The organism is Leisingera sp. M658 (assembly GCF_025144145.1).
Lineage (GTDB): Bacteria > Pseudomonadota > Alphaproteobacteria > Rhodobacterales > Rhodobacteraceae > Leisingera.
On record NZ_CP083546.1, the window covers coordinates 880,172 to 936,502 of the forward strand.

Genomic DNA, 56,331 nt, shown 5'->3' on the forward strand with positions numbered 1-56,331 from the left:
GACCACCCGTTCCAATGGGGCTCGAAGCGCACCGGGCCTGATCTGGCCCGGATCGGCGGCAAATACTCGGACGACTGGCATGTGGCGCATCTGGAGGCGCCGCGTGAACTGGTCCCCGGATCTGTGATGCCCGGCTATGCCTTTCTGTCCGAAAACAGGCTGCAGACCGGTCACTTGCCCGCCGCACTGAAGGCGCTGAGCCGGGCAGGGGTACCCTACACAGAAGCGCAGATTGAAAATGCTGAAAAGGACGCGGTCTGGCAGGCAGATTTCGAGCAGAATTACGAAGGCGAACTGCAGGAGAGTTACGGCGCAAATGTGCAGGTGCGCGATTTCGACGGCCAGCCCGGAAGTCTGACAGAAATGGATGCGCTGGTGGCCTACCTGCAGATGCTGGGAACGCTCGTTGATTTCGATTCTTTGAACCCCGAGGAGGTTAACCGATGACCCATGATGCAGTTCTGGTCTTCTCCAAAACCTGGGGCGCTATCTATCTGCTGAGTGTATTCTTGGCGGCCGTGGTCTGGGTCTACTGGCCATCGCGGCGCCGCATGTATGACGATGCGGCGCAGTCTCCGCTGGATGGGCGGGAGGACCAACCATGGCGCTAAGAGAAAAGGATCCGGTCTCGGGTACGGACTTGACCGGTCACGAGTGGGACGGGATCAAGGAACTGGACACGCCGGTCCCTTGGGCCGCCCGATGGTCGCTGTGGGGCAGTATTGCAGTGGCCGCCGTATTTTGGGTGTTCTACCCGTCTTTTCCCGCTGTGAGGGACTACGCCAAAGGGGCGCTCGGGTATTCCTCAAGGGCTGAAGTCATGGCCTCACTGAAGGAAGCAGAGGCGGACCGCGAACAAGCTTTCTCGCCTTTCACATCGGAGGATATTGAAGCGATGGCCGCCGATCCGTCGCTGGAGGAGCGCTATGGCGCGGCCATTTCCAAGCTTTATGCAGACAATTGCGCCGCCTGCCATACGGAAAATCTGAAGGGGCAGCCTGGCTTTCCGAATCTGGCTGACGGCCATTGGCTGTGGTCGGGATCGCCGGAGGAAATCGAAAACTCGATCCGCTATGGCATCAATGCGGCACATGATGAGACCCGCATCGCCCAGATGCTGGCCTTTGGGGCGGATGGGATGATCGAAAAGCCGCAGGTCAAGGAGGTGACGGAATTTGTGCTGTCGCTTTCCGGTCAAGAGCATGATGCAGAGGCGGCTGAGGCGGGCAGGGCAGTCTTTGAAGAAAACTGTGCCGCCTGCCACGGCGAAGACGGCCGCGGAGGCTATGAAAACGGTGCGCCGGATCTGGGAGATGGCCATTGGATTTACGGCGGCAACAGGGAAAAAATCTATCAGAGTGTCTACTACGGCAGGCAAGGTGTCATGCCCGCCTGGGAAGGCCGCTTGAGCGACGCCCAGATCCGGATGCTGACGCTGTATCTGCTGTGGAACGGTGAAGATGTCCCAGGCTGAGCAGGACCCCCGGTTCCGCAGGACCATGTATCTGCTGATACTGGCCCTGCTGGCCGGTTACATCGGCTTCAAGGCCTGGCACCTGTCGGTGGCGTTCGACGCGTGGGAAAATCAGTCTCTGGAGGGCGCGATTTCGGGGGCTGCCAAGTAGGTAGTTTGCAGGGTAATACGCAATTGTTTTGCGTATGAATGGCTTCAAGCAGCCCCTCGTCCAGCTTCCAATGCCCGGATCAGGTTCTTCATTCCGCGGTTCCCTTCCAGAACATCCTGCAGGGTCTTGCTGTCTAGTGCGGCAAAGAACACTTCCTGTGCCTCGGTCAGGATCGGCAATAGGCCGCAGGCCGGGGTCATCACGCAGCAGCCGCCATCTTCCTTCATGCACTCAACCAGCGGTGTGCCGCGCTCGGACTTACGCAGCAGCCCGCCGATTGATATAGCCTCCGGCGGCAGTGCCATCCGCATGCCCCCGTTGCGCCCGCGCACTGATTCCACGTAGCCCTCGTGAGTCAGCCATTGGGAAATCTTGGCCAGGTGGTTGAAGGGCAGCTTCTGCATCTCCGCAATTTCACGCGTAGACATTAGCCCCTCCTCATGGGTGGAGAGGTGGATCAGGATGCGAAGCGCGTAGTCTGAAAACTTTGAAATCTGCATAAGCACTTTTCTCACAAAAAACACGTATTGAAAATACGTATTTCATTGACATGTATCGGCGCTCTTCAATAATAAGCATTATAAATACTTATTAAAGGGGGCGGCACATGCAGCCAGTTGTTCTTTTGATCTCGCTGATCCTGATGGCAGTGCTGTCAGCGGTCTTCTACATGGCAGCCAGGGCTTCGCAGGGCGAAGCCCCCGGGCCAAATGCCAACAGCAAACGCACCGGCCTGATTTGGGCGATGGTGATTCTCGGTGTAATCGTGTCCGTAGGCTCTCTGCGCAGCTGGCCGCACGCGTTGGCCAGTACCGGCGATGCGCTGGAAGTGAGTGTCAGTGGCGGTCAGTGGTGGTGGGATATCGACACAACCGAAATTCCGGTTGGGAAGCCGGTCAACTTCAACGTCACGACCGAGGACGTCACCCACGGCATGGGTATCTATGACAGTGAGTTGACGCTGCTGACCCAGGTCCAAGCGATTCCCGGTTACACAACCAAGGTCACCTATACGTTCACCGAACCGGGCAGCTACCAGCTCCTGTGCATGGAGTTCTGCGGGGTGGCCCACCACGACATGGTCAATGAATTCGAAGTTGTAGCGGTGGAGGAATAAATGAACACTGTATCTGAATCTGCAGTGGCTGATCGGGCTGCTGCCGGGCCTCAGCCCAATCCTCAGGCCGGCGCTGTCAAGCTGACCATGATCCTGTCAGGTGCGGTTTTCGCGCTGATGATGGTCTTCGGACTGATCATGCGTGCTGCTCAGGGTCAGTGGATAGAACTGGATTCGACGCTTTTCTATCAAATCCTGACAGCCCATGGCGCGGGCATGGTTGGTACCGCTGCGCTCTCAGGGGCCGCCATCATGTGGTATTTTTGCGGTCGTTACGTCGTACTGACCGCCGGTATCTTCTGGGCCTTTCTCGGCCTGTTCCTGCTGGGTGTTGTGCTGATCCTGGGCGCGATCTTCATCGGCGGATTTGGCGGTGCCTGGACCTTCCTGTTCCCGCTGCCCGCCATGTCCGGCGGCGCCTGGGAGGCTGGGGCTGCCGCGGCCTTCATGCTGGGTTATGTGTCGATCGGTGTCGGTTTCCTGCTCTACTATCTTGAGCTGGGGCGCCAGATCCATGCGCGATATGGCAGCCTGGCGCGGGCGCTGGGCTGGAACCTGATCCTGGGCCGCGAAGACAACAACCCGCCGCCGCCGACCATTGTTGCTGCGGCAGCCGTCACCATCTTCAACTCTATCGGCATCATCCTGGGTGCGGCCGTTCTGGTGGCCAGCCTGGTGCATCTCTTGGTGCCGGGGTTTGAGGTCGACGCGCTCTTGGCCAAGAATCTGATCTATTTCTTCGGCCATGTCTTCATCAACGCCTCGATCTACATGGCGGTGACCGCAGTCTACGAGATCCTGCCGGAATACACCGGTCGCCCTTGGAAATCGAACCGGGTGTTCGCGATCGCCTGGAATGCGGTGCTGATCTTCGTGATGGCGGTCTACTGGCACCACCTGCTGCAGGATGTGGTAATGCCGCCCTGGATGCTGGTGGTAGGACAGTTGGTCTCCTACTTCAGCGGCATTCCTCTGATCGCAGTCACGGCCTTCTCCACCTTTCTCTATGTGCGCGGCTCCAAAATGACCTGGGATCTGGCCTCTTCGCTTCTGGTCTTGTCGGTGGCGGGTTGGTCCGTAGGGTCGATCCCGGCGTCGATCGACGGGATGATCAGTGTCAACAAGGTGATGCACAACACCATGTGGGTGCCGGGCCATTTCCACACCTACTTGTTGCTGGGTGAAGTTGCGATGGCCTTCGGCTTCATGGCCTGGCTGGTGCGCGGCAAGGCCATTGCCGAGATGGGCGGCTTGGACCGCGCGGCCTTTGCCACCTATCTCGCTGGCGCTGCCGGGTTTGTCATCGTCTTCCTGTTCTCCGGTGCCGCCTCAATCCCGCGCCGCTGGGCGGTGCATTACGAGGAATGGCTGACCCATGACCGCATCGGTACAGCCTTCAGCGCGCTGGTGGTGCTGGGAACCCTGATCTTTGTGCTGCGGTTTGTGGCGCGCTTGGGCCGGAGCAGCAACTGATGCTGGCGCGCGCATTCCTATCATTTCTCGCCGCCCTGATCGGCGGCGGGATCCTGTGGCATGCCACGGACGGGGCGCGCGCCTTCACAAGCGAAACGGCCCGGCGGCTGGACGTCGCCCGGTCGCCCCGCCCGGTGCCGGGTGTGATACTGGAGGACATGTCCGGCCAGCGCGTGCCGCTGCTGCCGCAGGAGGGCGAGGTGGTGCTGGTTGAGTTCATCTACACGGTCTGCGGTGACATCTGCCAGATCGCGGCGGCGGATTTTGCCGAGGTCCGCGGCCGGTTGCAGGCTCAGGATGTGAAGGCACGGCTGATCTCAGTTAGCTTTGACCCGCAGCGGGACACTCCGGAGCAGATGGCCATCTACGGCGATGCCCATGAGGCAGATGGCGTAGTGTGGACCGTCGCCCGGCCGGAAGAAAGTGACTTGGACGGGCTTCTGGAATTGTTTGATGTGACAGTCATCCCTGATGAATGGGGCGGCTACCAGCACAACGCGGCAATCCATGTGATTGACGGCAGCGGCCGGTTCTCTGCTGTCTTTGATACTGATGCGGTGGAGGCGGTGGCTGCCCATCTGCAGGAGGTTCAGCCATGAGGATGATTTGCCTGGGACTGCTTGCATTGGCCGAAGCCGTTGCCCTGCGGGAGGCAGCTGTTAGCAGTCCGATTCAGCATGTTTTGGTGCAGATGCCCTTGCTGGTGCTGGCTGGAGCGGTGGCCGGGTGGCAGTTGAGTGTGCCGCGCCACTGGGCAGTGCCGCTTCTTCTGACAGCCCTGACGGCCTTACTGTTCTGGATGCTGCCGATCAATGTGGACTGGGCGCTGACGCCAGCGGGCGAGCTGGTCAAATACGTATCGCTGCCATTGTTGCTGGGACTGCCTCTGCGGCTGTCCTGGCCTTGGTTGGGTCCGATCCTACGCGGGTTTATTAAGGCCAATGCGTTGTCGATGCTGGGGGTCTTGGGTTTCCTTTACACTCATGCGCCTGTCCGCATCTGCAATTCTTATCTGGTGTCCGCGCAGCAGGAGCTTGGCTTTGCCTTTCTTTATCTTGCCGCGGCTCTGGCCTGCCTTTGGGCCATCCCGGTTTTGTTCGGACATCCGCGCTGGCTGCCGCTGAGCACTGACGGATGCACCAAATGCGGAGCATGAACTGACATGACTTATTCCGACACCGTTCTTGGGTTTGCGCAGCTGGCGCAGAAGAAAAGCCAGAACCTGCGCACCGATCCACTGGCTTTCCTGATCCTGGCGCTCAAGGCCGGCGCCTTTGTCGGCGCAGGAATCCTATTGATCTTTTCGGTGGGGCAGGGCGTCGAAGGGGCCTTCCGCCCGATTGTCATGGGGGCAAGCTTTGGCATCGCACTGACGCTAGTGGTCTTTGCCGGCGCGGAGCTGTTTACCGGCCACACCATGTATATGACGCATGGATTGCTGACCGGCACCAGCAGCCTGAAAGACCTTGCCTGCAGCTGGGCGGCAAGTTGGTCCGCCAACCTGGTTGGCGCGATACTTCTGGCGGCGTTGTTTGTGATAGGGGGCGGGGGCTTGATCCTGGGGGCCGGCGAAGACGCGCTTCTGTACAAGGTCGCCGCCAAAAAGATGCACGGATCAGCACCGCAGCTATTTGCCAAGGCGGTTCTGTGCAACTGGCTGGTCTGCCTCGCCTTGTGGTGTGCGGCACGGTCCAAGGATGATGTAACCAAATGCATCGTCATCTTCTGGTGCCTCTATGCATTCATTGCTGCGGGTTTCGAGCACAGCGTCGCCAATATGACGGTCTTCTCGGTTGCCTTGCTGTCCGATCACCCGGAGAGCATCTCGCTGGCGGGTGCGGCTCATAACCTCACTTTCGTCACTCTGGGCAACGCTTTTGCGGGTGCGGGGATTATGGGCTACGGGTACTGGCGTGCGGCTTCCAAACCGCAGATGCGGACCGTGACCGCAAGCGACGCAGTTCTTCAGAGTGAGAAGGAGGCGCACTGATGGGTTTTTTCGCGGACAGAAGCGGTTTGGAAACCTTTGCCGGGCAGACACCGGTTGATGTGGCTAAGCCTATGGCTGCGATCATCTTCATATGGTCCGGAGCGGCGATTGCCGGAAACCTGATTGCAGCACCGGCCAAATTTCAGGCACCCTCTCTTACTTTGCCGGTGGCCCTGGATGTGGGCCGAATGCAATTTCAATGGCTGGGAGTGGCTGAAGCAGTTTTCGCCTTTCTCATTTTGGCCCTGCTCGTTGCGTCCAAGCGGATGGCCAGCTGGCAATTGGTTGCCGCATTTGCAGCTTTTGCTCTGCAAAGATTGTGGATCCTGCCAGTTCTGGACGAGCGCACCCTGGCCATCATTGCAGGTCAGCCGGTGAAGGAAAGCTCGCTTCATTTGGTTTACATCGCAGCTGAGGTCGTGAAGGCCGCTTGCCTCGTTTGGGCTGGTTCCCAAACCATGCGCCCGCTCTCAGCAAGGAGCCGCGCCAAAGACTATCCCACCCAAAACACTCAATGATGGATGTCAAAACCACGAAAGGAACGAAGTGATGAGGAACATTCTACTGGCCGTTTTCCTAGCAATTGGCAGTGGCCAAGCCGCAGCGGCAGATGGTGATGCGGCCGCAGGTGAAAAAGTGTTCAAGAAATGTGCCGCCTGCCATGCAGTGGAGGAGGGTAAGAAGAAAGTCGGGCCGACAATGTTTGGTATCTGGGGCAGGCCTGCGGGGGCGGTCGAAGGGTACAAATACTCCTCTGCAATGCAGGAGGCGGAATTCAATTGGGACGAGGAACAGTTGACGGGATTCCTAGCGGCACCAAAGAAACATCTTCCAGGCACAAAGATGGCCTTCCCGGGATTGAAAAAGGAACAGCAGATCAGCGACCTGTTGGCATACCTAAAAACATTGAATTAGCGTTTTTAAAAAATCTGGCCGACTACTCTGCTGTTCTGATGAGTAGTTGGCTGGAACATTTGTTAAGAAGGGCCCTGCTTCACTTCTGGGCCGCGTTACAGACTGAAGGTTAAGGAGCCTGCATGAAACAGTGTCCAAATCCTGCTCCGGCAACCACCGTTTCCGACCAAGCCCTCGCCACCAGCGGGGGCTTCTTCGATTCAGGCTGATCCAACGCCATGATCCCCGACAATTCCTCAGCAATTTTAAGTGGATGTCCGCCCGGCGTATCAGCGTCCGGAACAATCCGCACCTGCGAAATCAGCGTCCGCAACGACGCGGTGGCCGATGCCTGAAGCGGTCGCGGCAGCAACGCAGTATTCGAAAATAGCGGACGGAACCTTTTCCCGCATTTAGGAAAAATGTTTATTCTGAACATATGCGCTGGAACAAAAATGAAATCGAAACCTTCCTCAGTATGGTGGACACGGGTTCCATCTCCGAACCTGCTACACGGGCTGGCCTTTCAAAAGTCTGTCATTAGCAAACGGATCAGCGATCTCGAAAAGGCCTTGGCGTCGCCCTGTTTACACGCCATGCAGGCCGGATCAGCGCCACGGATGCTGCCAGTGCGCGCGCCGAGAGCGTTCGGCTTGCATTCAGTGAACTCGTAGCTGCCACCGAGTGGGTGGCGGCGGATGATCATGGCTTGCATGGCCGGTTGAGGATTTCAGCTCCGATGAGCTTTGGGACCCGTCACGTAGGCCGAATGGCCGCCAAGTTTGCCAGCCTGCACCCAAACCTTGAGGTCATTATCGAATACGATGATACAAAGGTTGACTTGGGGCGGTCCGGATTTGACGCCGCTATCCGCGTCGGTGCGATGCCGGACAGCACCCTGGTTGTTCGCAAACTTTGCGAGGATCCGCGAGCGATCGTCGCAAACCCTGATTATCTCGAAAAGCACGGGCCGATCATGAAGCCCGGGCAACTTAGAGAACATGCCGCGATTGGATGTCAGAACAAGCGGCTGGGTGAAATCTGGCAGTTTGACAAGCCGGCTGACCCGCCGATCCCTTCCAGGGTCATGATGAACAACGGCGAAGCGATGCGCGGCATGGTTCTGGAAGGTCTTGGGATAGCGCTTCTGCCGATGTTCATCGTCTACGAAGACCTGAAGGATGAACGCCTGCTTCAGGTTCTGCCTGAATTAGTTCCGGAACCTTTGCCGGTACAAGCCGTATGGCCGCCAGTCAAACACATGCCCCCGAAGCTTCGGCTGTCCATCGACCATCTCGTCCTCGCCTTCGGGCAAAGAGCGCCTTGGCAATAAGCGCACGGTGATCGTAGAGATACCTGTGATGCCGCAATTTTTGCCGCAGCTGCAGATTTAAGGCGGAGCAGACCAAATCAGGAAAACAGATAGAGTTGTTCAAACAGCTCGGCTGTAAGCCGTCATGCTGCAGATGTAACGATGTACGCACTGAGTAATGCCGGGTCACCCCGGGATCAATCAAGACTGAAAGCGATCCGCGTTGCTTTAGTGCGCTCGCCATTGTGCTTGAACCAATGGCGCATCAATGGCTCGCTGTACGAAGGCCAGTTCGTGATCTTGTACCTCGTCGGGGACCAACTGCTCATGGTTCCCAGCTATCATGCTGGATTCGCCGAATGAATTCCATCACCGATTCACGCGACAAAGCCAATCAAGACCACTCAATAGGAGAAGCTTGACGCCAATCTAACTTGCCCCTTTCAGTCCGTCGGCACAGCGCTGCTGGACATTGCGTACGATCACATTGATCAACGCGCGGGAGACTTGAAGCTCCTCTGCAATTTCTTTTTGCAGGACGCCGGCCAGCCGGTGACGCAGGAATACGTCGCGGTTCCGCGGCGGGCTGTCTGCAAGGCTCTGGACAACCGCTTGCAGCGCCTGTTTGCTTTCAAGGCTTGCCCGTCCGCACAATGGAGTCACGCCGGCCGCTGCCAGCTGGCCCTCGTCCCCGAAATCCGTGGGGATCTCACGGCGCGATTTGCGCAGGTAGTCGATGGCCGCATTGCGCACCATCCGCGCCACATAGGGCCGGGGTCTGTCCGGCAGGCTGCCGGGCTTGAAAGACAGGCATTTCAGGGCTGTGTTCTGGATCACGTCTTCGGCGGCGTCTAGCGAGCCTACCAGTTTCAGGGCGGAACACAGATGCAGCTTGCGGTGGCTGACAAGTTCTTCAATCAAGGCTTCACAGACGCGCGGTCGTGGATGATCCGGCATGGCAATCCCATCGGTAGGAACCCGGATAAATGTCCGGAAAGGTGATATTTTTTTGGGAAAACTGCCTTTGGGCGTGCAGGCCCTGGGTTGCACTCCCGTTATCAGCCAGGTGGGATGCTAGGTCAATCCTCGCGTGTGAAATTGGCGGGTAATTGCCGTTAACGGGTGTGCGGCCCGCTGTTGCGGGCCGCCGGAGGCGAGCTATTCCGCGGCGGCGAGCTGTGCGGGCTGCGGCGTTAGAAGTGCTTCGGCAATCTCATCCACGCGCACCGCCAGAACCGACAGCAAGGTATCGCTCAGTCCATGGGTCTCTTCGCAGTAACCCTGCAGGAAGATGCGGGGGCGGAAGGTCCCGCAGGTCCGCATCCGGTAGTTCCGGTCAGGGCTTTCAAAATGCACGTGCGGCTCCAGCCCGGCCAGCAGGGTTTCTCCCAGACGGCGGCGGTAGCCCGTTGCCAGAATGACCAGGTCATAAGCGCCGCTGCGGGTTTCACCACCCTGAGCCGGTTGCAAGGTCAGCTGCGTCTGTTGCCCGCTGGCTGCTGCAGCGGTGACGCAGGTGCTGCGCAGCAGCCTGTAGGCAGAGCCGCTGGCCACTTCCTGTTCGTAGAACAACCCGTAAACCTGGTCGATCAGATCGCCGTCCACGACTGCGTAGTTGGTGTTGGAATATTCTGCCATCAGCGCCCGGCGCTGGTCTGCAGGCTGCTGGTAGACGTGGGAAGTGAAGCTGGCGTCGAAAATCTCGTTCACGAAGGGGCTGTCGTCCGAAGGCTTCAGCGCGTGGCTGCGGAAAATGAAGTCCACCTGGGGCCGGGACGGGTCATTGGCGAGGTCCATAAAAATCTCGGCGCCGCTCTGGCCCGAGCCGATGACCGCCACTTTCAGTGGCTTGCCCGCTGCCGCCAGCCTGGGCTGGACTGTGCTGAGGTAGCTGGAGCTGTGGACCACGCCGGGGTGGTCTTGCAGCGCAGCAAAAGTGTCCGGGATGGCAGGCTTGCCGCCGATGGCCAGCACCAGATCGCGGGTCAGGTAGCGGGTCTGCCTGCCGGTCTCGTCCTCGGCGGTGACGGCCAGAACCTCGCCGCTGCCGCCGGGGTCCTGGACGGGTTCGGCACCGGTCACCCGCTGGCCATAGCGGCAGGTGTCCTCTAACTGCGCAGCGGCCCAGACGAGGTAGCTGTTGAACTCCTGCCGGCTGGGAAAGAAGCTTTTCCGGTTGACGAAACGCTCAAGCCGGCCCTGCGTATGCAGATAGCTGAGGAAGGAGTAGGGGCTAGCGGGATTGCGCAGGGTGACCAGATCCTTGATGAAGGAAACCTGCATGTCCGAGCCTTCAAGCAGCATGTCCGGGTGCCAGGCAAAGCGGGGTTTGGCTTCCAGATAGAGGGCGTCCAGCTTTGGCGCCCCGGCCTGCGCACGTTCTTGCAGGGCAATGGCCAGTGCCAGATTTGAAGGGCCGAAGCCCACACCGATCATGTCATGGATGTGTTGCGGTTCGCTCATCGGGTTTCTCCGGGGTTCAGTTGGGCAAAGGGGGACAGTTGCAGCGGACGGCCAGGATCTGCGGGGCTGGGGCGGGACCAGAGGCGGGCCTGAAAGAAATGCTCCCGCTCCAGCCGCACCAGCGTTGCGCGCTTGTGGGCAAAGTCGAACTCCTTGACCGCGGCAAAGCCGGATCGGGTCAGGTTGCGCAGCTGCTGGGTGTGGCTGGCCGCGGGTTCGCCAACCAGCGCCTGGGTGCGGGGCTCCGCCAGGAACATGTAATGCATCAGCGAGGGCAGCCAGGCGGTGATATAGTCGGCGCCGCGGGCTTCGGGGTCACCCACCAGCACATGCCAGCCGCGGTCCCAGTTCCTGGCTGGATAATGGGCACCGATGCGGTTTTCACGGGCCCAATAGAGTTCGAAGTAACAGAAAGGGCGTCCGTCGAGGCAGCCAAGGACCGGCATCATATGCGGATCAGCCTGCATCCGGGTGAGGTAGGCCCGGTGGTATTCCAGGGTTCCGGATTCCTCGAAGAAGGCGGCGACGCGCGTGTCGTTCATCCAGGCGTGGAACAGCTCCAGGTCCGCAGCAGGATCCAGCGCGCGCAGCGAGAAGGTCTGCTGCAGCCAGGGGATGCGGCGATGGTAGAGGAGGTCTGACGGCTTGGGCGGCCGCAGCGGGTGGCTGCCATGCGGCCCGGCCACCTGCGCCTGCGGGTAGCTGCGGGGCGGCTGCGCCAGCCATAGGTCCGGAACCTGCCAGAGCATCTCTGGAAAGACTGCTAGCCAGCTGCCGTCCAGCAGGCTGGCAGCACCGGTGGAGAGCAGTTCCTGTTCGAGAGAGGCGAAGTCTTCCCGTTTCAGCAGGACCAGCACTTCCTCGGCCGCGTGGCTGGTCAGGGCCTCGCAGGCAGCCAGCAGGGCGGCCAGGCTGAGCGGGCTGGCGGGCGCCGCGAGCTGCAGTTTGCCGCCGCCATGGTCCGTGACGGCGATTTCTTGCGCGGTGCCCTGGCTGTAAACCGTGACACCGCCGGGCCCGGGCCGGGCCCAATGGGGCGGGGTGTGATCTGAGGCGTTATCCAATGACACGCTGGGTCCTCCGTTTGCTGGTCGGCGCGGGCGTGCGCCGGGACTGCTTTGAGAACGCTGCAGGGCGGAGGAAATTTACAAAAAATATCAGGTATTCTGTATTTTTCGGATATGCGCGGAGGAGCCTGTTTTTAAACCGGAAAACCCGGCGCCTGAAGACAGGGCCGGGAGACATTTTCACAATGAAATCGGGCGTTAACTGAGGGCAAACACCTTTTGAATGGCGCGGTTCACTGCCACAGGCAGCACCGACATATGGTTTTCTCCGGCATAGGTTTCATAGTCAGATTTGACCCCCGGAAGCTGGTTCAGCGCGGCGGCCATGTCCTGTGCTGCGGCGATAGTCCGGGTCTTTTCCTTCTCGGCCAGCCGGTCGGCGGCATCTGCGGCCTCCGTCTGGAAAGGGGCGAGGCGCGCGCCCTCCCATTCGCCTGCGGAGAGATGCACATAGGGGCTGTGCGGGCCGGGATCGAAACGGATCAGATGCTGCAACAGGAAGCTGTCTTCCCAGGTGATCGCAGGGCTGGCAGCGATCCAGTGGCTGAAGGTACCCGGCTGGTTGAACAGCAGCCATAGGGCAAACAGCCCTCCAAAGGAATGCCCGAACAATCCGCGGTGGGCAGGGTTGAGCGGCGCACAGGCCTCTGCCAACGGCAGAACCTGTTCCAGCAGGAAGCGGGCCATTTCTTCTCCACCGCCGGTGCGCACCAGTTCGCCGCCTTCGTGGAACGGAGGATAGGTCTGTCCTGGCGGCGGACCGAGGTCCCAGCTGCGTTGGAAAGGGTCATAGGCGCCGTCCGTCGGGTAGCCGATGGCGATCAGCACGCCCCAGCCGACATTGGTGCCAGAGGGATAACAGGCCTGTGCCCGCATCGCGTCGATTGCGGTGCCGATCACCGCATTGCCGTCTGTCATGAACAGGGCGGGCCAGCCGTCGGCGGGGGGCTCTTCAGGAGGAACCCAGATGAAGATGCGGCGGATGACGCCGCTCACGCTGTCGGCCACGTCGTGCCAGCGGGCGCCTGTCCAGGTCTCACCAGTGGCGCAGGCAGGGGGCAGCTGTGTCATTGGCGCGCCTCCGCGATGGCTTGCAGGACATCCGCCACCAGGTCATCGGCGTTTTCCAGGCCGGCAGCAAGGCGCACCGAACCGGCGGGGGTGCCGAAGCGCTGGAACACATTGGCCGGGCCGGAAAGGCTCAGGGCGGCCTGAGCGGGGATCACCAGGCTTTCCGGGCCGCCCCAGCTGACGCCGATCTTCACTACCTTCAGCGCATTGGTGAAACGGGGAATGTCGACGCTGCTGTCCAGATCGAAGGCGAATAGCCCGCCATAGCCCGAAAGGCAGGCGTTGCCCGGGTTGGCCTCAAAGGCAGGATGGCGGACGCGGGCGACGGCGGGATGGGCAGAAAGGGCCCGCCCCAGCGCAAGCCCGTTCTGCATGTGGCGGGCCATTCGAAGATGCAGGGTGCGCATGCCTCGCAGCACCAGCCAGGCGTCGAAGGGGGAAAGCTTTCCGCCGAGAAAATGATAAGCCTCGTGGTCGATACGGGCAAGCAGCGCCTTGGGGCCTGCAATCAGGCCTGCCAGCGTGTCGGAATGGCCTGCGAGATATTTGGAGGCGGCGTGAACCACCAGGTCGATGCCGAATTCCGCCGGGCGCTGGTACAGCGGCGTGGCCCAGCTGTTGTCGATCACCGAGATCACCCCCAGCCGGCGCGCCTCGGCACCGATGGCGCGCAGATCCTGGGTGGTGAAGCTCCAGGAGGCCGGGCTTTCCAGATAAATCAGCGCCGCGCCTGGCAGCGCATCGAGCACCGCCTGAGTATTGGTGCCGTCTACATACTGGGTGGTCACACCGAACTTCTTCAGCAAGCATTCGAACAGGCGGAAAGCGTCGGAATAGAGGTTCTCAGCCGCCACAACACGGTCGCCGGATTGCACAAAGGGGATCACCGCGGCAGCAATGGCCGCCATGCCGGAGGCAAAGCCGCGCGCTGTCTCCACGCCCTCCATCCGGGCGATGAGGCTTTCCAGCTCAGCCACCGTGGGGTTGTTGCCGCGGCTGTAGACATAGCGGCTGGACTCGCCTGCAAAGACGGCGGCCAGGTCCTCGTAGCGGTCGAACAGAAAGGATGAGGTCTGGAAAACCGGCACCGAACAGGCGCCATGCGGCATGGGATCATGCGGGGCGATGAGATCGGGTGTGAGCCGGTCGGACGCGGCGGGCAGGGTGGGCGAGTAATCGTTCATGCGGGAAGACCTTTCAGGGGAGTGTGCGGCAGGCGCAGCAGGATCAGGACAGCGGCGAGGCCAGTGAGGAGCGCCGCAAGCGACAGTGCTGGGGCAAGCCCCGCGAAGCCCCAAAATCCGGCGGCAGTGAACAGGAGCGGCAGGAACAGCCAGCCGAGCGGTGCGAGGCCCAGGAGAGCGGCATCGCGGGCGCGGGCGGTGGCTTGCAGGCTGACTTGGGCCGCGTGGCGCAAGGCGGTTGCGGGCAGCGACAGAGCGAACGCTGTCAGCGCGGGTTCGGCAAGGGACTGAACCGCAGGATCAAGGGTGAACAGGGCGCTGATTTGCGGCGCGGCCAGCAGACCCGTCAGCAGAAACAGGCTGGCGGCGGTGGTGGCGATGGCTGCGGTGGTGAGCGCCGCGCGGGCAAAGCGGGCGGTATTGCTTGCACCGGCGGCATAGGCCAGCACCGCCTGCGCGCCGAAACAGAAACCCTCGACCGGCAGAGTGGCGAGCACCCAGAGCCTGAGGGCGATGCCCATGGCGGCCTGACCAGCGGTACCTTCGTGCTCGCCGGCCAGGCGGTAGAGCAGCAGAAAGGCGAGGCTGGCCCCCAGCACTGAGGCCGCCTCAGGCAGGCCGATGCGCAGAACCGGCCAGAGGCGGGCAAGCGCGCTGCCGGAAAGGCGCGGCCGCAGCCGCAACGGGGTGCGGGAAGACGTGAAATACCAGCCATAGAGGGCGAGAGTGGCAAGCTGGGCCAGTACGGTGGCCAGCGCGGCACCGCGCACGCCAAGGCCCGCGGTGAAGATCAGCAACGGGTCCAGCGCCATGTTGAGCGTGAAGCAAAAGATCAGGCTGAAAAGGCTGAAACGGGCGTGGCCGCTGCCGATTGCGGTGAAATCGCACAGGATTTGCACCATTCCCAGTCCCGCCGAGAGGGTGAGGATGCTGATGTACTGCAGGGCAGGCTCCCGCACCGCTCCTGTGGCGCCAAGCACATCCAGCAGCGGCAGCCGGGCTAGCCAAAGCGCAGCAGCGGACAGAGCTGCCAGCAGCAGGCAGAGCGCCATGGCGGCGGAGGCGAGGCGGGCGGCCTCCTGCTTGCGGTCGGCGCCGAGGGCACGGCCGGCCGCGGCGGCGGTGCCGATGCCCAGTCCCACGCCAATCGCGGCGGTGAGGCCGGTGAGGGGCAGGGCTAGGCTGACAGCGGCCAGTGCCTCTGGTCCGAGCTGGCCGACAAAGTAGCTGTCCACTCCCTGGTGGGCGGCATTAATCGATAGGCCACCTGCGGTGGGCAGGCCTGCGCGCAGCAGCGTCCGGAGGAGATCCGGGCTGGCAAGGTTCAAGGCGGTCATGGTCTGGGCTTCTATCTGATGAGGGTCTTCCTGACCTTTGACGCAGGCGTGGCGGGGAAATTCATAAGTCAGGTGCAAGTTTTTTGCTGGGCGGGGTGAACCGCGGGCGATGTGCTGCGTCTTTCCGGGGACAAGAGATGAATGGAGACCCGAAAATGACCCAACCTGGACCCGATCAATGGATCTGCGTCAGCAACAGTGAAGGCCGCTGGTCCGTCTGGCCTGCAAACCTGCCGGTTCCTGCGGGATGGCAGGCCAAAAGCATGCCTGCGGATCGCAGTGCCTGTCTCGCGGAGATTGAGGCGCGCTGGACCGACCCGCGTCCCGAAGCACTGCAGGAGGCGATGGCATGAGCGGCACACTGGCGCTTGAAGATGCGGAGATGGAGCTGACGCCGGGTGAAAAACAGGTTTGCGCCCATGAACAAGTGGGGCAGCTGGCGCCTTACGGGGTGCAGGTGCTGCTGCTTAGGGCGGATGCGCGCTGGAAAATCACAGAGGTGCGGCAGGCCGCGGAAGCCGCCCTAGAAGCGCATCCGGTGTTTTGTGCCCGCCTTCACCGGCAGGCTGGCGGCGAGATGCGCCGCTCTGAACAGGAAAGGAACCGGATTGGACTGGCAGAACGCCCGGCAAAGGCGTTGGAGGACGCGCTGGCCGGGATGCGTTTTGATTTGGACGGCGGCGCGGGGGCCTTTGCCTGTGTCGCAACGGATGACAGGGACCATCTGTTCGGCGTGGCTTTGCACCCGGCCTTTGGCGATGCAGGGGTGCTGAACGCTGTGGCTCTGGGCTTTGCCCGCGCGTTAACGGGAGAGGCGGATGTTGCTGTTCCAGCGGTTGGGGCTGCAGCTGAAACGGGCCGGGATCAGCTGCCTGGCTGGCGGGAGATGCTGGAGGACACGGCCTGTGCGGTTGCCCGCTTGCCGCACCGGCACGGCGGCAGCGAAGACGTCGCACGGGGCCGTGCAGAACATGTGCTGCAGCCGGCGCTGGCGGAATCCCTGCACAGTGAAAGCACCGGAGCGGAAGCCCGTTTCGCTGCCGCGCTTGGCATTGTGCTGTCGCGCTGCAGCGGGCAGGGGGATCTGCGCTTTGCAACCGGTTCTGTCCGGGCGCAGGCGGGGCGGCGCAGTGAAGACATCCTGCCGCTGCGGCTGCGAATTGACCCGGGCAGCAGCGCAGGGACTGTGCTGGAACAGGCGCAAACGGAATTGGAGCGGGGCAGGGCGCGCGCAGTGCCTTCGGAACTCCTGGTGCAGGACATGCTGCGCCGCGAGGGTGCGGACCGGCATCCTTTGGGAGCCGTCACCCTGCATGTGCGCAGGGATGTGCCGCTGCCGGACGGGCTGGCGTTCTGCACTTTGCCGGACCCTGCGGCGCAGGGGGAGTTGATGCTGCTGATGCGTCTGAGCGGTGATGGCAGGGTGATCCTGCGGGCCAGCTATGCGCGGGACTTGTTCGAGCCTGCCTTGATCGGGCGCTTTCTGACGCATCTGGAGCGGGTGCTGAATGCCGGGCTGGCGGACCCGGAGCAAGCGGCAGGGCGGATTGCCTTGCTGAGCCGCGAGGAACTGGACACGCTGTCGGCGCCATATGAGGATAGCGCGGTCAACGATCCCCGCATGGTGCATGAGATCATCGCCGGCCACGCTTGCCTGACGCCTGACAAAACGGCGCTGATCTGCGGTGGCGAGGCCTGGAGCCACGGCACCCTGAACCGCCGGGCCAACCGGCTGGCGCACCGGTTGCGGGCGCTGGGGGTTGGCACCGAAGTGCCGGTGGCCGTCATGGTCGAACGTGGCAACGAGGCGGTGATGGCGATCCTGGCGGCGCTGAAGGCAGGCGGCGCTTATATCCCGGTGGAGCCGGACCATCCGGAAAGCCGCAATCACCACATTTTGACCGACGCAGGCGTGCAGGCGGTGATCACCCGCCGCTGCCACCTGGGCAAGCTGCCCGAGGGGCTCAAGGCCCGGATCCTGTGCCTGGACGATGATCCTGGGGCAGGTCAGCCGGAGGTGGACCCGGATGTCGCCATCCATCGGGACCAGATGGCCTATATCATGTATACTTCCGGCTCCACCGGTAAGCCGAAAGGCGTTGCGGTGGAACATGGACCGCTCAGCGATCATCTGCAGGATACGGCGCGTGTTTATGAGATGAGCAGCGAAAGCCGCGAGCTGCCGTTCCTGCCGTTCTCCTCGGATGGCGGGCATGAGCGCTGGATGAATCCTCTGATGATGGGCGGTTCGGCGGTGATCCCGGACGGGGTGCTGTGGACGCCGGAGCAGAGCTTTGCGGCGATGCGCAAATACGGCTGCAACAATGCCTCTATCCCGACGACCTACCTGCAGCAGCTGGCGGAATGGGCGGAAGAAACCGGCGAGGCGCCGGATATGCGGCTCTATTCATTCGGCGGCGAAGGGCTGGCGCAAGCAACCTTTGACCTGCTGTCGCGGGAGTTGCGGGCGCCCCTGCTGATCAACGGCTACGGGCCGACCGAAACCATCATGACACCGATGGTCTGGAAGGTAAGGGCGGGCACCCGTTTCGAAGGCGCCTATGCGCCCTTGGGCCGGGCAGTGGGCAACCGCCGCGCCTATGTGCTGGATGCGCAGCTGATGCCGTGCCCTGTCGGGGTGGTGGGAGAGATCCACCTGGGCGGCGAGGGGGTTGCGCGCGGCTATGTGAACCGGCCCGGCACCACCGCGGACCGGTTCATCCCCGATCCTTTTGCACCGGAGTTGGACGGGCGTTCAGGCGCGCGGATGTACCGGTCCGGCGATCTGGGGCGCTGGCGCGAGGACGGTACGATCGAGTTCCTCGGCCGGGTGGATCATCAGGTGAAGCTCAATGGCTACCGGATTGAGCCCGGCGAGATCGAGGCGGCGCTTTTGCAGCAGCCGGGTGTCTCCGAAGCGCTGGTTCTCCTGCGCGAGGATGGTGGCGAAAAGCGGCTGGTCGGCTATGCCGTGGCGTCGCGGGACGTGCAGGAGGAGCAACTGATGCGGGCGCTGGAGGCGCAGCTGCTCCGGCATATGGTGCCCTCAGCCATTGTTGTGCTGGAGCGGATGCCGACCAATCCCAATGCCAAGGTTGACCGGGCGGCACTGCCGCTGCCGGGGGTGCGGCGGCGTGCCGGCGAAGGTGCCGCCCCAGCCGGGGAGGCCGAAGCCGCGGTGCTGGCGGTTTGGCGGGAAGAAATCGGCAATCCGGATATGGGCGTGACCGATGACTTCTTTGACATGGGCGGCAGGTCGCTGACCGCGTTGAAGGTGCTGGCCCGCATGCGCAAAGCCTGGCCGGGCATTGCGCTGACCATTGCGGACTTGTTTGATGCGCCGACGGTCCGGGCGCTGACACGGCGGCTTGAGGCAGGGGATGCCACGGGGCGGCAGGCGATTGCGCTGCGCAGTACCGGCTCAAGGCCGATGCTGTATTGTTTCCCCGGGCTGCTGGTGTCGACCCGCGAATACCTGCGGCTGACGGCATTTCTGGGAGAGGATCAGCCAGTGACCGGCTTCCTGTGCCATTCGCTCAATGAAGAGAAGCATTTGAACGTGTCAGTGCAGGATGTGGTGGCGCCTTATGTCGAACATATCCGCCGGGAAAGTGCCGGGCGGCCCTGCGCATTTCTGGGCTGGAGCTGGGGCGGTCTTCTGGCCTGGGAGGCGGCGCGGCAGCTGCAGGGAGAGGTAGATCTGCGGATGATCGGCATGGTGGATGTCTGCGATCTGGGCCGCGATTTTGCCCCTGGCGCGGTGCCGCGCTTTGCTCTTGGCGAGCGGGAGACGCTGGAAGCGGAGCTGCAGGCGTGGCTGGGCAAGACCAGGATGCGGTCACAGTGGGATGCGCTGATCGGGGCGATGGATGCGCTCTGCTATGACCAGTTCCTGCGTTTCATCGGCAACGAGGCAGAGCCGCTGCCCTTTGACGGCCCCGAGGTTTCCAGCCGCGAGCATACGTTCTGGGTGCTGATCGACAACGCGCTGGTGTTCCGCCAGTACCAGCTGGCGCAGCTGAATGTGCCGGTGGCCTCCTTCAGTGCGGGTGACACGCTGAGCCGGGGTCTGAACCTGGTGGACTGGCGGCAGGTATCGCCGCGGGCCGAACCGGCGGAAGTGGTGCCTGGCACCAACCATCTGCACATCATCGGCGACCAGCTGTTCCATGGCCGTTTCAAGGCGGCTCTGGAGCGGGCTTTTGCAGGCGCGTAATGGCAGCAGCCGGGGCTGAAAAAGCCCCGGCTGTCGGCCGGACAAAGGCGGCACGGGTTATTCCGTGCCGCTGTTTTTTGTTTGATCAGAAAGATCTGCCGATAGTGAAGGACACGGTGCGGCCTTCTCCGCGGGAGCAGCCGTAGCCGTCGTAGCAGATGCTGTCGTAACCCTTGTCAAACAGGTTGGAGACCCGCAGGTTTACTTCCATTTCCTGCCATTCATAGCGCAGGGCCAGATCGGCAAGCGTGTAGGAGGGCGTCACCCGTGCGTTGCTTTGGGTGGCGAAGGCATCGTCATTGTAGCGGATGCCGCCGCCGATGCTGAGACCTGGCAGCAGGGCCGCGGCATCATAGTCCAGCCATAGCGACAGCTGATGCGGCGGCGCCATGGCGTTGTCGTTTCCGGTGAGGCCTGCAACCAGCGATTTTGTGATCTCGGTGTCCAGGTAAGTATAGCCGAACACACCTTGCAGATTGTCCGTGATCCGGCCCCGGGCCTCCAGCTCAAGCCCGCGGGAGCGGATTTCGCCTTCCTGAGTAAAGCTGCTCCAGGTCGGGTCGTTGCGGTCGTAGTCCTTCACGTTGGTCTTGCGCAGGTCAAAGACGGCGGCGCTGAGCATATAGCTGCCGTGTTCCGGCAGATAGCGCAATCCGGCTTCCCACTGTTTGCTTTCGGAGGGGTCCAGAGGCGCGCCGGCGATGGTCTTGCCGAAGTTCTGGACGAAGCCTTCAGTATAACTGACGTAGGGGGTCATGCCGTTGGCCATCTCGTAGGTCAGGCCCAGCATGCCGGTGGTTGCTGCGTTCTTCTGCGATTGGGCGGTGGAATTCAGCAGATCGTCGATTTCATTTTCGAACCAGCTGCGGCGCAGGCCCGCGGTGACGGCCAGACCGTTGCCGAACTTGTGGTGGTTCTGCAGGTAGATCCCTTTTTCAGTATACTCTTCCCGGTTATGTGCCGACAGCGGCGGGTAGGCGACGTTGAAATCGAACACCGGATTGGCGAAGCTGACGGAATAAGCGCCATAGGCCAGGTGCTGGCGGTATTCGGTTTTGCGGCGCTGGTAGTCGGCGCCGACGATCAGGCTGTTACCGCCGCGTTTCCATTCCAGGTAGTTGTCGAAGCCCAGGTTATAGGCCTCTTCGGTGTTGGCTTGTGCGGTATAGCCCATGTTGCCGGTCGCAAAGTCGGTCGAGGCGAGGTACAGGTGCTGGTAGTCGATCTTGTCGCGGGCATAGCGGGTCTTCTGATTGAATGTGAAGCCGTCGCCGAAGCGGTGCGAGAATTCCCAGCCGATGGAGCCGCTTTCGCTCTCATAGGAATTGAAGCCCGACTGCCGCGTATAGAAGTTCTCGGGCAGGCTGCCGAGGGCCGCGTCATATTCCACGCCCGCTTGCGGCACCCATTGCAGCGGGGTCCGCTCGTCCTGCTGCAGGTGCATCAGCACCGTCAGGCTGGTGTCGTCGCTGGGCGCCCAGGTCAGGCTGCCCGCAATCAGATTCCGGGCGTTGTGGGAATTGTCCAGTTCGGTCTCGCCGTCGCGCAGCAGCACCGTCAGCCGCCCAGCCAGCGTGCCCTCGGCATTCAGCACCCGGGACACGTCCACGCCGGCCTCGGCGGTGCCAAAGCTGCCGTAACCGGCATAGGCAGAGCCTTCGTTTTCAAATGTGGGACGTTTGGTGACCAGATTGACCAGGCCGCCTGCGTCGTTGGAGCCATAAAGAACACCCGCCGGGCCGCGCAGCACTTCGACCCGGTCCAGCATGTAGGGGTCGATCTTGAAACTGGCGAAATTGTGCGCCTTGTTCGGCAGCCCGTCGCGGTAAAGCGCACTGGTGCCCATGTCGAAGCCGCGGATCGAGAACTGGTCGAACCGGTCATCAGTGCCCCAGGTGGAGGGGTTGATGCCGGGGGTGAACCTGATTGCGTCCTCGACCTGGGCGGGCTGGCGCCGCTCCAGCTCGGTAGAGGTCACGACTGAGATCGACTGCGGCACCTCGGCCAGCGGCACGCCGGATTTGACGCCGGTCTCGGAGGCGGGCGCGAGATAGCTGTCGACGGCGCCGGCATATTGCAGCTTGTCACGCACGATGATCGGCGCGAGCTCCAGCACGTCCTCTTCCTGTGCTGAAGCGGGTTGGGCGGCGAACGCAGAGGCGCTAAGCGCGGTGCCGCAAAGCAGCGCTCGCAAAGCGGGCCGGCCGGTAGCGGCCGGGGAGGGTAGGGTTGTCATCACTGTAGTCCCAGGTTTTTCGGCCAGGCTGCGCTGCAGCAGGAAACCGGCCCTATTGGTTGGCAAATTGCAAATATCGCCTGGGACATTCCTGGGTGGCGGCACCATACATTTAACGGGTGAAGAGTCAACGGTAGCGCGGCCGTAACTCTTGATTTGGAGCGGTTTTTTCCGGCTCCTCATGTCTCGTTAGGTCCGTAGGCAGAGAGATGGAACGCCCTGCAGACTGAAACCTCGCCGCAGCGTTGCGGCGGCAAGTCGATGGGTTACGGCAGGCTCCAATAGGCTGCGATATAGCTTTGGCCAGGCGGCACGCCGGCTGCCCGGGCGGCAGCGCGCAAGGGTTGGGCCTCGGATTTTTCGCCGGCGAACCAGAGGAAGGCGCCGGGGTACTGCGGGAAATCCGCCCGGGCGCAGCGGCCGAGGCTGTCTCCGACCCGCCGGTCCAGCCAGCGCAAGGAAATGCCGGGCGGGGCGGTGACCGGATACCCGCAGGCGGCGCCGCCATCGGCTAGCAGCGTGGCGCTGCCGCAAGTGCCGGGCGGCAGGGTTTCGAGAATGCGGGCTGCTGCGGGAAGGGCGGTCTCATCAGCGTAAAGCAGGATTTCTTCCGTAGTCGGAATGCCGCCGCCGCCGGGGCCTGCGATAGCCAGCTGATCACCCGCCGCAGCGTTTTGCGCCCAGGCAGAGGCCCGGCCGCCGGCATGCAGGAACAGATCGAATTCCAGCAGGCCGCTTTGGGCGCAGACGTTGCGGGCGGTATAGACCGGCCGGTGCAGCGTCTTGGCGCCTTTGGGCCAAACTGTCCGGCCGCCGGCATCGAGCTTTGGGTACTCCGGATCGGTGCAGCCTGCGGGCGGCAGCAGCAGGCGGAAGTGGATGGCATCATCGCCAAAGCCGGACAGATCCTGCGCCTGCAAGCGGATGCGCAGAAAGCTGCGGCCCAACGGAATGACGGAGAGCAAGGTGGTGAATTGCACATCCGGAGGCCGTGTGCTCACGACGCCATTATCCGGCCAGCGGAGTGAAGCCGCCGCTCCAGGCTGCAGGTGTTCGAGGTGCTCGGCAAAGCCCTCTTTCAGCATGTGGAGCCGGTCCGGCAGCGCAGCTGATACCCGGATCGCGGTGCCTGTTCCCTCCGCGGTAAAGCGGTAGCGGCCAAAAGCGGGGACTTCGATCGTGAGGCTGGCTTCAGTATCGTGGACGACCGGCAATTCATGCTCTTGCGCCATGGCGCGCAGTGCCGGCCGGGCGGCGGCAAAGGGCAAGGCGGGCAGATCGGCCTCGGCCCGCAGGGGGAAGCTGGGAAGGCTGTTCATCGGTGCGGGCCTCATTCCGGGATCACGTGGGGGGTGCCATGCAGCGGGTCGGGGATGATCCGGCAGGGGAGACCGAACACCTCCTGCATGACGGTCTCGGTGACCACTTTGGCCGGAGTGCCCTGGCAATGAACGCGGCCGGACTTGAGAGTGATCATATGGGTGGCAAAGCGGGCCGCGAGGTTGATATCGTGCAGCACCATCGCGATGGTGCGCCCGGTCTCGCGGTTGAGTGCCTGCACCAGTTTCAAAAGCTCGATCTGATGCGGCAGATCAAGGTAGGTGGTGGGCTCGTCCAGCAGCAGAATACCGGTGTCCTGCGCCAGCGCCATGGCAATCCAGGCGCGCTGGCGCTGGCCGCCGGAAAGCGCCTCAAGCGGCCTTGTGGCAAGGGGGGCCATGCCGGTGCGTTCCAGCGCCTGATCAATGGCGGCGGCATCCTGGCGGGACCATTGCCGCAAAGGGGACTGATGCGGAGTGCGGCCGCGGGCGGCAAGGTCGCGGACGGTCAGCCCTTCGGGGGCTGCGGGGGACTGCGGCAGGATCGCCAGCCTTTGCGCGACAGAGCGGCTGGGCTGACGGTGGATTGCCTTGCCGTCCAGCACGACCTGGCCCGCGGCGGCGGGTTGCAGCCGTGCCAGGGCGCGCAGCAGGGTGGATTTGCCGCAGGCGTTGGGGCCGGCGATGACCGTAATGCTGCCATCGGGGATTTCTGCGTTCAGGTCAGTGAGCACTTGTGTCCCGGCATAGGCAGCCGACAGGTTCTCTGCACGCAGGCGGGCGTTTGGGGCGTTGGAGGCGTTGAGCATCAGAACGGTCCTTTGCGGAAGTGGCGCAGCAGCATCCAGATCAGCAACGGCGCGCCGGCAAGGGCGGTGAAGACGCCGGCGGGCAGCTGGATCCCGGGCAGAGCACGGGAAACGGTATCGGCAAGCAGGGTGATCAGCGCGCCCGCAAGGGCCGCGCCTGGCAGGGCTGGGTGCCCGCCGGGTCTAAGCGCGCGGGCGAGGGGGCCCGCGGCAAAGGCCACAAAGGGCAGCGGCCCGGCGGTGCTGACCGCCAGTGCCGCCAGCAGGGTGCCGGTCACGGTGAGCGCCAGCCGCAGCGCAGGCAGGTTCAGGCCCAGCCCGGCGGCGGTCTCCTCGCCCAGAGGCAGCCGGGCAAGCGGGAACTGCAGCCAGAGCGCCAGGGGCGCCAGCAGGGCCAGCCCGGCCCAGACCTGGACCGCGTCGTCCCAGTTGCGCGCGTTCAGCGAGCCGGTGAGCCAATGCGCCATGCTGACGGCGCTTTGGATGTCAAGGCGGCTGAGCAGCAGGTCGGCGGTGGCACTGAGCGCGAGACCGGCACCGATACCGGTGAGGATCAGCCGGGCAGGGGACAAACCGCCCTTCCACGCCAGCAGGGTGACGGCGCCGGCGGTCAGCAGCGCTCCTGCAATTGCGCCTGGCAGCACCAGGCCGCCAGTGAGGATCAGCGCCGCCAGGGCACCGCAGCTGGCGCCAGCGTTGAAGCCGATCACATCAGGCGAGGCGAGCGGGTTGCGCAGCATCGCTTGGAAGATAGCCCCGGAGAGGCCAAATGCGGCTCCGGCGCCGAGAGCGGACAAGATGCGCGGCAGACGGAGATCAAGCAGAATCAGTTGTTCCATAGCGCTGCCCTGACCTGCCAGCACCTGTAAGCTGCGGGTGAGGCCAAGAGGGTAGCTGCCAAGCTGTGCTGCAAATGCAGCCAATGCCAGCAGCATGGCCAGCAGCAGAGCGCTTGCCAGAACGGTCTGGCGCGGGATCTGCAGCGAGAGGGAGGCGATACGAAAGGTCCAGTTCACAGGCTTCGGGCTCCGTTCCGGCGTACCATCCAGATCAATGCAGGCCCGCCCAGCAGCGCGGTCATCACCCCGGCCTGCAGGCTGCCGCCAAAGAGCGGCAGACGACCGGCCAGATCGGCGCCCAGCAGAAGAATGGCACCAAAGGGGGCAGACAGGGCAAGGCTCCAGCGCAGGCCCGGTCCAGCGGCCCAGCGGGCCAGATGCGGCACGATCAGACCCGCAAAAGCAATCGGGCCTGCCAAGGCGACGGCACTGCCGCTTAGCAACACGATTGCGGTGCCGGCCAGCAGCCGCGCCGCGCCGGTGCGTACGCCCAGGCTACGGGCGCTGTCTTCGCCCAGCAGCAAGGCGTCGAGGCCTGACGCCGCCGCCAACGCCGCCAGCGCGCCCAAAACGAAAAAGGGAGCGAGCGCTGCGATTGTCTCTAATTGGATCCCGTCAAAGCCGCCGAGTACCCAGAAACGGTAAACGTCCAGCGCCTGCTGGCTGGCCAGCAGCAGCGCCCGGGTAAGAGCAAGGAACAAAGAGCTGATGGCGGCGCCGGCCAGCAGCAGCCTTAGCGGGCTGGCCAGAGAACCGCCGCTGAGCACGGCCACCAACAGGGCCGCCGCCAGCGCGCCGCCAAGGGCGGCCCAAACAAAGCCCGCGGGATCGGTGATGCCTAGCAGCAGGATGCAGCCGGTCACCGCCAGCGCGGCGCCGCCGTTGATGCCGAGAAGGCCCGGGTCGGCCAGAGGGTTGCGGGTCAGCCCCTGGATCAGCGTTCCGGAAATCCCCAGCGCGGCACCTGTCAGGCCAGCGCCGAGCAGCCGCGGCAGCCGCATCTGCCGGATGACGATCTGTTCTGCGCTGGCGGGGTCATAAGCGCTCATAGCCTGCCAGACCTCGGCCCAGCTGACGGGGCGCAGGCCCAGCCGCAGCGATACTGCGGCTAGCAGTATCAATGCCGCAAGCGATCCAGTCAGCCAAAGCGCACGGCTGGAAAGGGCGGCGCGGCGGCGAGGAGCTGCCAGGGCAAGTGCGGTGTCAGGCATCTCAAGATCCACCAGGCAGCAGCCCGGCCTCGGCCATTCCCGGAACCGGTGTTGTGGGGGTCCCGTCCGATGCTGCCTCCAGCAGCGGTACCAGGCGGTCGAGCGCGTAATCCAGGCTGAGCGGGCTGGAGTGGGAGAGGGCAGCGGCCAGTAGCGGATCGGCGTGGATTTCCCTGCCCTCCCTATAGGCGCGCAGGGTCGGGCGCAGCGGCATCCGGGCAATCTCTGGTGCAGAACCGCCGTAGTCGAGCCAGATCAGCACATCCGCGTCGATAGGTGCGGGGGCCTCGGCCGGGATCAGCGCGTGAAAACTATTGACGCCTGCGGCCGTGTTGATTTCAGCGGGCACTTGAAAGCCGAGATCTTCCAGGAAGCGGCCGCGGATATCGCGGCTGGTGAATGCTCCGGTCTGCCCGGCCCAGACCATGGCAGCGCTGGCGCCTTGCCAATCGGGATGGCTTGCACGCAGTTCTTCGAAACGCTTGCCGATGCGTGCGATTACAGCCTCCGCCCGGTCCGCTGTGCCAGTGGCAGCGCCGAGCCGCCGCAGCATCAGTTGCCAAGGTGTACCGTAATCACCAAACCCGGCCGGCGGTGCAAGGGTGGGGGCAATGCGGGACAAAAGGGCGTATTCCCGTTCTGTGATTCCAGACCACTGGGCGGCGATCAGATCGGGTTCAAGCGCGGCAACCGCCTCGATATCTATGCCGCCCCGTAAGACCGCCGGGCGGCGCTCTCCCATTGCCTCCAGGGCCCAGGGCCAAACGCCGGAAGGATCGTTGCCATACCAATTCCGCAAGGCGGCCGGGGTTTCACCAAGCGCCAGTAGGAAGTCATGGCCGATAAAGCTGATCGAAACGATGCGGCGGGGTTTTGCCGGGATGGTTGCGTCCCCAAAACGGGTTTCAAGCTTCACCGGGAAACTTTGTGCCGCTGCAGCAACAGCTAGCAATGAAACCATAAGGCAGGCAAAGGCAAGACGCATAGCCGGTTTTAAGTCCAAAGGCGGGCACCGCCCGTTGTTAAAGTTTCGTTCAGCTGTCTTCAGCAGCAGAAATTTTAACGTTTGACTGGACTCTGCACCTTCGTTCAGGTGGCTGTAATCTTGCTAATACGCTTTTGATGTGTGGTGTTGACCCGATATACACTCTCAATTCCCCGGTCAAGGAACTTGCGGCTCCAGCTCTTGCCGGTGGCACGAAGCGAATGCCATTCTGCTTGTTCAGGCAAGACCGGTTGATGCTGTGATTGCGGCCGCTACTGAACAGAGGTGGTCGCGCTTTTTTGACTAGTTTGCAGCCCGTTTAAGGTGGATCAGGGTTTCGCATCAGGCTGCCATTCTCATGGTTTCTATTTTGCTTTCACAGGCCTCATCCGGGGGGCAAGATGCCATGGGTCGAATGCCGGCGTTCGGCGTTGTAACAGGCCATCCGTGTACTGATCCCCGCACGGGCTTCAGAGCCGGTTTCAAAAGCGTTTAGGCAGACACATTCGCCCTTCAGGGACCGCCGCAACCGCTCAACCGTCCGGTTGCCGATCCAACGGCCCCGGCCATCCATTCACTGTCCGGCAGCGCATGTTTACATGCGCGACAGGGCAGATACGGACATCGGCGTCTTAGCAACTGGTCTGAATTCCCGCGACCACCTTTCCGCTCCGCCGCCCGGCTGGCCATGTGGATGCAGAGCTTGCGGTCGAAATCCGTGTCCAAACCCGCATTCGGGGGAACATCGCGCTCTATTGTTCCGCCTGCGGCCGCTACACGGACCAGCCCGGCGGGAGCAGGTCGTGGTTGAGGGGACTTCACGTTCATTGCAGCCCCTTTGAAGGGACACCCCAGTGGTCTCCAACAGCGACAATAAGCAGTTCTCGGAGGTGAAACATTTTCCGGTCAACCAATGTCACCCGTTATCCTTCACTACGCCGCAGTTTCCGGACAACCCGTATGTCCAGTGCCAATCGGCTTTCGATGCCACCTGCGCGTGCAATCGCTGTCAGCCTGAAGAGGACTGCCAAAAGCGGCACCTAAAGCACCACGATACCGGAGGCGGTTCGCCAGTCCCACAGATGGGGGACTACCGGGAAGCTGCCGCGGCGGGGATCATGCGGGTATTTCGCGAGGTTTTGAAGGAGCGTTCGATGACAGGTTACTCGGTAGACGGAACCCGGCTTTGGTCCCGGCTAATGGACATGGCCGAAATCGGTTCCACAACAAACGGCGGTTCGCACCGGCTGTCGCTCAGCCAGGATGACGAGGACGGCCGCGAATTGTTTCTTGCATGGTGCAAAAACCGCGGCTTTGCACCGGTCTTTGACAAGATCGGCAACCTGTTCGTCCGCCGTGCGGGCCGGAACCCGGCAGCGCCTCCGGTTGTCATCGGCAGCCATCTGGACACGCAGCCCAATGGCGGCCGGTTCGACGGCGTGCTGGGGGTGCTGGCCGGATTGGAAGTGCTGGAAACGCTTGAAGATCTTGGCATTGCAACAGAGACGCCGGTAGAAGTTGCCGTGTGGACCAACGAGGAAGGCGCCCGGTTTCAGCCCGCCATGATGGGCTCGGGCGTTCATTGCGGTGTGCATCCCCTTGCAGAGGCACTGGCGGCGGCCGACGCATCCGGCGTCCCGGTTGCGCGGGAACTCAAACGATTTGGCTACGATAGCGGTATGGAGCCGGGAAACCGCGCAACCGGCAGCTATCTGGAACTGCATATCGAGCAGGGGCCGGTCCTTGAGCAGGAGGAGAAGACCATCGGCGTCGTCACCGGCGGACAGGCAATCCGCTGGTATACCCTGACACTGAGCGGCGAAGAGACCCACGCAGGTCCGATGCCCATGGCGATGCGGCGCGATCCAGTGCGGCATCTGGCAGCAGTGACGGAGCTTGTTTACCGGAGCGGCCTGACGGATCCCGATGCCCGCGCAACCATCGGAAAAATCGAAACGCTGCCGGGTTCGATCAACGTAATGCCAGGTCAGGTTTGCCTGTCGGTCGATTTGCGTCATCCCGGTGAGGCCGCGCTGGAGCACATGCATGGCGCGTTGGCCGAGGGTATTGCACGATTGAATACCGCGGCCGAGGGCGTGGATATTCGTCTTGAGCAGATCTGGCACTCGCCCGCGGTGTCATTCGATGCGCAATTGATTGAGGCGGTGCGAACCGGTGCTGCAGCGCGGGGCTATCCCTCCCGGGACATGGTCTCCGGAGCCGGGCATGATGCGTTCCATCTTGCCAAACTGGCACCCGCAACGATGATCTTTGTGCCCTGCCGTGATGGCATCAGCCACAACGCGCGGGAATACACGGCACCTGAGCATGTCGAGGCCGGCGCAAACGTGCTGCTGGATGTTGCGCTGCAGGCAGCGGGTGTGCGGGCATTGGCGGGGGGCACGGCATGAGGATCACCATTGCCGATTGGGATCCGCGGCCGCAGGCAAGGGCGGCGCAAGCGGACGCATTGGCCGCCCATGCGGCGGCAGAGCAGAGCGAACTTGTGCTGCTGCCGGAAATGCCGCTGAGCGATTGGCTGGCCATCAGTCCGGAACGTGACGCGGCGCTGTGGGACCAGTCTGTCCATGACCACGAGAGCGGTCTGGATGAACTGGGTGAGCAGCTGGGAACGGGTTTGGCGGGATCACGGCCGGTCCTGAATGCAGGCGGCCAGCCCAGAAACCGTGCTTTCCTGTGGCAGGACAGCCGGTTCGCCGACGTGCGGCACGAGAAAGCGGCCCTGCCGGAGGAAGACGGTTATTGGGAGAGCCGCTGGTATGGAGCGGGTGCGCAGCAATCGGCGCCGCTGGATTGGAACGGGCTGCGGATCGGTTTTGCCATCTGCACCGAGCTTTGGGACCCGGCGCATGGCTGCCGCCTGTCGCAGGCGGGGGCAGAAGTGCTTCTGGTGCCCCGCGCAACGCCGGATCTGGGCAGCGATATCTGGGTCTCCGGCGCCCGTGCCTTGGCGGTGCGGACCGGCTGTTATGTCCTGTCTTCGAATTTCGCCTATCCGGCAGGAAGTTTTGCTTTTGAGGGGCGTTCCGTGGCGGTGGATCCGGACGGGGAACTTCTCGCGGTGACCACCGAGGAGCAGCCCTATGCCACGGTCTCAGTCAGCGCCGGTGCCGCACGGGATGCAAAGTCCACCTATCCCCGGTATGTGTTTGACAAAATAAAGAAACAGAAAGGTGCGACATGAAACATCTCTGCGCGGTTGCGGCGGGGTGGGCCCTTTTGGCAGGCGGTGCCGCAAATGCGGACAGGCTGGTGCTGACCAACGCTGCCATTTACACGGTGGATGAGGCGCGCAGCTGGGCCGAGGCGCTTGCCATCGATGAAGACGGCATCATTACCGCCGTTGGCAGCGAGGCTGAGGTACTGGCTGCCGCAGGTGAAGACTCGGAGATTGTGGATCTGGGCGGCGCATGGTGCTGCCGGGGTTCCAGGACATCCACCTGCATGCGGTAGAGGCCGGGGTGAATGCGGTTCTCTGCCCGTTCGAAGCCTTCGACACGCTTGCGGGCTACAGGGCCACGGTACGGGACTGCGCCGAAAACGGCGAGACCGGCGCCTGGGTGCTGGGGGCCGGAGTGAATATGGTCAGCCTGCTGGAATTGCACAGCAACCCGGTTACGGTGCTTGACGAAATCTCGCCGGACCGCCCGGTGATGATCCTCGACGACATCGGCCATGGCGCCTGGGCCAATTCCCTGGCGCTGCAGGCAGCGGGATATGACACGGCCGAGGATGCGGCCAACGGCAATATCATCCTGCGCGGGGATGATGGGCGGCCCAACGGGGTGGTGCTGGAAAACGCACCGCACAACCTGCGCACACTTGCCTTCCCGCCAACTCAGGAGAACTTGGACTTTGCCTTTGACAGCCTGCTGAACGCGGCAGCAGAACTGAATGCCAACGGGATCACTTCGATCAGTGACGCAGGCGGATATTGGCCGCAGGGCCACCACAAAGTGTGGGATTGGGCCGAGGAAGCAGGTGAGCTGCCCCTGCGGGCCTCGAACGCCTTTTACATCTATCCCGACCGGCCATTGGACGCGCAAATCGTGGAGATCAAGACCCTCTACCACAACGACCCGGACCGGCTGGTGCGCTTCAACGTCGCCAAGATCTATGTCGACGGCATTCTGAGTCAGGCCACAGGCGCCTTGCTGGAACCTTATGAAGCAGGGCTGGACCTGCAGGACGGCGAGGAATACGGGTATCTCTATTTCGAGAAAGACGAACTGATGCGCGCCGCGCGGGAACTTGCCGCAACTGGCTTTCAGCTGCATTTCCATGTGACCGGGGACTACGGCGCGCGGCTGGCGCTGGACGCGATTGCCCAGGCCGCGCCGGAATCTGGACCGCATCGGCTGACCCATCTTTACCTTGCCGACCCCGCCGATTACCCCCGCTTTGCCGAGCTTGGCGTCATTGCCGATTTGCAGCTGGCACCCAGCGCGGTCGCCGGGGACTACAAGGCCTTCATGGCTGAGTTCATCGGCGACCGCACCGATCGGCTGCTGCCTGCCGGGGCACTGCTGGAAGCCGGAGCGACAGTTGCGCTGTCAAGTGACTGGGACGCGGATGAACTGAATCCGCTGATCAAGATCGAAACGGCGGTCAGCCGCAGGCACAACGGCCTGCCCGATGTCGCCACGGCCATCGCAGCGATGACGATCAACCCGGCCATTTCCCTGCGCCACGCGGACCGGACCGGCTCCATCGAGGTTGGCAAATTCGCGGATCTGGCGGTGCTCAGTAAAGACATCCTGAAGATCCCGACCAACCAGATCAGCAGCGTTGCCATTGAGGCGACCCTGCTGCAGGGCGAAGCGGTCTTTGATGACGCGGGGCTGTTCGCCGAATGAACTCAGAGCTGCCCGCTCACCGGCCTGTCGAGGTAGCTGAGCGGGTCACCGGTTGCATTGGCTGGTGCCCGGGTCAAGGCCTCAAGAAACAGCGAGAAAAGTTCGCCCTGCGAGGTGATACCCAGCTTGTTGTGAATACGCTTGCGGTGGACCTTGACCGTTTCCGGGCTGTTGCCCAGCTCGCGTGCAATCGACTTCGAGGAATGCCCCTTCAGGATCAGCTGCACGATTTCGACCTCACGCCCGCTCAGCAGCGAGGTGGCGAACCGGTCAAAGGACTTTTTCAGATGCAGCCCCATGCGGCCGCTGCCGGCCAGAGAATTGGGGTCCAGCGCAGGCCAATGGCGGCGGCACAGCGCCGCAATGCAGGGCAGCAGCCCGGCAAGCGCGGCCCTTTGATCCGGACCAAACTGGAAGCTTTCCTCCCTGCTGCCCAGCGAGATCACCGCGGCGGCGCCGTTCCCGAAGGCGACGAACACGCTGGTTTCGTCAAACAGACCGGTTTCTGCATAGAAGGTCTGGTAGTATTCTGACGACATGAAATCATCAGGCGCGCATTCGCCAAGCGTGACCACGCGGTCCCCGATCCCCTGCTGGAAGAGATTGTAAAAAGGGTCGAGGAAATAGGCGAAATCCAGATAGGGCTTGATCGTCGCGGCGCTGTATTCATCCGACAGGTTGTCGAACAGCTCCATCGGCGGGTGATCCGGGAAAAAGGCTGCAATGAAGGTGCTGTCATATCCTGATGCCGATTGGCACAGGTCTGCGAGGGCGGCCAGGAACCCGTCCTGCCCGGCAAGCTCGATGGCCCGTGCAAGGCCTGCAAGGCTGCCTGACTCACCAGTTCTGTTGGAGCTTTGCATCATCGTCCTTGCGTCAAACATCGTGTTTCCCAACGTTCATATCAGAAAATTCTTGACCACCTGTTGGCATCTAGGCCGGCTGCTGCTGTGTCATGCAGTGGATGCCGCCGCCGGCATGGCAGATCCCGCGCATATCCACCGCCAGGATCTCGCGGTTGGGGAAAGCCTTGGCGAAGATTTCCTGCGCTGCCGCATCAGTGGGCGTTCCGAACGATGGGACCACCACGCCGCCGTTTGCGATATAGGCGTTCACATAAGACAGGGCCGTCGTGTCGGTTTCGGGTTCGACCATATAGGCCTCGTCGATCAGCCCGATCTCGATCTCCCGGCCATCGGCATCGGTCTGGCCGCGCAGGGCTTTCAGGTTTTCCTCACAGACCCTGTGGCGCGGGTTTGCCGGGTCCGGGTTGCGTTCGAACAGCAGCTTGCCCGGCGCAGTGAAGGTCAGCATACCGTCGATGTGGCCGTCGGTGATCCATTCCTCCTCGTCGCCGGGCAGCCAGATGACCTTGCGGGCGCCGATGGTATGGAACAGTTCGCGTTCCACATCCGCCTTGGTCATGCCCGGATTGCGGTTGGGATTGAGAAAGCAGGTCTCCGTCGTGATGACGGTGCCGCGGCCGTCCACATGCAAGCCGCCGCCTTCGCCAGTCAAGGGGGACTGGAACAGCGGCAGCTTTAGGTGGCGTACCAGTGCGGCACCGATGCCTGCATCAAGCTCGTAGTCCGGAAACTTTTCGCCCCAGCAGTTGAAAATCAGATTGGACCCGATGGTCCGCCCGTTGCCATCGTTCACGAACAGCGGGCCGGTGTCGCGGAACCAGTGGTCATTCTGCGCCAGCGGTACGACATCGGCTTGAGGCGGCAGCAGACGGCGCGCAATGCTTGCGTGATCGGGGTGCGCGGCCACCCGGACCGGCTCAAACCTTAAGATCGCAGTTGCGACCCGCACAAAGTTCTCCTGCGCGGCAGCCAGGCCGCTGCCCCAGTTGTCTTCGTGGCCGTCCCAAGGCCAGGCCATCCAGCAGGCGGTATGATGCGCAGTTTCGATCGGCATGACAAAGCCCAGTTCTCCGGGGCTTTTGCCGCTGGCAAGGGCTGCGGTCAGGTCTGTTGAGGTAAGCATGTTCATGCTGCGGGCTCCTGCTGGGTAATACAATGGATGCCGCCGCCGCCAATGGCGATGGCAGGGATTGGCACTTGCGCCACCCGGCGGCCGGGGAAGAGTTCTTCGAAGGTTTCGCGCACCAGCCCGTCTTCGCGGATTCCATACTCCGGCATCACCACACCGCCGTTGCAGATGTAGGAATTGACGTAGGAGCGGCAGAACCGCGGGTCGTCCGAGACCGCGCTGGCGGCATCGGGGATCTTCACCAGCCTGAGGCTGCGGCCCTTGGCGTCGGTCTGGTCTTCCATCGCGCTGATATTGGCCAGATTGATAGCGTGCCAGTCGTGATCTGCCGGGCCTTCCGCCTCGATCAGCACCACGCCCGGCGCGACAAAGGTTGCGATGCCGTCGACATGGCCGTCGGTTTCGGTTTCTTCCACGTTGCCGGGCAGCCAGATCACCTTGTCACCGCCGAGCATGGCTTTCAGCTCTTCCTCGATCCGGTCGCGGTTCCAGCCGGGATTGCGGTTGGCATTGGGAAAGCAGCTCTCGGTGGTCAGGATGGTGCCTTCGCCATCGACAGAGACGCCGCCGCCTTCGGCGATCAGACCGGAGTGGAAGATAGGCACACCGGCGGCGTTCAGAATCGCATCCGCAGCGTCATTATCGCCATCAAACGGCTGGTATTTGCCGCCCCAGGCGTTGAAGCCAAAGGACACGCCGGCGCGGCCACCCTTGCCATCGGTCAGAAAACAGGGTCCGGCATCGCGCGCCCAGCTATCGTCGATCGGGCTGGTAAGGACGTCGATATCAGACCCCAGCAGCGACTTTGCTTCCGCCGCATCTTCGGGGCGGACCAGCATGGTCAGCGGTTCGAATTCGCGGATGGCGCGGGCCACGGCGGCGTAGTTGCGGCGGGTCTCTTCCATATCGGGCCAGAACCCTTCCCGCGTCGGCCACATCATCCAGGTGCGCAGGTGCGGCGCCCATTCAGCGGGCATGCGGAAGCCCGCGGATTTTGGTGTTTGCTGGTCGGACATGGAGGGCTCCATCATGCAGGAAATGTTGTCCGAACAGTCTAAATGTGAGCATATGTAATGCACAAACGCGGAATTCTACGGGTTAGGATGAGAGATTTTAATGAATAACCCCTATCGCCCCTTACCGCCGCTGGGCGCCCTGATCGGGTTCGAAGCTGCGGCCCGGCTCGGCAGCTTCTCGCTGGCGGCGGAAGAGCTGAACATGACGCAATCGGCAGTGTCGCATCAGATCCGGACGCTGGAGACTCATCTGCAGCAACCGCTGTTCCTGCGCATCAGCCGGCGGGTGGAACTGACTGACGCCGGCCGCGACCTGATGGTCTCTGCCCAGGAGGCGCTGGAGACGGTGCGGCTGGGGGTACGGCGGCTGGACGCCTATTCCAAGCCCGGTTCGGTGGTCATCCACATGCCGCCTGCTTTCGGGGCGCTCTGGCTGGCGCCCCGGCTGACGCGGTTGCGCGGCAGCCATCCCGATGTGGACCCTTGGCTTTATACCGGCAGCCACGACGTCGATCTCACCGAATCCGAATTTGACATCACGCTGACAACAGAGGCACCGGCCGGCGAAGGCTTTGCCGCGGCGCCTTTCTTGCGCGAGGAACGCATTGCGCTGGCGGGCCCCGGTCTGGCGGCGGATTTTCAGAACCGCATGGGCGAGGCCCCCCTGATCCATGACGAACACCCCGATGACTGGCAGAGCTGGTTCCTGGCCGCCGGGCTGGAGCGGGCGGATTGCGCCAAGGGGCTGAACTTCTCCGATACCGGGCTGGCAGTTGATGCCGCCACGCGCGGGCTGGGGATGTGCCTGTGCGACAGGACGCTGGCGCAGCCGCTGGTGCGCGCGGGCAAGCTGCAGGTGCTAAGTCCAGTCAGTCTGCGCGGCGGCGGCCAATACCGCCTTGTGACCCTGGAACGCAATCTGAAGCGCACTGCGGTCCGGGCGTTATGGGATTGGATGCTGGCGGAAACCGGTGGCAGTTAGCGGCAGGCTGCCGCAGGGGGCGGTGCCGGTCTGGCCGCCTCATCCGGGAAAAAGCAGGCCGACTGGCGTCCACCCGCCCGCGTGTCCAGCTGCGGCACTTCGGTCCGGCAGCGGGCCGGGCAGCCCTTCTGCTCATACAGCCAGCAGCGGGTGTGGAAGGGGCAGCCGGCGGGGATGGCGGCATGCGACGGGACGTCTCCGGACAGCACAATCGGCGCGGCCTGCGCCCGGTTCCTGGCCTTGACCCGCGGCGCCGCCGACAACAGGGCCGTTGTATAGGGATGCGCAGGGGCGGCGGTCATCTGTTTTGACGGACCGATCTCGACAATCCGGCCCAGATACATCACCGCAATACGCTGGCACAGGTGCCGCACCACCGACAAATCATGGCTGATAAACAGCATCGCCATGTTCTGTTCGGCGCGCAAATCGTCCAGCAGATTCAGGATCTGCGCCTGCACCGATACATCCAGGGCACTGACTGGCTCGTCTGCGATGATTACCGGCGGATCATTGGCAATCGCCCTTGCGATGGCGATGCGCTGGCGCTGACCACCGCTGAACTGCTGGGGATAGCGCGCCGCATGGTCCGGGCTCAGCCCGACGCGCCGCAGCAGCGCCCGGACGCGGGACTGGAGCTCAGGGCCCGAGGCGGTTTTCTGGATTCTGAACGGTTCCGACAGAATGCGTCCGATGGTCTTTCTGGGATGCAGCGAGGCATAGGGATCCTGGAACACCATCTGAACCCGCCGCGCGAGAGTGAGCCGCTCCGGTGAGCAGGAAGGATCAATATGCTGCCCGTTGACTTGAATGCCGCCTGCAGAGGTTCCGGTGAGGCCGACGATGGCCTTGCCCAGCGTGGTCTTGCCGCTGCCGGATTCACCAATCAGGCCCAGCACTTCGCCCTGCCGGATCTCCAGGTTTACATCGCTGAGCGCCTTGAAAGTTGCGGGTTTCTCAAACAGCGCCCGGCTGCCGGAGGCACGGAATTCGACGGCAAGATTGCTGATCTCAAGCGCGGGGGGCGGTGTCGGCCTCATGCGGTTTCCTTTGCCTGCAAAGGGTTGGCGTGCAGCAGGCAGGCGACCTTATGCGCCTGCTGCGGCATTGCAACGGGGTGCGGTTCAACCAGGGCGCAGGTGTCAAATGCTGCCGGGCAGCGGTCGCGGAAAGCGCAGCCCGAGGGCCGCTGCCAGATCGCCGGCGGGGTTCCTGGAATGGGCGTCAGCCGGGCGTGCTCGCCGTCCATTGACGGATGCGCCCCCAGCAATCCTTGCGTATAGGGATGCTGCGGGTTTTCCAGTACCTCAGCGGAGGGTCCGCGCTCCACGCCGCGCCCCGAATAAAGCACGATCACCTCATCGGCCATTCCGGCGACCACTCCCAGATCGTGGGTGATCAGCACCAGCGCCATGTTCAGATCCTGTGAGAGTTTTTTGAGGAGCTGCAGGATCTGCGCCTGGATCGTCAGATCAAGCGCGGTGGTCGGCTCGTCTGCGATCAGCAGCTTGGGCTCAAAGACAATGGCCATGGCGATCATGACGCGCTGGCGCTGGCCGCCGCTCAACTGATGCGGATAGCGGGCCATCATGCCTTCGGGGTCCGGCATTCCGACCCGTGCCAGCGCCTCGATGGCCTTGCGGCGGGCCTCGGCTCTGGTCAGGCGCCGGTGCGCCTGCAGGCATTCCACAATCTGATCGCCGATCCGCATCACCGGGTTCAGGCTGCTCATCGGGTCCTGGAAGATCATCGCAATGCCGGTGCCCTGCAGTTTGCGGAACTCCGCTGCGGAGAGCTGTGCCAGATCGGCGCCATCGAAAAGGATCTGCCCGGAGACCTGTAAAGGCCCACCTGCCAGCAGCCCCATAATGGCCATCGCCGCAGTGCTTTTGCCGGAGCCGCTTTCCCCCACAATGCCCAGGCATTTGCCCCTTGCAAGGCGCAGACTAAGGGGGGCGACAATTGCTGCCGTCCGATCGCCTGCCTTGATGCTTACTTTCAGATCCGTGACGTCCAATAGTGCCATGGCGCGCGCAACATCCTTTTTTGCCAGGGTGTCCCCCGGCACACAGAGAGAACCGGGGCATTGCAAATTACTATAGCCCATCCGCTTCAGGTGGCTGTGCCCCATAGGTGGTATCGACAGGAACAGCCCTATTTTGGGAGTTTAAGAGCAAGGAAACGGTAAGCGGCTCCCTGATTGGCCGAGGCGCAGATTTCCTGACAACATAGGGAGCTGAACATGAGCCATCCGCGCAAACGCCCGAACACACCGCAATTCCATCTGCCGCGCCGGTCCTTTCTGGCCGGCAGCTGTGCCTTTGCCGCGTTGGCGGCGGCGCCGGGTACGGTGGCCTGGGCTGCCGGTTCTGCGAGTCCGCCCAGCCTTGGCGCCCGCGATCCCAATGCCCTGGTGGTGCTGGTGGATGCAACGGTCGAAAACCTAGACCCGGCGACCAATATCGAATGGGCCTATGGGCTGCGCCCGGTCTATGAAACGCTGACCGTGCTGGACGGCACCGATACGCTGAAGGCGGCGCCGGCGCTGGCGACCTCCTGGGAGGCCAGCGAAGACGCCAGCAGCTGGACCTTTACCCTGGCCGAGCGGGTGATGTTCCACGATGGCACTCCCTGCGATGCCGCAGCGGTGAAAAAAGCGGTCACCCGTCTGGTGCTGCATCCCGCCGGGCTGGCCGGCACCTGGCAGTTGGATGACCCGGACAGCCAGATCGTGGTGGTGGATGCCAAAACCATCCGCTTTGACCTGGGCGAGCCGCGCCCGTTCTTCGACCGTCAGGTGTCCTCGCAATACGGCTTCTGGATCGCCAGCCCCACCGCGGCCGAGGCGCATTCCAAGGGCGATGATGACATGGGGTCGCAATACCTGCAGACCAATCCGGTGGGCACCGGTCCTTACATGCTGGAAAGCCTCAACCCCGGTCAGGATGCAACCTTTGCCGCCAATACAGATTTCCGCGGCGGCTGGGACCATCCGCATTTCAACCGGGTGATCACCAAGACCATTCCGGTCTCCGCCACCCGCCGCCAGCTGCTGGAAACCGGCGAAGCCGATATGACCCTGGCAATGGAACCCGAGGATATGGTGGTGCTGCGCGATGATCCGCGGTTTGCGGTAAGCGATACACCAACCTTCACCGTGCAATATGTGGCTTTTGCCACCGATGGAAAACTGGCCGACCCGCGCGCCCGCCAGGCGCTCTGCCACGCCTTTGACCATAACACCTATATCGAGGAAGTGGCGCTGGGCACCGCTGATAAACCTACCTCGGTGTTTCCATCGCTGATGCAGGGCATGGACGGCCAGGACCGCCTGCTGCCGTTTGACCTGGACAAGGCCCGCGCGCTGCTGGGTGAGGCCGGGATTGCCGGAGGCACCGAGCTGACGATGGCCTATTACTCCGGTTTCGGGGACATCGAAGCCCAATTGCTGCAAGCCTGGCTGTCCGAGATCGGCATCAGCCTAAAACTGCAGGAAATGTCCTTCTCCGCCTATCTCGACGTGTTCTTTGGTGAGGGCAGCGCCGAGGAGCGCCCGGACCTGTTCTATTTCTCCTGGTGGCCGAATGTGGATCATCCCTACAGCTTTGCCTGGGGGCTGTTCAGCGGCGATGCGGCAACCTTCGACGGCAATACCGGGCGTTACGGCAACGCCGAGGCGACGGCGCTGATCGACGAGCTGCGCAATCAGGTGATAAATGACGAAATGGCGGCCAAGTTCCAGCGCCTTGCCGGCATATTGACAAATGAAGACCCGGCCTGGCTGCCCATTCTGCAGGAGCGGTCGCAGTTTGTATCGCGCAGCGACATTGCCGGGGTGGAGAACAACCCGGTCTATGTGGCGACGCTTGATATGTACAACCTGTCGCGCACGTCATGAGGGGTGTCTGAATGCTGCGTTTCATTCTCAGGCGTACGGCAGCCACCCTGGTGCTGATGACAGGTGTTGTGCTGATGACCTTTGCGCTCGCCCGGCTGCTGCCGGGTGATCCTGCGCGCCTGATCGCCGGCGCCCGTGCCAATGCCGAGGCGGTGGCCGCGGTGCGCGAGCGGCTTGGCCTGGATGACCCGGTCACCACGCAATTCGCGGCCTATGTGGGCAATGTCCTGAACGGCGATTTCGGGCGCTCGGTTGTTACCCGGCGGCCGATCTCCGAGGACATCCAGGCCTTTTTCCCTGCAACGCTGGAACTCGTCATTGCGGCGGGGCTGATCTCATTGGTGCTGGGGGTGCTGCTGGGCACTTTGGCCGCGGTCAAAAGCGGCCGGCCCGCGGATGCCGGCGTGCGTAGCGTGGCGGTTCTGGGCCTGTCGGTGCCCGACTTCTGGATCGCGCTGGTCTTTCAGATGATCTTCTTTGCCACCCTGGGGCTGGTGCCCTTTGGCGGGCGGCTTGGCACTGGGATTGCAGCGCCCGAGTTTGTCACCGGTTTCATGACCATCGACAGCCTGATTGCGGGCCGGTTCGACCTGTTCACCGACGCGCTGCACCATATGATCCTGCCGGTTGCTGTGCTGGCGATCCCGTCGATGGCGATCACTATCAGGGTGGTGCGGACCTCGCTTCTGGAGGTGCTGTCGCAGGATTTCATCCGCACCGCGCGCGCCAAGGGGATTTCGCCGGTCCGGGTCTATTTCAAACATGCGCTTGGCAATGCGCTGCTGCCGATCGTCACCATCTTCGGGCTGAACACCGGGCTGCTGATTTCCGGCGCCGTGTTCATCGAGCTGATCTTCGACTGGCCGGGGCTGGGCCGCTACACCGCCAATGCCATCTCCGCCTCCGACTATAACGCCATCATGGCCATCACCCTGGTGGTGTCGATGGCCTATACCCTGATCAACTTCCTGGTTGATCTGAGCTATTCCTTCCTCGACCCGCGGGTGGATCTGACATGAGCGCCGAAACCTCCTTGCCCCCGTCACGCACCCGCCTGCCAAAAACCCTGGGCCGCATCATCCGCCCGGTTGCCGGTTTTGCCGGATCATCGGGCCAGGCTGCTCTGGCGGTGGCAATCGTCACCCTGGTTGTGACGATTTCGATCCTGGCCTTCGGTGCCTACGTGATGGACACGCATATCACCGCCTTTGATCCGCTGAAGATGAACATCCGGGCGCGGCTTGATCCGCCCTCGGCGGAGCATTGGATGGGCACCGACAAGATCGGCCGGGACATGCTGGCGCGGGTGGTGGCCGGGTCCTGGATCTCGCTGTCGGTGTCCTTTGCCGTGCTGACGGTTGCCGCGGTGATCGGCACCAGCTTCGGGCTGATTGCGGGCTATGCCGGCGGGCTGGCGGATGAGATCCTGATGCGGGTGACCGACCTTTTCCTGGCATTCCCTGCGCTGATCCTGGCGGCGGCAATTGCCGCCAGCTTTGGCGGCGGGATGCTGTCGACCACCATTGCCCTGTCAGCAGTGTTCTGGCCCTGGTACGCCCGGTTGATCCGCAGCCGCATCCTGTCGCTGAAAGAGCAGGAGTTCATTGCCGCCGCCCGCTGCATGGGCGCCTCGCACCTGCGGCTGATCTTCTCGGACCTGCTGCCGATGGTCTGGCCCTTGGTGATCGTCCAGGCCACAACTGACGTCGGATTTGTGATCCTGGCGGCATCCGGACTGTCGTTCCTTGGGCTGGGTGCGCAGCCGCCAACGCCGGAATGGGGCGCGATGATCTTTGACAGCCTCACTCACCAGCCGGCTTCCTGGTGGCTGGCGGTCTTTCCCGGCGGGGCAATTGCCCTGGTTGCAATCGGCTTCAACCTGCTGGGCGACAGCTTGCGCGACCACCTCGATCCGTCACTCGGCGCGTCCGAAGCCGGCATTTAAAATAGGAAATCCCGATATGAACCGACGCAACTTTCTCGCCTCCGGGGCGGCAGCGCTCTCTGGCGCGCTGACAGCAGGCCCTGCCGCCGCCGCCCGGTCCGTGAACTACGCCAAGACCGGGGCCGAAATCATTCCCGGCAGCGCGGCCGCGGACGGCTTTGCCTTCCCCGCCGAATGGAAGAAGCACGCGCAAACGCTGATGCAGTTTCCGCCGCCGCAGAACTGGTACCCGAACCAGCTGAACGCAGCCCGCAAGGAATGGGCGGACGTGGCCAATACCCTTGCGGAGTATGAACCGGTCACTATGGCGGTGCGGCGGCGCGACATGGCGGCGGCAAGGAAACTGCTGTCCTCGGAGATCACCCTGATCGAAATGCCGCTGAACGATGCCTGGTCGCGCGACAGCGGGCCGATGATTGTGCAGAACGCGCTAGGCGTGCGCCGGATCACCGGCTACACTTTCAACGGCTGGGGCCGCAAGTTCCCGCCCTACAAACACGACACGCTGGCAAAAGGCCGGTTTGCGGCACAGCTTGGCCTGCCAATGTACACGTCCGATCTGGTGCTGGAAGGCGGCGCAGTGGCGGTGGACGGGCAAGGCACCCTGCTGACAACCGAGGAATGCCTGCTGCACAAGAACCGTAATCCTGGCTGGAGCAAAGCCCAGGTGGAAGAAGAGCTTAAAGCCGGTCTGGGCGTGCAGAAGGTGATCTGGCTGCCCCGCGGCCTCACCCCGGACCCGATCACCGACGGGCACGTGGACGGCATGGCAGCCTTTGCCGCGCCGGGCGTCGTGCTGCTGCATACCACCGATGACCGCTCCGACCCTAACTACCGAATCACTCAGGATGCCAAGCACATCCTGCAGCAGGAAACCGACATCCGCGGGCGGCGCTTTGAGATCCTTGAAATCCCGCTGACCAGCTATGACGTTGTTCACATGAACTTTTACATCTGCAATGGCGCTGTCATCGTTCCGGTGTCTGGCAGGAAAGGCGAGGATGACCAGCCGCTCGCTATCCTGCGCGAGGCCTTCCCGGGCCGGCGCGTCGTAGGCGTTTCAGGCCGTATGATCGGCGGCGGCGGCGGCGGGGTGCATTGTATCACCCAGCAGGTGCCTGCGGTTTGAGAGCAAAAAAGAAGGGGCCAATTGCTTGGCCCCTTTTTCAGTTGCGGGAGAGGGGCTTGTCGTATTTCACGAAAGGCGTCAGCGTGGCCATCTGATCGTAGAGTCTGCGTGCCGTGTGATTGAATTCCTGCGTGTGCCAATAGAGGTCAGAAGCACCTTCGGCTTTGGCCCGTCTTGCCACTTCATCGATCAAAGCCCGCCCGGCGCCGGCTCCACGCGCCTGCGGATCGACAAACAAGTCCTGCAGGTAGCAGGTATCCTCCACCGACCACATGTCGCGGTGCAGCAAATAATGGGCGAGTCCAACGGCTTCGCCATTCAGTTCGGCAATCAGACCGCGGTACTCCCGCGCATCCGCCGACAGCAGTCTTGAAAAGCTGCTGTCATAGATGGCCGCCGGCAGCGTAGCCTTGTAAAAAGTGAGATAGCCGCTCCACAGCCGGTCCCAGCTTTCACGGTCGCGTTGTTCAATCACCCGGATCGTCAGCATTTTTGTCATCGCATAGTTCCTGTTTTGCCGTCCAAGGTGCGCAGGGTGCCGTACATATGCGGCCTGCGGTCCCGGAACACCCCCCAGGCGCTGCGGTAACGCGCGGCGGCATCCAGGTCGACAGCTGCCGTGATGAAGGTTTCCTCCGTGCGGTTGGCGTCCGTCAGAATCTCTCCAGTAAAGCCCGCGATGAAGGAGGTACCGTAAAAGACGCCGGTGGTTTCGCCCTCCTGTTCGCTGCCCACGCGGTTGGACGCCACCACCGGGATCATGTTTGCCGCGGCGTGGCCCTGCATCGTGCGCCGCCAATGGCCGCTGCTGTCCAATTCGGGGTTGTTCGGCTCGGTGCCGATGGCGGTCGGGAACAGCAGCACCTCAGCCCCCTGCAGCGCCAGGCAGCGGGCGGTTTCCGGGAACCACTGGTCCCAGCAGATGCCGCAGCCGATCCGGCCAAAGCGGGTTTCAACCACCTGAAAGCCGCTGTCGCCCGGCGAGAAATAGAACTTCTCCTCGTACCCCGGTGCCTGCGGGATGTGGATCTTGCGGTAGTTGCTCAGGATCGTCCCGTCAGCATCGGCGATGGCCAGCGAGTTGTAGCGCGCCAGCCCTGCCTCCTCGTAATAGGAGATTGGCAGCACCACTCCCAGTTTCCGGGCCAGAAACGCAAAATGCAACACCACCCGGCTTTGCTCGAGCGGCCGGGCGAGCTGCAGGTGGTCTAGTGACTGTTCGAGACAGAAATAGGGCGTTTCGAACAGCTCCTGCAGCAGGATAACCCGGGCCCCTGCTTCGGCGGCATTGGTCACCAGCGCCTCAGCCTTGGCGATGTTTTCGTCGATGTCCCAGCTGCAGGCCATCTGGGTTGCAGCAAGCGTTATCTGTCGCATGCATTCACTCCTGGCTCGATGAAGTCCTTGATTGAGCCGGCAACAGCTCCGATCAGCTCATCGCATTGCTCCTTGCTGATGATCAGCGGCGGCGACAGGACGAGCCGGTCGCCAACCGGGCGCACGATGACGCCACGCTCCATGCAGCCCTTGAACACCTTACCGGCTGCTTGCTCGGACAGATCGAGCGGGGCCTTGCTTGCCTTGTCGGCAACCAGATCGATGCCCAGCATCAGATGGCTGCCGCGCACATCGCCCACAATCGGCAGGTTGAGCAATGACTGGGCGCTTTCCTGAAAATAGCGGCCAACGGTCCGCACATGATCCAGAATGCCTTCGCGCTCGATGATCTCGATATTCTTGAGCGCCGCGGCGCAGGCCACGGGATGCCCGAAATAGGTCAGCCCCATCGAGAACACCCCGCCCTCACACTGCGGCTTGGCGATGGTGCCGTAAATTTCATCCGAGATCAGCGTTGCCCCCAGCGGGATATAACCCGAGGTCAGCCCCTTGGCGCAGACCAGGATGTCAGGCGTATAACCATACAGCGTTTCCGAGGTGAACCACTCCCCCAGGCGGCCAAAACCGGTAACCACCTCATCAGCAATGTAGAGCATGCCGTGGCGCTTGCAGACCTCATACATGCGCTTGTGGTAGCCCGCGGGCGCAACCAGCACACCGCCGGCGCCCATGATCGGTTCGGCGATGAAAGCGGCCACATTGTCCGGGCCCAGCTGCTGAATGCGGGCTTCGAACTCGCGCACCAAGTGGTCGCAATAGTCCGCATCGCTCCAGCCCTCCGGCTTGGCATAGAGATTGGCTTCGGAAACGTGGCTGATGAACTCCTCACCAATCCGGTCGAAGCCGTATTTGGTGCCATGGATGCCGGTGAGCGAGGCCGCCACATAGGTTGCGCCGTGATAACCGTTCTGCCGGGAGATGATCTTTTTCTTCCGGTGCTGGCCCTTCATATCAAAGTAATAGTGGACCAGCCGGACCGCGGCATCATTGGCGGTGGAGCCGCCGCAAGTGTAATAGATGTGGTTCAGATCCCCCGGCGCCAGCTCCGCCAGCTTGGCGCCCAGCTGGGCCGCCGGCACATTGGTGCTGTGCCCGAACGGGTTGTAATACTGCATGTCCATTACCTGTTTGGCGATGGTCTCGGCCATCTCCTCGCGGCCATGGCCGATGTTCACGCACCACAGCCCGGCAATGCCGTCCAGCAGCCGGTTGCCCTCGGTATCGATGACATGCATGCCCTGGGCACGCTCGATGACATGGCTGCCCTCTTCGGCAAAGGCGGCAAAATCCGTGTAGGGGTGCAGAAGATGGGCACGGTCCTGTGCCCATGCGGTCTGCGGTTCGGGAACACTCATCTGGGCTCTCCTGAATGTGGCGGGGTTTTCATTGCTGGGTTCCAGCTTCTTCCAGGTTGTCTTCCGGGCACAGTCCCCCGCAGTGGGTATTGGCAACCCGGTTGCCATCCAAGGAACATGGCCATCACCAATGTCACGCCGGTCCACCATGCCTCTGCCTGATAACCCGTGCCATGCGGTATTTCTGGATTGAGAGTGTCCGGAAGCTTCGAAAGATGAAGCTGTTAATCCTGGTCGTGCAGGATAGATGCAGCGTCTGAGACGAACTGGAGCTTTACCGGGCCGCACTGCAGGATTGAGGTAGGCGGCAATCAGGAAATAGTGCCGATCTTACCGCGGACAACGTCGGCTTCGCGTGCTTCGCACCAGTTAATGCGCTGCGCAGCATTTGGTAAAACGGGCTCGACCCGGCCCGCTGCTGCGGCGCGAACGCAGGTCCGGTCCGGATCGGCGAACGGCACGTGCCGCCCGCCAACGTGATTCAAATGTCGATTTGCTCGGCGATGCTCAGCGCATCTTCAAGTTCGGCACCAAGGTATCTGACAGTGCTGTCAACCTTTGTGTGTCCGAGCAATAGTTGAACCGCTCTGAGATTTCCGGTTTTCCGGTATATCTCCACTGCTTTGGTTCTGCGCTGCGAATGGGTGCCGTATCCACTGGGTTCCAGCCCAATCGCCGCCACCCAATCCCGCACAAGCCGGCCATTTTGGCGAGTTGAGAGATGAGGGTGAGCAGCCCCACTTGAGTGGTCCAAATTTGAAGTCAGTGCATGGTTGGCCTTTGGTCCATCGAGACGATGGCCTCTGGAGCCGGTGGGCGGTAGCCCAGAGCACTGTGGGGGCTTTTGGTATTGTAGTGTTTCCTTCAGCTTTCGATGATAATTTGCGCCTCACGCAGCGAGTAGAAAACTCCCCCGTTCAGCAGCTCGTCGCGCATTCGCCCGTTGAAGCTTTCGCAATAGCCATTCTCCCAAGGTGACCCTGGTTCAATGAACGCAGTTTTGGCCCCGACAGCTTTGATCCAACCCCTGACAGCCTCCGCGATGAACTCTGGGCCGTTGTCAGATCGGATATACGCTGGGACACCACGCAATATGAACAGGTCCGTCAGCGCGTCGATGACCTCGGTCGAGTTCAGCTTTCGCTTCACCCGGACCGCAAGACACTCCCGGCTGTGTTAGTCCAGGATGTTCAATGTTCTGAACGCCCTGCCATCATCTGTCCGGTGATGCACGAAGTCGTAGGACCAAACGTGATTGCGATCCTCCGGCCGCAGCCGGACACATGATCCGTCGTTGAGCCAGAGCCGTCCCTTCTTGGGTTGCTTCATTGGAACCTTTAGCCCCTCTCGCCGCCATAGACGTTCGAAACGTTTATCGTTCACCCGCTGCCGGCAGGCGGTGTTTTCAACGCCGAGAGGGGCCAGCCTGCGTCTCTCAGCAGTGCCAAACGCATGCCTCCGTTCCGGCCTCGCACTGAGTCCACATACGCCTCATGGGTCAGCCATTGAGAAATCTTGGCCAAGTGATTGAAAGGCAGTTTCTGCATCGCCGCGATCTCGCGGGTCGACATCAATCCTTCCTCATGCGTGGCGAGGTGGATCAGGATGCGCAGGGCGTAATCTGAGAACCTTGATATCTGCATAAGTGTTCTTCCCATAATTAATATGCATTGGAAAGGCGTGTTTTGTAGAGGCGTACCGCCGCCTCCCAGTAATGGGCGTTCAGAATACTCATTAAGAGAAGTGGCACATGCAGCCAGTTGTTCCATTGATCCCGCTGATCCTGAGGGCGGTGCTTTCAGCTGTCTTCTGTTGGGCGGCACGGGCGATGGACCCGGCCCGAATTCCAACAGCAAGCGCACAGGGCTGATCTGGGCAAAAACGGTCCTTGGTGTGATCGTTTCCGTTGGCTCTTTGCGCTGCTGGCCGTATGAACTGGCCAGCACCCGGAATGCGATGGAAGTGAACGTCAGCGGCGGTCAGTGGCGGTGGGATATCGATGCCACCGAGATCCCGGTCGGCACGCTGGTCAATTTCAACGTGGCAACCGGGGACGTCACCGACGGCATGGGCATCCATGACAGCAGCTTGACACTGCTGACCCAGGTGCAGGCGATCCCCGGTTGCACCACCCGGGTCACCTATACGTTTGAGGAGCCCGGCGGCTACCAGCTCCTGAGTATGGAGTATTGCGGAGTGGCCCATCAGGACTTGGTCAAGGAATTCGAAGTTGTAGCGGTGGAGGAATAAAGGAGCACTGCATCTGAACCCGTTGCGGCTGGGTACCCTGCGGCGGGATAACCCGGCCGCGGAGGTTTTCCGCTTCAAGGAACCGGTGAAGGTGCCGCTTGTGCAGAGCCGGAATGAGGTCAAACGCATTCTGGCCATGGCGCCCGGCCCGAAAGCGCGCGTAGCAGAGGCGCGAAGGCTGCCGGGCCCCGCAAGGTGCGGCGCAGGCTCATCAAAGCCCGCAATATCCGTGGCCAAAATGCCGCACATCATTCAAACGTCGCGCACGGGGTCCGAAAAACGGGCAGCAAAATTCTTTATCACAGGGCGTAGTGATGCGTTTGAACGGTTTCTGAGAGTGCCGGTAAGCAACGGCGGTTGACTGCTCCCGCAACTACCGTTTCCAAAGGGCATGATCCCGGCCAATTCGCCAATAAGGTCAAGCTGATGGCCTTCGGACGCCACACTGTCCGGAACCATCCGCACCTCCGAAATCAAGGCTCGCCGCGCCGCTGTGGCCTGCTGCCTCACCTTTGGCGCGTACAGAGGCCGGGATGCAGCCGCAGGGCAGGCGCTGGCGGGTGACAGCCCAGAGCATCGTTGGCGCATTGCGGCATGAACTTTGCGAAATGCGGCGGAAAGCTGCATCCGGCTAGGAAATTGTTAGAGAGTGCAGCTTAAACCCACAGGCAATATGCACGTAATGAAGGTTCCGCACTAATGCTCCGACTCCCCGATTTTCTGTACCGTCTGCCTGTTCGTATCTATGCGCTGGCGGCGCTGGCTCTCAGTCTGACGGCTGTGCTGACTTTCCTGCTGCTGTCACAATCCGTCAAAAACGCCTATGAAATGCGCTATACCGAGCTGCACAACGTCACAGACACCGCAGTCAGCCTGCTGCGCGATCTGGAAGAAGGTGTGAAATCCGGCCGCTTCACCGAGCAGGAGGCCCGGGACATCGGCCGAGAGCGGCTCACCGCCTTGCGTTTCGGCGATGCAGGTTATGTTTTTGTCTTCGACCATGATCTGGTGGTGCAGGCGCATCCGACGGTGCCCGCTTGGAATGGCACCAATCAGGGCGCCTACGAGGATGTGACCGGCATCAAAGTGTTCCAGGAGCTGGAGAAAATCGCCGCAGCTAATGGGGCAGGGGAGCTTACATATTACTTTAAGAAACCTGATTCCGACGTGATCGAAGCCAAGATCGGCTATGTGCAGGCCTATGAACCCTGGGGCTGGATTGTCGGCACCGGCGCCTATGTCTCGGATATCGAGTCGGACGTGGCGCTGATGCGCAATGAGGCGCTGATCATTCTGGGCATCAGCCTGGTGACGCTGTCGATTGCCGCCTATTTCATCACCCGCAGTGTCACCGGACCGCTGAACGGTCTCAAGTCCCGCATGCAGACCTTGGCCGATGGCGACACCGGCAGTGAAATCCCCTGTGCCAATGCGCGCAGCGAAATGGGAGAGATTGCCCAAAGCCTCGATGTGTTCCGCCAGGCACTGATCCGTCAGAAAGATCTGGAGAAGGCCGAGCAGCTGCGCAATGAAAAGCGCAGCAATGTTGTGGCCGTGCTCAGCGGCAAACTGTCAGCCCTGTCGCAGGGGGACCTGACCGCGCAGATCACCGAGGTTTTCCCTGAGAATTACGAGCAGCTGCGCCAGGATTTCAACACCACCGCGCAGAACCTCAGCGCCACGGTCGAGCAAGTGATTGCCGCGGCCGCCAGCATCCGCAGCGGTGCTGCAGAAATCAGCCAGGCTTCGGATGACCTGTCGCACCGCACCGAAAGCCAGGCCGCCACGCTGGAACAGACCGCCGCTGCGCTGGATGAGCTGACCGCAAGCGTCAAATCCGCCGCCGACGGCGCCCGCAGCGTCGAAGCGACCATGGACGAGGCCAAGGAAGAGGCCCGCACCAGCGGCGAAGTGGTGCAGAGCGCGGTGTCCGCGATGACCGAGATCGAAGAAAGCTCCAACAAGATCAGCCAGATTATCTCGGTGATCGACGACATTGCCTTCCAAACCAACCTTCTGGCGCTGAACGCGGGTGTCGAGGCGGCGCGCGCAGGCGAGGCAGGGCGCGGCTTTGCGGTGGTGGCGTCTGAAGTGCGGGCGCTGGCACAGCGGTCGTCAGACGCGGCGATGGAGATCAAGACGCTGATCTCGGACAGCTCCGGCCAGGTGGCCCGCGGTGTGGATCTGGTGGGCAAGGCGGGGGATGCGCTGCAAAGCATCGTCAGCCAGGTTACCCATATTTCGCAGCTGGTCTCCGGCATTGCAGAAGGCGCGGCGGAGCAGTCCACCGGCCTGAATGAGATCAACACCGGCGTCACTCAGCTGGATCAGGTCACCCAGCAGAACGCGGCGATGGTGGAAGAGGCGACGGCCGCCGGCCATTTGCTGAAGACCGATGCCTCCAAGCTGACCGATCTGGTGGCGCACTTCAAAATCCCTGGCGGCCGTGTGGCAGCTGCTCCGGCCCAGGCGGCCAGCACGCCGGCATCTGTGCCGTCCGCCCATGGCAACGATGACTGGGACATGCAGCCCGCCGCGCAGCCTGTTGCTGCGGCCAGCGGCAACGCAGCCAAGAATATGTGGCAGGATTTCTGATCCATCTGGCAACCTTCACAGACAAACAAAAAAGCGCCCGGGGATTTCCCCGGGCGCTTTTTGTTTCGGACTGTCCGGAAAGATCAGCCGATGATCGCATTCAGTGTGGCACTGGGACGCATCACCTTGGCCTTCAACGCGGCGCTCGGACGGTAATAGCCGCCGATGTCTGCCGCCGGACCCTGGGCTGCGGCCAGCTCGCTGATGATCTGCTCCTCCTTGGCGCCCAGCTCTTCGGCGATGGGGGCAAAATGCGCCGCCAGATCCGCATCTTCGGTCTGTGCTGCCAGGGCTTCGGCCCAATAGCGGGCAAACCAGTAGTGGCTGTCGCGGTTGTCCGGCTGGCCAACCTTGCGCGAGGGCGAGCGGTTGTGGTCGAGAATGCCTTGGGTGGCGTCCTCTGCCGCGGCGCCCAGCACACCTGCTTTGGCGTTGTCCTTGTTGTCGGCCAGGAAGTTCAGGCTTTCCCCCAGGGCGCAGAATTCACCCATCGAATCCCAGCGCAGGTGGTTTTCCTCGACCAGCTGCTGCACGTGTTTCGGGGCGGAACCGCCGGCGCCGGTCTCAAACAGCCCGCCGCCCTGCATCAGCTTGACGATTGACAGCATCTTGGCCGAGGTGCCCAGCTCCAGGATCGGGAACAGGTCGGTCAGATAGTCGCGCAGCACGTTGCCGGTGATGGCGATGCTGTCCTTGCCCGCAGTAATGGTCTCCAGGCTCTGGCGGGTTGCCTCGCGCGGGGCCAGGGTCTGGAACTTGTCCGCAACGCCAGCGGCTTGCAGCGCAGGCTGCACGTATTTGATCAGCTCGGCGTCATGGGCGCGGTTTGCGTCCAGCCAGAAGATCGATTCCGAACCGGTCAGCCGCTGACGGTCCATCGCCAGCTGGATCCAGTTCTCGATCGGCGCCTTCTTCACAGTGCAGGCCCGCCAGATGTCACCCGCCTCAACGTCGTGCGAATGCAGCGTCTCGCCGTTGGCCAGAACCACCCGGATGGTACCGTCTGCGGGTGCCTCAAAAGTTGTGGGGTGGGAGCCGTATTCCTCGGCCTTCTGCGCCATCAGGCCGACGTTAGCGACGGCACCGGCGGTGGTCACGTCCAGCGCGCCATTGGCTTTGAAGAAATTGATGGTCTCGTCATAGATCGTGGCATAGCAGCGGTCGGGGATCACGCAGTTGGTGTCGCCCTTGTTGCCGTTCTGATCCCAGCCCTTGCCGCCGGCGCGGATCACCGCGGGCATCGAGGCGTCGATGATCACATCGGACGGCACATGCAGGTTGGTGATGCCCTTGTCGCTGTCGACCATATACATGTCGGGGCGCTCGGCACGGACCGCGTCGATAGCGGCCATGATCTCTGCGTTGTCCTTGACCCGCGCCAGCAGGTCGCCCAGACCCGAGTTCGGGTTCACACCCAGCGCGTCCAGTTCAGTCCCGAATTTGCCGAACACCGGCGCCAGCCAGGCCTTGACGGCGTGGCCGAAGATGATCGGGTCGGAGACCTTCATCATGGTGGCCTTCATGTGCAGCGAGAACATCGTGCCGTCAGCCTTGGTGTCCGCGATCGCCTCCGTCAGAAAGGCGGCCAGGGCCTTGGCAGACATGAAGGTCGCATCGGCCACGGTGCCGTCTTCCAGCGGCCAGGCGTCTTTCAGCACGGTGACCGAGCCATCTTTGGCGGTGAATTCGATTCTTGCGTCCCCGGCCTGCGCGGCGGTGATGGTGGCGGATTTCTCGTTTGCATAGAAATCATTGCCCGGCATCGACGACACTTTGGTCTTGCTGTCTGCCGACCATGCGCCCATCGAATGCGGGTTCTTTTGGGCAAAGTTCTTCACTGCCTTGGCGGCGCGACGGTCGGAATTGCCTTCGCGCAGGACCGGATTTACAGCCGAGCCCTTGATCGCATCAAAGCGCGCGCGGATGTCTTTTTCGGCGTCTGTGGCGGGTTCTGCCGGGTAGTCCGGAATGGCATAGCCCTGGCCCTGCAGTTCCGTGACAGCGGCAACCAGCTGCGGCACCGAGGCAGAGACATTGGGCAGTTTGATGACATTGGCGTCCGGGTTTTTCACCAGCTGGCCCAGCTCGGCCAGATCATCGCTTTGGCGCTGTTCTGCGGTCAGCCCTTCCGGGAAGGCTGCAATGATGCGCCCGGCAAGCGAAATATCCTTGGTTCCGACCGAGACACCAGCGGCTGCGGCAAACTTGCGGATGATCGGCAAGAAGGATGCCGAGGCCAGTTCGGGCGCTTCGTCTACAATGGTATACAATATGTCCGGGGTTTGATTTTTTGCCATGTTTCACAACCTTTCAGCGATCTCGGAGGCTTTTGTGACGTCAGCGCAGACAGGCCGCGCCAGGTTCGGGTATTCCGGTGCTGCCGCGGCGGTGCCCTGAAAATGGGCGGAACCCGGCCTGGCAGCCAATGGTATGGCCCCCATGTAGAACACGATTGCTGCGGGTGCAATGGTTTGGCGCATCTGCACCCCGCGCGGATTGCCGCGGCTGCGCGCAGGCGGGCGGGAGAGGGGCGCTGCCCCTCTTGGGCCTGCGGCCCAATTCACCCCGGAGTATTTGGGGGAAAGATGAAAATTGAGAGAGAAGGGGATTATTCGCGCAGCTCACCCGGTGCGACGCCCCAGAGTTTTTTCTTAGGCGCCCAGCCGCTGTAGCCGCCGGCCGAGATTTCACACCAGCTGGTTTCGCAGTCGCCGAGGCGGGCAACCACGCCCAGTTCAAATGCGGCGGTTACCGGCGCGCGGGAGTCCGGGCGCGCGTGCACGGTCAGCATGTCTTCTTCGATCAGCACCGTGCGCACGCCGGACAGCAGCGCGTAATGCACCCAGCCGCCGGCCCCTTCGCGGTCTTGAACCCGGCGCCAGTGGCCGTATTCCGCGGTGATCTCCAGCGGCATGCCGCGGCGTTTGAACACCCAGTCGATCTTATGGGTCAGCGAAGGGCCGCGGCGCACATTGCCCTTGGCGGCCTTCATCGAGACATAACGGGGCAGCGGCAGGTTGGTGACAGGGCCGCGGGATTCGGCGGCGCACACAGCCCCCGCCAGCGCCAAGGATACCGCTGCCGCTGCCGCTGCCAGATGGCGCATTGCGATTGCCGCTTTTTTCACTGCCTGCTCGCCTCATTTTGCCCAGCCGGATCAGGCCCAGCCTCTTGTTCCGGTCTTCTGCCCGCCCTTTGGCACTGGCCGGGAAATTTCCGGCCTGCGGCAAGGGAGTTGCGCTTGGGTTCTTGTGCCCGCCCGCGTCCTGCGCCACGATGCCATGGAGGCGTGCGGAATGAAAAGCCCAAGGGAGAGCGCAAGTGCCAAGAGACCGACTGAGTGTTGTTGTTACGCGACGGTTGCCGGAGCCTGTGGAAACCCGGCTGAGCGAGTTGTTCAATGTGCGCCTGCGCGAGGATGACGCGCCGATGTCCCGGGCCGAGCTGGCCGCGGCGGTGAAGGATGCCGATGTGCTGGTGCCCACGGTCACCGATACCATTGATGCAGGGATCCTGGGGCAGGCGGGCGAGCGGCTGCGGCTGATTGCGAATTACGGCGCGGGCGTTGACCATATTGATGTGTCCACTGCCCGTCAGCGCGGCATTCTGGTCTCCAACACCCCCGGGGTGCTGACCGATGATACTGCTGACATGGCAATGGCGCTGATCATGGCAGTGGTGCGCCGCATGCCCGAGGGGCTCGCCGTGATGCAGAAGGGCGACTGGAAAGGCTGGGCGCCCACAGCGCTGTTGGGCGGGCGGATTGCCGGGCGCCGTCTTGGCATCCTTGGCATGGGACGGATCGGCCAGGCCGTGGCCAAGCGCGCGGCGGCCTTTGGCATGCAGATCCACTACCATAACCGCCGCCGGTTGCGTCCCGAAACCGAAGAGACGTTGGAGGCCACCTATTGGGAAAGCCTCGATCAGATGGTGGCGCGGATGGATGTGATCTCCATCAACTGCCCCTCGACACCCTCCACCTTTCACCTGATGAATGCGCGGCGGTTGAAGCTGATGAAACCCTCGGCGGTGATCGTGAACACCTCGCGCGGCGAGGTGATCGACGAACACGCCCTGACCCGCATGCTGCGCTCGAATGAGATCGCCGGTGCCGGCCTTGATGTTTATGAACACGGCACCGACATCAACCCGCGCCTGCGCGAGCTGCCCAATGTTGTGCTGCTGCCGCATATGGGCTCGGCCACAATCGAGGGCCGGATCGAGATGGGCGAGAAGGTGCTGTTGAATATCAAGACCTTCGAGGATGGCCACCGGCCGCCGGATCAGGTGGTGCCCTCGATGCTGTAACTGCCCGCGCTCCGGGCCGGAATTTAAGAAAGGATTTTTCCATGAGACACTTGATTCTGGCCTGTATCGTCGGCGCCGGCAGTGCCGCCGCGCAGGAGGCCGCCGACGCCGTGGCCCCTGAGGGGGCAACCGCCGGCACGTTTGAGGCACTCTCGGCGGAAGCCGCCGCCGCTATGGAGGCCAAATCCGCAGGCCAGCCCGTAGAAGCCGAAAACTGGATGGTGGCTGCCGCCAATCCGCATGCGGTGGAGGCCGGTGCTGCCGTGCTGCGCGCAGGCGGCACCGCGGCAGATGCGATGGTGGCGGTGCAGACCGTGCTGGGACTGGTGGAGCCGCAATCTTCCGGCCTGGGCGGCGGCGCGTTTCTGGTCTGGTATGACGCTGCTGCGGGCGAGCTGACCACGCTGGACGGGCGCGAGACGGCGCCGCTGGCCGCCACGCCAATCTTGTTTCAGGATGAAAACGGCGAGCCGTTGAAATTCTTTGATGCGGTTGTCGGCGGCCTGTCTGTCGGCACGCCGGGCACCCCGGCTCTGCTGGAGGCCGCGCACCGGCGCTGGGGACAGGCCAACTGGCCGTCACTGTTTGAACCGGCGATCCAGCTGGCCGAGGAAGGTTTTTCCGTCTCCCCGCGCCTGGCAGGGCTGGTGGCAGATGATGCAGAGCGGCTTGCACGGTTCCCAGCCACCGCGGAATACTTCCTGCCGGACGGCGCACCCATTGCCGAAGGCGCTATGCTGCTGAACCCGGACTATGCCGCCACCTTGCGGGCGCTGGCACAGGACGGGGCAGGGGCGTTTTACACCGGTCCCATCGCGGCGGAGATCGTCCGCACCGTCAACACTGCCGAGGGCAACCCGGGCGTGCTGTCCGCCACCGATCTGGCGCTTTATCAGGTCAGGGAACGTCCGGCAGTCTGTGCGGCCTACCGCGATTTTGAGGCTTGCGGTATGGGGCCGCCGTCCTCCGGCGCGCTGACGGTGGGGCAGATCCTCGGAATGCTTGGGCAGTATGATCTGGCAGAACTGGGCGCAGACAGTGCCGAGGCCTGGCGGCTGATCGGCGATGCTTCGCGGCTCGCCTTCGCCGACCGGGGCCGTTACATGGCGGACAGTGATTTTGTGCCGGTGCCGACGCATGGGCTGGTGGCAGCGGATTACCTCGCCAGCCGGGCAGAGCTGCTGCAAAGCGGTGATGCGCTGCCCGAGGCGGCGCCGGGCACGCCCGAGTTCGATCATGCGCTGTTGCTGGCGGATGACGAGTCGATCGAGCTGCCCTCGACCTCGCATATCTCGATTGTGGACCAGTACGGTAACGTGCTGTCGATGACCACGACGATAGAAAACGCCTTTGGCTCGCGGCTGATGGCGGGCGGGTTCCTGTTGAATAATGAGCTGACGGATTTCTCCTTCCGCACTCATGCGGACGGCGTGCC

The 56,331-nt window shown here is 62.6% G+C and carries 53 protein-coding genes and 3 pseudogenes (2 of these 56 only partly in view); 27 read left to right on the forward strand and 29 right to left on the reverse strand.

Annotated elements, in window-relative coordinates; all coding sequences use genetic code 11:
- The 4 genes in view from ccoO to K3724_RS04520 are tightly spaced (each overlapping or abutting the next) and all read left to right on the forward strand, a layout consistent with a single transcriptional unit that may run on beyond the window.
- Positions 1–447, forward strand: the 3' portion of a protein-coding gene (gene ccoO / locus K3724_RS04505; protein ID WP_102859016.1) for a cytochrome-c oxidase, cbb3-type subunit II. 285 nt of this gene lie to the left of the window's left edge; only the last 447 of its 732 coding nucleotides appear in the window; its start codon lies off the left edge, out of view; it ends in the stop codon at positions 445–447.
- Complete coding sequence (locus K3724_RS04510; RefSeq protein ID WP_014875441.1) at positions 444–611, forward strand: cbb3-type cytochrome c oxidase subunit 3; 168 nt, start codon at positions 444–446, stop codon at positions 609–611. Before ccoO ends, K3724_RS04510 begins: the two co-directional genes overlap by 4 nt.
- On the forward strand, positions 602–1,474 hold the full coding sequence (gene ccoP / locus K3724_RS04515; protein WP_259990486.1) for a cytochrome-c oxidase, cbb3-type subunit III: 873 nt from the start codon (positions 602–604) through the stop codon (positions 1,472–1,474). Before K3724_RS04510 ends, ccoP begins: the two co-directional genes overlap by 10 nt.
- Positions 1,461–1,625 carry a hypothetical protein gene (locus K3724_RS04520; protein WP_259990488.1) on the forward strand — a complete coding sequence of 55 codons (165 nt, stop codon included), beginning with the start codon at positions 1,461–1,463 and terminating at the stop codon, positions 1,623–1,625. The genes ccoP and K3724_RS04520 overlap by 14 nt, the downstream gene beginning before the upstream one ends.
- 44 nt (positions 1,626–1,669) lie before the next feature.
- Here the strand turns inward: K3724_RS04520 and K3724_RS04525 are convergent, their stop codons facing one another.
- Positions 1,670–2,125, reverse strand: coding sequence for an Rrf2 family transcriptional regulator (locus K3724_RS04525; RefSeq protein WP_259990490.1), 456 nt, complete (start codon positions 2,123–2,125; stop codon positions 1,670–1,672).
- 107 nt (positions 2,126–2,232) lie between these two features.
- Between K3724_RS04525 and K3724_RS04530 the strand changes: the two genes are divergently transcribed.
- The 7 genes from K3724_RS04530 to K3724_RS04560 are packed head-to-tail and all read left to right on the forward strand — an operon-like array spanning position 2,233 to position 7,120.
- Positions 2,233–2,742 carry a cytochrome c oxidase subunit I gene (locus K3724_RS04530; RefSeq protein WP_014875438.1) on the forward strand — a complete coding sequence of 170 codons (510 nt, stop codon included), beginning with the start codon at positions 2,233–2,235 and terminating at the stop codon, positions 2,740–2,742.
- Positions 2,743–4,215 carry a cbb3-type cytochrome c oxidase subunit I gene (locus tag K3724_RS04535; RefSeq protein ID WP_259990492.1) on the forward strand — a complete coding sequence of 491 codons (1,473 nt, stop codon included), beginning with the start codon at positions 2,743–2,745 and terminating at the stop codon, positions 4,213–4,215.
- Positions 4,215–4,814, forward strand: a complete 600-nt coding sequence (locus K3724_RS04540; protein WP_259990494.1) for an SCO family protein — start codon at positions 4,215–4,217, stop codon at positions 4,812–4,814. The genes K3724_RS04535 and K3724_RS04540 overlap by 1 nt, the downstream gene beginning before the upstream one ends.
- Positions 4,811–5,371 carry a hypothetical protein gene (locus K3724_RS04545; protein WP_259990496.1) on the forward strand — a complete coding sequence of 187 codons (561 nt, stop codon included), beginning with the start codon at positions 4,811–4,813 and terminating at the stop codon, positions 5,369–5,371. The genes K3724_RS04540 and K3724_RS04545 overlap by 4 nt, the downstream gene beginning before the upstream one ends.
- A 6-nt stretch (positions 5,372–5,377) precedes the next feature.
- The gene (locus K3724_RS04550; RefSeq protein ID WP_259990497.1) at positions 5,378–6,205 is read left to right on the forward strand and encodes a formate/nitrite transporter family protein; all 828 of its coding nucleotides are present in this window, start codon (positions 5,378–5,380) and stop codon (positions 6,203–6,205) included.
- Positions 6,205–6,723: a hypothetical protein gene (locus tag K3724_RS04555; protein ID WP_259990499.1), complete on the forward strand. Its 519-nt coding sequence runs from the start codon at positions 6,205–6,207 to the stop codon at positions 6,721–6,723. The genes K3724_RS04550 and K3724_RS04555 overlap by 1 nt, the downstream gene beginning before the upstream one ends.
- 31 nt (positions 6,724–6,754) lie before the next feature.
- Positions 6,755–7,120 carry a cytochrome c family protein gene (locus tag K3724_RS04560; RefSeq protein ID WP_259990501.1) on the forward strand — a complete coding sequence of 122 codons (366 nt, stop codon included), beginning with the start codon at positions 6,755–6,757 and terminating at the stop codon, positions 7,118–7,120.
- 109 nt (positions 7,121–7,229) lie between these two features.
- Here the strand turns inward: K3724_RS04560 and K3724_RS04565 are convergent, their stop codons facing one another.
- Both K3724_RS04565 and K3724_RS04570 read right to left on the reverse strand, forming a co-directional pair.
- On the reverse strand, positions 7,230–7,538 hold the full coding sequence (locus K3724_RS04565) for a hypothetical protein (protein WP_259990503.1): 309 nt from the start codon (positions 7,536–7,538) through the stop codon (positions 7,230–7,232).
- 87 nt (positions 7,539–7,625) lie between these two features.
- On the reverse strand, positions 7,626–7,805 hold the full coding sequence (locus K3724_RS04570) for a hypothetical protein (protein WP_259990505.1): 180 nt from the start codon (positions 7,803–7,805) through the stop codon (positions 7,626–7,628).
- 33 nt (positions 7,806–7,838) lie between these two features.
- Between K3724_RS04570 and K3724_RS04575 the strand changes: the two genes are divergently transcribed.
- Positions 7,839–8,432: a substrate binding domain-containing protein gene (locus K3724_RS04575; RefSeq protein WP_259990507.1), complete on the forward strand. Its 594-nt coding sequence runs from the start codon at positions 7,839–7,841 to the stop codon at positions 8,430–8,432.
- A gap of 408 nt (positions 8,433–8,840) precedes the next feature.
- Here K3724_RS04575 and K3724_RS04580 read toward each other — a convergent pair whose 3' ends face one another.
- From K3724_RS04580 to K3724_RS04605, 6 genes are all read right to left on the reverse strand, one after another.
- Complete coding sequence (locus tag K3724_RS04580) at positions 8,841–9,332, reverse strand: sigma-70 family RNA polymerase sigma factor (RefSeq protein WP_259990509.1); 492 nt, start codon at positions 9,330–9,332, stop codon at positions 8,841–8,843.
- Positions 9,333–9,569: 237 nt separating this feature from the next.
- Positions 9,570–10,874: a lysine N(6)-hydroxylase/L-ornithine N(5)-oxygenase family protein gene (locus tag K3724_RS04585; protein WP_259990510.1), complete on the reverse strand. Its 1,305-nt coding sequence runs from the start codon at positions 10,872–10,874 to the stop codon at positions 9,570–9,572.
- Positions 10,871–11,944, reverse strand: a complete 1,074-nt coding sequence (locus K3724_RS04590) for a GNAT family N-acetyltransferase (RefSeq protein ID WP_259990512.1) — start codon at positions 11,942–11,944, stop codon at positions 10,871–10,873. Before K3724_RS04590 ends, K3724_RS04585 begins: the two co-directional genes overlap by 4 nt.
- A 195-nt stretch (positions 11,945–12,139) precedes the next feature.
- On the reverse strand, positions 12,140–13,012 hold the full coding sequence (locus K3724_RS04595; RefSeq protein WP_259990514.1) for an alpha/beta hydrolase: 873 nt from the start codon (positions 13,010–13,012) through the stop codon (positions 12,140–12,142).
- Positions 13,009–14,196: a PLP-dependent transferase gene (locus K3724_RS04600; RefSeq protein WP_259990516.1), complete on the reverse strand. Its 1,188-nt coding sequence runs from the start codon at positions 14,194–14,196 to the stop codon at positions 13,009–13,011. The genes K3724_RS04595 and K3724_RS04600 overlap by 4 nt, the downstream gene beginning before the upstream one ends.
- Complete coding sequence (locus tag K3724_RS04605) at positions 14,193–15,533, reverse strand: MATE family efflux transporter (protein ID WP_259990517.1); 1,341 nt, start codon at positions 15,531–15,533, stop codon at positions 14,193–14,195. The genes K3724_RS04600 and K3724_RS04605 overlap by 4 nt, the downstream gene beginning before the upstream one ends.
- Positions 15,534–15,688: 155 nt before the next feature.
- Between K3724_RS04605 and K3724_RS04610 the strand changes: the two genes are divergently transcribed.
- Entirely contained in the window at positions 15,689–15,886 is a 198-nt protein-coding gene (locus K3724_RS04610) for an MbtH family NRPS accessory protein (protein ID WP_259990519.1), read from the forward strand.
- On the forward strand, positions 15,883–19,749 hold the full coding sequence (locus K3724_RS04615; protein WP_259990521.1) for an amino acid adenylation domain-containing protein: 3,867 nt from the start codon (positions 15,883–15,885) through the stop codon (positions 19,747–19,749). The genes K3724_RS04610 and K3724_RS04615 overlap by 4 nt, the downstream gene beginning before the upstream one ends.
- Before the next feature lie 85 nt (positions 19,750–19,834).
- On the opposite strand, the gene K3724_RS04620 is transcribed toward K3724_RS04615, so the two are convergent.
- The 7 genes and pseudogenes from K3724_RS04620 to K3724_RS04650 form a co-directional block, all read right to left on the reverse strand.
- The gene (locus K3724_RS04620) at positions 19,835–21,865 is read right to left on the reverse strand and encodes a TonB-dependent siderophore receptor (RefSeq protein WP_259990522.1); all 2,031 of its coding nucleotides are present in this window, start codon (positions 21,863–21,865) and stop codon (positions 19,835–19,837) included.
- 386 nt (positions 21,866–22,251) lie between these two features.
- A complete protein-coding gene (locus K3724_RS04625; RefSeq protein ID WP_259990524.1) occupies positions 22,252–23,304 on the reverse strand; it encodes a siderophore-interacting protein in 1,053 nt (350 codons plus the stop codon).
- A gap of 11 nt (positions 23,305–23,315) precedes the next feature.
- Entirely contained in the window at positions 23,316–24,113 is a 798-nt protein-coding gene (locus tag K3724_RS04630) for an ABC transporter ATP-binding protein (RefSeq protein ID WP_259990526.1), read from the reverse strand.
- Complete coding sequence (locus tag K3724_RS04635; protein WP_259990528.1) at positions 24,113–25,129, reverse strand: iron chelate uptake ABC transporter family permease subunit; 1,017 nt, start codon at positions 25,127–25,129, stop codon at positions 24,113–24,115. Before K3724_RS04635 ends, K3724_RS04630 begins: the two co-directional genes overlap by 1 nt.
- Complete coding sequence (locus K3724_RS04640) at positions 25,126–26,163, reverse strand: iron ABC transporter permease (RefSeq protein ID WP_259990530.1); 1,038 nt, start codon at positions 26,161–26,163, stop codon at positions 25,126–25,128. Before K3724_RS04640 ends, K3724_RS04635 begins: the two co-directional genes overlap by 4 nt.
- Before the next feature lies 1 nt (position 26,164).
- Positions 26,165–27,079, reverse strand: coding sequence for an ABC transporter substrate-binding protein (locus tag K3724_RS04645; protein WP_259990531.1), 915 nt, complete (start codon positions 27,077–27,079; stop codon positions 26,165–26,167).
- 472 nt (positions 27,080–27,551) lie between these two features.
- Positions 27,552–27,722, reverse strand: a pseudogene (locus tag K3724_RS04650) (integrase core domain-containing protein); the annotation flags it as partial.
- A gap of 580 nt (positions 27,723–28,302) precedes the next feature.
- Here K3724_RS04650 and K3724_RS04655 point away from each other — a divergent pair.
- Genes K3724_RS04655 through K3724_RS04670 form a run of 4 tightly spaced genes read left to right on the forward strand, consistent with a single transcriptional unit; the run spans position 28,303 to position 32,025 of the window.
- Positions 28,303–29,559 carry a Zn-dependent hydrolase gene (locus tag K3724_RS04655; RefSeq protein WP_259990532.1) on the forward strand — a complete coding sequence of 419 codons (1,257 nt, stop codon included), beginning with the start codon at positions 28,303–28,305 and terminating at the stop codon, positions 29,557–29,559.
- Positions 29,556–30,353 (forward strand): carbon-nitrogen hydrolase family protein, encoded by a 798-nt coding sequence (locus K3724_RS04660; protein ID WP_259990533.1) that lies wholly within the window; start codon positions 29,556–29,558, stop codon positions 30,351–30,353. Before K3724_RS04655 ends, K3724_RS04660 begins: the two co-directional genes overlap by 4 nt.
- Positions 30,350–30,622, forward strand: coding sequence for a hypothetical protein (locus tag K3724_RS04665; protein ID WP_259990534.1), 273 nt, complete (start codon positions 30,350–30,352; stop codon positions 30,620–30,622). The genes K3724_RS04660 and K3724_RS04665 overlap by 4 nt, the downstream gene beginning before the upstream one ends.
- Positions 30,580–32,025, forward strand: a complete 1,446-nt coding sequence (locus K3724_RS04670) for an amidohydrolase (protein ID WP_259990535.1) — start codon at positions 30,580–30,582, stop codon at positions 32,023–32,025. Before K3724_RS04665 ends, K3724_RS04670 begins: the two co-directional genes overlap by 43 nt.
- A gap of 2 nt (positions 32,026–32,027) precedes the next feature.
- On the opposite strand, the gene K3724_RS04675 is transcribed toward K3724_RS04670, so the two are convergent.
- The 3 genes from K3724_RS04675 to K3724_RS04685 are packed head-to-tail and all read right to left on the reverse strand — an operon-like array spanning position 32,028 to position 35,036.
- A complete protein-coding gene (locus K3724_RS04675) occupies positions 32,028–32,909 on the reverse strand; it encodes a helix-turn-helix transcriptional regulator (protein WP_259990536.1) in 882 nt (293 codons plus the stop codon).
- A gap of 49 nt (positions 32,910–32,958) precedes the next feature.
- Entirely contained in the window at positions 32,959–34,020 is a 1,062-nt protein-coding gene (locus K3724_RS04680; protein ID WP_259990537.1) for an agmatine/peptidylarginine deiminase, read from the reverse strand.
- Positions 34,017–35,036 carry an agmatine/peptidylarginine deiminase gene (locus K3724_RS04685; protein WP_259990539.1) on the reverse strand — a complete coding sequence of 340 codons (1,020 nt, stop codon included), beginning with the start codon at positions 35,034–35,036 and terminating at the stop codon, positions 34,017–34,019. Before K3724_RS04685 ends, K3724_RS04680 begins: the two co-directional genes overlap by 4 nt.
- Positions 35,037–35,136: 100 nt before the next feature.
- Between K3724_RS04685 and K3724_RS04690 the strand changes: the two genes are divergently transcribed.
- A complete protein-coding gene (locus K3724_RS04690) occupies positions 35,137–36,018 on the forward strand; it encodes a LysR substrate-binding domain-containing protein (RefSeq protein ID WP_259990541.1) in 882 nt (293 codons plus the stop codon).
- Here K3724_RS04690 and K3724_RS04695 read toward each other — a convergent pair.
- Positions 36,015–37,058, reverse strand: coding sequence for an ABC transporter ATP-binding protein (locus K3724_RS04695; protein WP_259990543.1), 1,044 nt, complete (start codon positions 37,056–37,058; stop codon positions 36,015–36,017). The two genes, K3724_RS04690 and K3724_RS04695, sit on opposite strands and share 4 nt — an antisense overlap.
- On the reverse strand, positions 37,055–38,044 hold the full coding sequence (locus K3724_RS04700; protein ID WP_259990545.1) for an ABC transporter ATP-binding protein: 990 nt from the start codon (positions 38,042–38,044) through the stop codon (positions 37,055–37,057). The genes K3724_RS04695 and K3724_RS04700 overlap by 4 nt, the downstream gene beginning before the upstream one ends.
- 216 nt (positions 38,045–38,260) lie before the next feature.
- On the opposite strand from K3724_RS04700, the gene K3724_RS04705 reads away from it, so the two are divergent.
- The 4 genes from K3724_RS04705 to K3724_RS04720 are packed head-to-tail and all read left to right on the forward strand — an operon-like array spanning position 38,261 to position 42,990.
- Complete coding sequence (locus K3724_RS04705) at positions 38,261–39,916, forward strand: ABC transporter substrate-binding protein (RefSeq protein WP_259990546.1); 1,656 nt, start codon at positions 38,261–38,263, stop codon at positions 39,914–39,916.
- A gap of 11 nt (positions 39,917–39,927) precedes the next feature.
- Complete coding sequence (locus K3724_RS04710) at positions 39,928–40,935, forward strand: ABC transporter permease (RefSeq protein ID WP_259990548.1); 1,008 nt, start codon at positions 39,928–39,930, stop codon at positions 40,933–40,935.
- Positions 40,932–41,861, forward strand: a complete 930-nt coding sequence (locus tag K3724_RS04715) for an ABC transporter permease (RefSeq protein ID WP_259990550.1) — start codon at positions 40,932–40,934, stop codon at positions 41,859–41,861. Before K3724_RS04710 ends, K3724_RS04715 begins: the two co-directional genes overlap by 4 nt.
- Before the next feature lie 16 nt (positions 41,862–41,877).
- Complete coding sequence (locus tag K3724_RS04720) at positions 41,878–42,990, forward strand: agmatine/peptidylarginine deiminase (RefSeq protein WP_259990551.1); 1,113 nt, start codon at positions 41,878–41,880, stop codon at positions 42,988–42,990.
- 37 nt (positions 42,991–43,027) lie between these two features.
- Here the strand turns inward: K3724_RS04720 and K3724_RS04725 are convergent, their stop codons facing one another.
- The 6 genes and pseudogenes from K3724_RS04725 to K3724_RS23810 form a co-directional block, all read right to left on the reverse strand.
- Positions 43,028–43,489: a GNAT family N-acetyltransferase gene (locus K3724_RS04725; RefSeq protein ID WP_259990553.1), complete on the reverse strand. Its 462-nt coding sequence runs from the start codon at positions 43,487–43,489 to the stop codon at positions 43,028–43,030.
- The gene (gene aguB / locus K3724_RS04730; RefSeq protein WP_259990555.1) at positions 43,486–44,367 is read right to left on the reverse strand and encodes an N-carbamoylputrescine amidase; all 882 of its coding nucleotides are present in this window, start codon (positions 44,365–44,367) and stop codon (positions 43,486–43,488) included. Before aguB ends, K3724_RS04725 begins: the two co-directional genes overlap by 4 nt.
- Positions 44,355–45,743: an aminotransferase gene (locus tag K3724_RS04735; RefSeq protein WP_259990558.1), complete on the reverse strand. Its 1,389-nt coding sequence runs from the start codon at positions 45,741–45,743 to the stop codon at positions 44,355–44,357. Before K3724_RS04735 ends, aguB begins: the two co-directional genes overlap by 13 nt.
- A gap of 481 nt (positions 45,744–46,224) precedes the next feature.
- A pseudogene (locus K3724_RS04740) lies at positions 46,225–46,470 on the reverse strand (tyrosine-type recombinase/integrase); the annotation flags it as partial.
- A gap of 35 nt (positions 46,471–46,505) precedes the next feature.
- Positions 46,506–47,126 (reverse strand): annotated as a pseudogene (locus K3724_RS04745) (IS3 family transposase); the annotation flags it as partial.
- Positions 47,123–47,512 (reverse strand): RrF2 family transcriptional regulator, encoded by a 390-nt coding sequence (locus K3724_RS23810; protein ID WP_409201401.1) that lies wholly within the window; start codon positions 47,510–47,512, stop codon positions 47,123–47,125. The pseudogene K3724_RS04745 and the gene K3724_RS23810, both read right to left, overlap by 4 nt.
- 124 nt (positions 47,513–47,636) lie before the next feature.
- Between K3724_RS23810 and K3724_RS04755 the strand changes: the two genes are divergently transcribed.
- Together K3724_RS04755 and K3724_RS04760 are read left to right on the forward strand one after the other, a co-directional pair.
- Positions 47,637–47,993: a cytochrome C oxidase subunit I gene (locus tag K3724_RS04755; protein WP_259990560.1), complete on the forward strand. Its 357-nt coding sequence runs from the start codon at positions 47,637–47,639 to the stop codon at positions 47,991–47,993.
- Between the two features lie 699 nt (positions 47,994–48,692).
- On the forward strand, positions 48,693–50,588 hold the full coding sequence (locus K3724_RS04760) for a methyl-accepting chemotaxis protein (protein ID WP_259990562.1): 1,896 nt from the start codon (positions 48,693–48,695) through the stop codon (positions 50,586–50,588).
- An 83-nt stretch (positions 50,589–50,671) separates the two neighbouring features.
- Here the strand turns inward: K3724_RS04760 and K3724_RS04765 are convergent, their stop codons facing one another.
- Entirely contained in the window at positions 50,672–52,885 is a 2,214-nt protein-coding gene (locus K3724_RS04765; protein ID WP_259990564.1) for an NADP-dependent isocitrate dehydrogenase, read from the reverse strand.
- Between the two features lie 311 nt (positions 52,886–53,196).
- Positions 53,197–53,694: an SH3 domain-containing protein gene (locus K3724_RS04770; protein WP_409201414.1), complete on the reverse strand. Its 498-nt coding sequence runs from the start codon at positions 53,692–53,694 to the stop codon at positions 53,197–53,199.
- 215 nt (positions 53,695–53,909) lie between these two features.
- Between K3724_RS04770 and K3724_RS04775 the strand changes: the two genes are divergently transcribed.
- Both K3724_RS04775 and ggt read left to right on the forward strand, forming a co-directional pair.
- Entirely contained in the window at positions 53,910–54,896 is a 987-nt protein-coding gene (locus K3724_RS04775) for a D-glycerate dehydrogenase (protein ID WP_259990565.1), read from the forward strand.
- 41 nt (positions 54,897–54,937) lie between these two features.
- A protein-coding gene (gene ggt / locus K3724_RS04780) for a gamma-glutamyltransferase (RefSeq protein WP_259990567.1) crosses the window boundary here: on the forward strand, positions 54,938–56,331 show its 5' portion. 385 nt of this gene lie beyond the right edge of the window; only the first 1,394 of its 1,779 coding nucleotides appear in the window; it begins with the start codon at positions 54,938–54,940; its stop codon lies beyond the right edge, outside the window.

Coding starts and splice junctions, on each gene's coding strand:
- K3724_RS04695 (WP_259990543.1), bottom strand. CDS start 37,058: ATGAGGCCGACACCGCCCCCCGCGCTTGAGATCAGCAATCTTGCCGTC.
- K3724_RS04565 (WP_259990503.1), bottom strand. CDS start 7,538: ATGTTCAGAATAAACATTTTTCCTAAATGCGGGAAAAGGTTCCGTCCG.
- K3724_RS04720 (WP_259990551.1), top strand. CDS start 41,878: ATGAACCGACGCAACTTTCTCGCCTCCGGGGCGGCAGCGCTCTCTGGC.
- K3724_RS04665 (WP_259990534.1), top strand. CDS start 30,350: ATGAAACATCTCTGCGCGGTTGCGGCGGGGTGGGCCCTTTTGGCAGGC.
- K3724_RS23810 (WP_409201401.1), bottom strand. CDS start 47,512: ATGGAACAACTGGCTGCATGTGCCACTTCTCTTAATGAGTATTCTGAA.
- K3724_RS04770 (WP_409201414.1), bottom strand. CDS start 53,694: ATGCGCCATCTGGCAGCGGCAGCGGCAGCGGTATCCTTGGCGCTGGCG.
- K3724_RS04550 (WP_259990497.1), top strand. CDS start 5,378: ATGACTTATTCCGACACCGTTCTTGGGTTTGCGCAGCTGGCGCAGAAG.
- K3724_RS04625 (WP_259990524.1), bottom strand. CDS start 23,304: ATGAACAGCCTTCCCAGCTTCCCCCTGCGGGCCGAGGCCGATCTGCCC.
- ccoP (WP_259990486.1), top strand. CDS start 602: ATGGCGCTAAGAGAAAAGGATCCGGTCTCGGGTACGGACTTGACCGGT.
- K3724_RS04765 (WP_259990564.1), bottom strand. CDS start 52,885: ATGGCAAAAAATCAAACCCCGGACATATTGTATACCATTGTAGACGAA.
- K3724_RS04705 (WP_259990546.1), top strand. CDS start 38,261: ATGAGCCATCCGCGCAAACGCCCGAACACACCGCAATTCCATCTGCCG.
- K3724_RS04540 (WP_259990494.1), top strand. CDS start 4,215: ATGCTGGCGCGCGCATTCCTATCATTTCTCGCCGCCCTGATCGGCGGC.
- K3724_RS04670 (WP_259990535.1), top strand. CDS start 30,580: ATGGTGCTGCCGGGGTTCCAGGACATCCACCTGCATGCGGTAGAGGCC.
- K3724_RS04530 (WP_014875438.1), top strand. CDS start 2,233: ATGCAGCCAGTTGTTCTTTTGATCTCGCTGATCCTGATGGCAGTGCTG.
- K3724_RS04710 (WP_259990548.1), top strand. CDS start 39,928: ATGCTGCGTTTCATTCTCAGGCGTACGGCAGCCACCCTGGTGCTGATG.
- K3724_RS04525 (WP_259990490.1), bottom strand. CDS start 2,125: ATGCAGATTTCAAAGTTTTCAGACTACGCGCTTCGCATCCTGATCCAC.
- K3724_RS04700 (WP_259990545.1), bottom strand. CDS start 38,044: ATGGCACTATTGGACGTCACGGATCTGAAAGTAAGCATCAAGGCAGGC.
- K3724_RS04630 (WP_259990526.1), bottom strand. CDS start 24,113: ATGCTCAACGCCTCCAACGCCCCAAACGCCCGCCTGCGTGCAGAGAAC.
- K3724_RS04545 (WP_259990496.1), top strand. CDS start 4,811: ATGAGGATGATTTGCCTGGGACTGCTTGCATTGGCCGAAGCCGTTGCC.
- K3724_RS04655 (WP_259990532.1), top strand. CDS start 28,303: ATGACAGGTTACTCGGTAGACGGAACCCGGCTTTGGTCCCGGCTAATG.
- K3724_RS04675 (WP_259990536.1), bottom strand. CDS start 32,909: ATGTTTGACGCAAGGACGATGATGCAAAGCTCCAACAGAACTGGTGAG.
- K3724_RS04760 (WP_259990562.1), top strand. CDS start 48,693: ATGCTCCGACTCCCCGATTTTCTGTACCGTCTGCCTGTTCGTATCTAT.
- K3724_RS04640 (WP_259990530.1), bottom strand. CDS start 26,163: ATGCCTGACACCGCACTTGCCCTGGCAGCTCCTCGCCGCCGCGCCGCC.
- K3724_RS04685 (WP_259990539.1), bottom strand. CDS start 35,036: ATGTCCGACCAGCAAACACCAAAATCCGCGGGCTTCCGCATGCCCGCT.
- K3724_RS04610 (WP_259990519.1), top strand. CDS start 15,689: ATGACCCAACCTGGACCCGATCAATGGATCTGCGTCAGCAACAGTGAA.
- K3724_RS04555 (WP_259990499.1), top strand. CDS start 6,205: ATGGGTTTTTTCGCGGACAGAAGCGGTTTGGAAACCTTTGCCGGGCAG.
- aguB (WP_259990555.1), bottom strand. CDS start 44,367: ATGCGACAGATAACGCTTGCTGCAACCCAGATGGCCTGCAGCTGGGAC.
- K3724_RS04725 (WP_259990553.1), bottom strand. CDS start 43,489: ATGACAAAAATGCTGACGATCCGGGTGATTGAACAACGCGACCGTGAA.
- K3724_RS04615 (WP_259990521.1), top strand. CDS start 15,883: ATGAGCGGCACACTGGCGCTTGAAGATGCGGAGATGGAGCTGACGCCG.
- K3724_RS04690 (WP_259990541.1), top strand. CDS start 35,137: ATGAATAACCCCTATCGCCCCTTACCGCCGCTGGGCGCCCTGATCGGG.
- K3724_RS04605 (WP_259990517.1), bottom strand. CDS start 15,533: ATGACCGCCTTGAACCTTGCCAGCCCGGATCTCCTCCGGACGCTGCTG.
- K3724_RS04585 (WP_259990510.1), bottom strand. CDS start 10,874: ATGAGCGAACCGCAACACATCCATGACATGATCGGTGTGGGCTTCGGC.
- K3724_RS04735 (WP_259990558.1), bottom strand. CDS start 45,743: ATGAGTGTTCCCGAACCGCAGACCGCATGGGCACAGGACCGTGCCCAT.
- K3724_RS04560 (WP_259990501.1), top strand. CDS start 6,755: ATGAGGAACATTCTACTGGCCGTTTTCCTAGCAATTGGCAGTGGCCAA.
- K3724_RS04570 (WP_259990505.1), bottom strand. CDS start 7,805: ATGATCATCCGCCGCCACCCACTCGGTGGCAGCTACGAGTTCACTGAA.
- K3724_RS04600 (WP_259990516.1), bottom strand. CDS start 14,196: ATGAACGATTACTCGCCCACCCTGCCCGCCGCGTCCGACCGGCTCACA.
- K3724_RS04660 (WP_259990533.1), top strand. CDS start 29,556: ATGAGGATCACCATTGCCGATTGGGATCCGCGGCCGCAGGCAAGGGCG.
- K3724_RS04680 (WP_259990537.1), bottom strand. CDS start 34,020: ATGAACATGCTTACCTCAACAGACCTGACCGCAGCCCTTGCCAGCGGC.
- K3724_RS04535 (WP_259990492.1), top strand. CDS start 2,743: ATGAACACTGTATCTGAATCTGCAGTGGCTGATCGGGCTGCTGCCGGG.
- K3724_RS04715 (WP_259990550.1), top strand. CDS start 40,932: ATGAGCGCCGAAACCTCCTTGCCCCCGTCACGCACCCGCCTGCCAAAA.
- K3724_RS04575 (WP_259990507.1), top strand. CDS start 7,839: ATGAGCTTTGGGACCCGTCACGTAGGCCGAATGGCCGCCAAGTTTGCC.
- K3724_RS04520 (WP_259990488.1), top strand. CDS start 1,461: ATGTCCCAGGCTGAGCAGGACCCCCGGTTCCGCAGGACCATGTATCTG.
- K3724_RS04595 (WP_259990514.1), bottom strand. CDS start 13,012: ATGACACAGCTGCCCCCTGCCTGCGCCACTGGTGAGACCTGGACAGGC.
- K3724_RS04510 (WP_014875441.1), top strand. CDS start 444: ATGACCCATGATGCAGTTCTGGTCTTCTCCAAAACCTGGGGCGCTATC.